The sequence below is a fragment of the Curvibacter sp. APW13 genome (genome assembly GCF_032337135.1).
In the GTDB taxonomy this organism is placed as follows: Bacteria; Pseudomonadota; Gammaproteobacteria; order Burkholderiales; family Burkholderiaceae_C; genus Allorhodoferax.
Genome location: NZ_JAVXZZ010000001.1, coordinates 816,188 through 871,837 on the forward strand (window position 1 = coordinate 816,188; position 55,650 = coordinate 871,837).

General features: G+C 65.0%; 53 protein-coding genes and 2 pseudogenes (2 of these 55 only partly in view). 25 read left to right on the forward strand and 30 right to left on the reverse strand.

The window, feature by feature from the left end:
• Positions 1-3,520, reverse strand: the 5' portion of a protein-coding gene (locus RQP54_RS03735) for a hypothetical protein (protein WP_315676820.1). 668 nt of this gene lie to the left of the window's left edge; 3,520 of the gene's 4,188 nt are visible here — the first part of the coding sequence; the start codon lies at positions 3,518-3,520; its stop codon lies off the left edge, out of view.
• Positions 3,521-3,612: 92 nt separating this feature from the next.
• On the opposite strand from RQP54_RS03735, the pseudogene RQP54_RS03740 reads away from it, so the two are divergent.
• Positions 3,613-4,041 (forward strand): annotated as a pseudogene (locus RQP54_RS03740) (malate synthase G); the annotation flags it as partial.
• Between the two features lie 183 nt (positions 4,042-4,224).
• Here RQP54_RS03740 and RQP54_RS03745 read toward each other — a convergent pair.
• Positions 4,225-5,067 (reverse strand): SDR family oxidoreductase, encoded by an 843-nt coding sequence (locus tag RQP54_RS03745; protein WP_315676821.1) that lies wholly within the window; start codon positions 5,065-5,067, stop codon positions 4,225-4,227.
• A gap of 136 nt (positions 5,068-5,203) precedes the next feature.
• Between RQP54_RS03745 and RQP54_RS03750 the strand changes: the two genes are divergently transcribed.
• From RQP54_RS03750 to RQP54_RS03760, 3 genes are all read left to right on the forward strand, one after another.
• Complete coding sequence (locus tag RQP54_RS03750; protein ID WP_315676822.1) at positions 5,204-6,148, forward strand: AraC family transcriptional regulator; 945 nt, start codon at positions 5,204-5,206, stop codon at positions 6,146-6,148.
• A 72-nt stretch (positions 6,149-6,220) separates the two neighbouring features.
• Positions 6,221-6,382 (forward strand): hypothetical protein, encoded by a 162-nt coding sequence (locus RQP54_RS03755; RefSeq protein WP_315676823.1) that lies wholly within the window; start codon positions 6,221-6,223, stop codon positions 6,380-6,382.
• Between the two features lie 213 nt (positions 6,383-6,595).
• Complete coding sequence (locus RQP54_RS03760) at positions 6,596-7,144, forward strand: GNAT family N-acetyltransferase (RefSeq protein ID WP_315676824.1); 549 nt, start codon at positions 6,596-6,598, stop codon at positions 7,142-7,144.
• Positions 7,145-7,169: 25 nt separating this feature from the next.
• Here RQP54_RS03760 and RQP54_RS03765 read toward each other — a convergent pair whose 3' ends face one another.
• From RQP54_RS03765 to RQP54_RS03780, 4 genes are all read right to left on the reverse strand, one after another.
• On the reverse strand, positions 7,170-7,877 hold the full coding sequence (locus RQP54_RS03765) for a helix-turn-helix transcriptional regulator (RefSeq protein ID WP_315676825.1): 708 nt from the start codon (positions 7,875-7,877) through the stop codon (positions 7,170-7,172).
• Between the two features lie 14 nt (positions 7,878-7,891).
• Entirely contained in the window at positions 7,892-8,239 is a 348-nt protein-coding gene (locus tag RQP54_RS03770; protein ID WP_315676826.1) for an antibiotic biosynthesis monooxygenase, read from the reverse strand.
• Positions 8,236-8,583, reverse strand: a complete 348-nt coding sequence (locus RQP54_RS03775; protein ID WP_315676827.1) for an NIPSNAP family protein — start codon at positions 8,581-8,583, stop codon at positions 8,236-8,238. Before RQP54_RS03775 ends, RQP54_RS03770 begins: the two co-directional genes overlap by 4 nt.
• Before the next feature lie 113 nt (positions 8,584-8,696).
• The gene (locus RQP54_RS03780) at positions 8,697-9,032 is read right to left on the reverse strand and encodes a DUF2917 domain-containing protein (RefSeq protein ID WP_315676828.1); all 336 of its coding nucleotides are present in this window, start codon (positions 9,030-9,032) and stop codon (positions 8,697-8,699) included.
• A gap of 183 nt (positions 9,033-9,215) precedes the next feature.
• Here RQP54_RS03780 and RQP54_RS03785 point away from each other — a divergent pair, with 183 nt between their 5' ends.
• Positions 9,216-10,730 carry a PLP-dependent aminotransferase family protein gene (locus RQP54_RS03785; protein WP_315676829.1) on the forward strand — a complete coding sequence of 505 codons (1,515 nt, stop codon included), beginning with the start codon at positions 9,216-9,218 and terminating at the stop codon, positions 10,728-10,730.
• 15 nt (positions 10,731-10,745) lie between these two features.
• Here RQP54_RS03785 and RQP54_RS03790 read toward each other — a convergent pair whose 3' ends face one another.
• Positions 10,746-11,213 (reverse strand): Lrp/AsnC family transcriptional regulator, encoded by a 468-nt coding sequence (locus tag RQP54_RS03790; RefSeq protein WP_315676830.1) that lies wholly within the window; start codon positions 11,211-11,213, stop codon positions 10,746-10,748.
• A 137-nt stretch (positions 11,214-11,350) separates the two neighbouring features.
• Between RQP54_RS03790 and RQP54_RS03795 the strand changes: the two genes are divergently transcribed.
• From RQP54_RS03795 to RQP54_RS03805, 3 genes are all read left to right on the forward strand, one after another.
• Complete coding sequence (locus RQP54_RS03795) at positions 11,351-12,586, forward strand: methionine gamma-lyase (RefSeq protein WP_315676831.1); 1,236 nt, start codon at positions 11,351-11,353, stop codon at positions 12,584-12,586.
• A gap of 216 nt (positions 12,587-12,802) precedes the next feature.
• A complete protein-coding gene (locus RQP54_RS03800) occupies positions 12,803-15,328 on the forward strand; it encodes a PAS-domain containing protein (protein ID WP_315676832.1) in 2,526 nt (841 codons plus the stop codon).
• A gap of 68 nt (positions 15,329-15,396) precedes the next feature.
• A complete protein-coding gene (locus RQP54_RS03805; RefSeq protein ID WP_315676833.1) occupies positions 15,397-16,149 on the forward strand; it encodes a substrate-binding periplasmic protein in 753 nt (250 codons plus the stop codon).
• A gap of 22 nt (positions 16,150-16,171) precedes the next feature.
• Here the strand turns inward: RQP54_RS03805 and RQP54_RS03810 are convergent, their stop codons facing one another.
• Positions 16,172-17,140, reverse strand: a complete 969-nt coding sequence (locus tag RQP54_RS03810) for a GyrI-like domain-containing protein (protein WP_315676834.1) — start codon at positions 17,138-17,140, stop codon at positions 16,172-16,174.
• Entirely contained in the window at positions 17,134-17,592 is a 459-nt protein-coding gene (locus RQP54_RS03815; RefSeq protein ID WP_315676835.1) for a CYTH domain-containing protein, read from the reverse strand. The genes RQP54_RS03810 and RQP54_RS03815 overlap by 7 nt, the downstream gene beginning before the upstream one ends.
• A 74-nt stretch (positions 17,593-17,666) precedes the next feature.
• Here RQP54_RS03815 and RQP54_RS03820 point away from each other — a divergent pair, with 74 nt between their 5' ends.
• Entirely contained in the window at positions 17,667-17,795 is a 129-nt protein-coding gene (locus RQP54_RS03820; RefSeq protein ID WP_315676836.1) for a hypothetical protein, read from the forward strand.
• 39 nt (positions 17,796-17,834) lie between these two features.
• On the opposite strand, the gene RQP54_RS03825 is transcribed toward RQP54_RS03820, so the two are convergent.
• The 3 genes from RQP54_RS03825 to RQP54_RS03835 are packed head-to-tail and all read right to left on the reverse strand — an operon-like array spanning position 17,835 to position 20,849.
• Positions 17,835-19,004 (reverse strand): dipeptidase, encoded by a 1,170-nt coding sequence (locus RQP54_RS03825; RefSeq protein ID WP_315676837.1) that lies wholly within the window; start codon positions 19,002-19,004, stop codon positions 17,835-17,837.
• 35 nt (positions 19,005-19,039) lie between these two features.
• Positions 19,040-19,378, reverse strand: coding sequence for a hypothetical protein (locus tag RQP54_RS03830; protein ID WP_315676838.1), 339 nt, complete (start codon positions 19,376-19,378; stop codon positions 19,040-19,042).
• 34 nt (positions 19,379-19,412) lie between these two features.
• Positions 19,413-20,849 (reverse strand): serine hydrolase, encoded by a 1,437-nt coding sequence (locus RQP54_RS03835; protein WP_315676839.1) that lies wholly within the window; start codon positions 20,847-20,849, stop codon positions 19,413-19,415.
• Between the two features lie 131 nt (positions 20,850-20,980).
• Here RQP54_RS03835 and RQP54_RS03840 point away from each other — a divergent pair, with 131 nt between their 5' ends.
• From RQP54_RS03840 to RQP54_RS03895, 12 genes are all read left to right on the forward strand, one after another.
• Entirely contained in the window at positions 20,981-22,474 is a 1,494-nt protein-coding gene (locus tag RQP54_RS03840) for an AMP nucleosidase (RefSeq protein ID WP_315676840.1), read from the forward strand.
• Between the two features lie 11 nt (positions 22,475-22,485).
• Positions 22,486-23,682 carry a GGDEF domain-containing protein gene (locus RQP54_RS03845; protein WP_315676841.1) on the forward strand — a complete coding sequence of 399 codons (1,197 nt, stop codon included), beginning with the start codon at positions 22,486-22,488 and terminating at the stop codon, positions 23,680-23,682.
• Positions 23,663-24,586 (forward strand): ATP-binding cassette domain-containing protein, encoded by a 924-nt coding sequence (locus tag RQP54_RS03850; RefSeq protein WP_315676842.1) that lies wholly within the window; start codon positions 23,663-23,665, stop codon positions 24,584-24,586. Before RQP54_RS03845 ends, RQP54_RS03850 begins: the two co-directional genes overlap by 20 nt.
• Before the next feature lie 56 nt (positions 24,587-24,642).
• Positions 24,643-25,461, forward strand: coding sequence for an ABC transporter permease (locus RQP54_RS03855; protein WP_315676843.1), 819 nt, complete (start codon positions 24,643-24,645; stop codon positions 25,459-25,461).
• Between the two features lie 92 nt (positions 25,462-25,553).
• Positions 25,554-26,018, forward strand: a complete 465-nt coding sequence (locus RQP54_RS03860) for a MarR family transcriptional regulator (protein WP_315676844.1) — start codon at positions 25,554-25,556, stop codon at positions 26,016-26,018.
• A 22-nt stretch (positions 26,019-26,040) separates the two neighbouring features.
• Complete coding sequence (locus RQP54_RS03865) at positions 26,041-26,667, forward strand: hypothetical protein (RefSeq protein ID WP_315676845.1); 627 nt, start codon at positions 26,041-26,043, stop codon at positions 26,665-26,667.
• 74 nt (positions 26,668-26,741) lie between these two features.
• Positions 26,742-27,170, forward strand: a complete 429-nt coding sequence (locus RQP54_RS03870; RefSeq protein WP_315676846.1) for an organic hydroperoxide resistance protein — start codon at positions 26,742-26,744, stop codon at positions 27,168-27,170.
• Between the two features lie 126 nt (positions 27,171-27,296).
• Positions 27,297-28,418: a DUF2855 family protein gene (locus RQP54_RS03875; RefSeq protein ID WP_315676847.1), complete on the forward strand. Its 1,122-nt coding sequence runs from the start codon at positions 27,297-27,299 to the stop codon at positions 28,416-28,418.
• Between the two features lie 68 nt (positions 28,419-28,486).
• Positions 28,487-29,242 carry a metallophosphoesterase family protein gene (locus tag RQP54_RS03880; protein WP_315676848.1) on the forward strand — a complete coding sequence of 252 codons (756 nt, stop codon included), beginning with the start codon at positions 28,487-28,489 and terminating at the stop codon, positions 29,240-29,242.
• Positions 29,239-30,756, forward strand: coding sequence for a bifunctional serine/threonine-protein kinase/universal stress protein (locus RQP54_RS03885; protein WP_315676849.1), 1,518 nt, complete (start codon positions 29,239-29,241; stop codon positions 30,754-30,756). The genes RQP54_RS03880 and RQP54_RS03885 overlap by 4 nt, the downstream gene beginning before the upstream one ends.
• A gap of 33 nt (positions 30,757-30,789) precedes the next feature.
• A complete protein-coding gene (locus tag RQP54_RS03890) occupies positions 30,790-31,668 on the forward strand; it encodes a Rossmann-like and DUF2520 domain-containing protein (RefSeq protein ID WP_315676850.1) in 879 nt (292 codons plus the stop codon).
• Entirely contained in the window at positions 31,665-32,525 is an 861-nt protein-coding gene (locus RQP54_RS03895; RefSeq protein ID WP_315676851.1) for a pirin family protein, read from the forward strand. Before RQP54_RS03890 ends, RQP54_RS03895 begins: the two co-directional genes overlap by 4 nt.
• Before the next feature lie 6 nt (positions 32,526-32,531).
• Here RQP54_RS03895 and RQP54_RS03900 read toward each other — a convergent pair whose 3' ends face one another.
• A complete protein-coding gene (locus tag RQP54_RS03900) occupies positions 32,532-33,428 on the reverse strand; it encodes a DMT family transporter (protein ID WP_315676852.1) in 897 nt (298 codons plus the stop codon).
• Between the two features lie 74 nt (positions 33,429-33,502).
• On the opposite strand from RQP54_RS03900, the gene RQP54_RS03905 reads away from it, so the two are divergent.
• Positions 33,503-34,333: a helix-turn-helix transcriptional regulator gene (locus RQP54_RS03905; protein WP_315676853.1), complete on the forward strand. Its 831-nt coding sequence runs from the start codon at positions 33,503-33,505 to the stop codon at positions 34,331-34,333.
• Between the two features lie 303 nt (positions 34,334-34,636).
• Here the strand turns inward: RQP54_RS03905 and RQP54_RS03910 are convergent, their stop codons facing one another.
• Entirely contained in the window at positions 34,637-35,026 is a 390-nt protein-coding gene (locus RQP54_RS03910) for a nuclear transport factor 2 family protein (protein ID WP_315676854.1), read from the reverse strand.
• 127 nt (positions 35,027-35,153) lie between these two features.
• On the opposite strand from RQP54_RS03910, the pseudogene RQP54_RS03915 reads away from it, so the two are divergent.
• Together RQP54_RS03915 and RQP54_RS03920 are read left to right on the forward strand one after the other, a co-directional pair.
• Positions 35,154-35,923, forward strand: a pseudogene (locus RQP54_RS03915) (tyrosine-type recombinase/integrase); the annotation flags it as partial.
• 35 nt (positions 35,924-35,958) lie between these two features.
• A complete protein-coding gene (locus RQP54_RS03920; RefSeq protein WP_315676855.1) occupies positions 35,959-36,786 on the forward strand; it encodes a helix-turn-helix transcriptional regulator in 828 nt (275 codons plus the stop codon).
• On the opposite strand, the gene RQP54_RS03925 is transcribed toward RQP54_RS03920, so the two are convergent.
• The 9 genes from RQP54_RS03925 to RQP54_RS03965 form a co-directional block, all read right to left on the reverse strand.
• Entirely contained in the window at positions 36,771-37,184 is a 414-nt protein-coding gene (locus RQP54_RS03925; RefSeq protein ID WP_315676856.1) for a VOC family protein, read from the reverse strand. The two genes, RQP54_RS03920 and RQP54_RS03925, sit on opposite strands and share 16 nt — an antisense overlap.
• Positions 37,185-37,264: 80 nt before the next feature.
• Positions 37,265-37,807: a GFA family protein gene (locus RQP54_RS03930; RefSeq protein WP_315676857.1), complete on the reverse strand. Its 543-nt coding sequence runs from the start codon at positions 37,805-37,807 to the stop codon at positions 37,265-37,267.
• A 41-nt stretch (positions 37,808-37,848) separates the two neighbouring features.
• On the reverse strand, positions 37,849-38,415 hold the full coding sequence (locus tag RQP54_RS03935; protein WP_315676858.1) for a hypothetical protein: 567 nt from the start codon (positions 38,413-38,415) through the stop codon (positions 37,849-37,851).
• A gap of 113 nt (positions 38,416-38,528) precedes the next feature.
• Complete coding sequence (locus tag RQP54_RS03940; RefSeq protein WP_315676859.1) at positions 38,529-38,828, reverse strand: hypothetical protein; 300 nt, start codon at positions 38,826-38,828, stop codon at positions 38,529-38,531.
• A 405-nt stretch (positions 38,829-39,233) separates the two neighbouring features.
• A complete protein-coding gene (locus RQP54_RS03945) occupies positions 39,234-39,524 on the reverse strand; it encodes a hypothetical protein (protein WP_315676860.1) in 291 nt (96 codons plus the stop codon).
• 294 nt (positions 39,525-39,818) lie between these two features.
• Positions 39,819-41,468 carry a bifunctional UDP-sugar hydrolase/5'-nucleotidase UshA gene (gene ushA, locus RQP54_RS03950; protein ID WP_315676861.1) on the reverse strand — a complete coding sequence of 550 codons (1,650 nt, stop codon included), beginning with the start codon at positions 41,466-41,468 and terminating at the stop codon, positions 39,819-39,821.
• Between the two features lie 27 nt (positions 41,469-41,495).
• Complete coding sequence (locus RQP54_RS03955) at positions 41,496-43,985, reverse strand: penicillin acylase family protein (RefSeq protein WP_315676862.1); 2,490 nt, start codon at positions 43,983-43,985, stop codon at positions 41,496-41,498.
• 114 nt (positions 43,986-44,099) lie between these two features.
• Positions 44,100-44,894, reverse strand: coding sequence for a phosphatase PAP2 family protein (locus tag RQP54_RS03960; protein WP_315676863.1), 795 nt, complete (start codon positions 44,892-44,894; stop codon positions 44,100-44,102).
• Complete coding sequence (locus RQP54_RS03965) at positions 44,891-46,405, reverse strand: glycosyltransferase family 39 protein (protein WP_315676864.1); 1,515 nt, start codon at positions 46,403-46,405, stop codon at positions 44,891-44,893. The genes RQP54_RS03960 and RQP54_RS03965 overlap by 4 nt, the downstream gene beginning before the upstream one ends.
• Positions 46,406-46,476: 71 nt before the next feature.
• Between RQP54_RS03965 and RQP54_RS03970 the strand changes: the two genes are divergently transcribed.
• A complete protein-coding gene (locus RQP54_RS03970) occupies positions 46,477-47,361 on the forward strand; it encodes a class II glutamine amidotransferase (protein ID WP_315676865.1) in 885 nt (294 codons plus the stop codon).
• A gap of 21 nt (positions 47,362-47,382) precedes the next feature.
• Here RQP54_RS03970 and RQP54_RS03975 read toward each other — a convergent pair whose 3' ends face one another.
• The 7 genes from RQP54_RS03975 to holA all read right to left on the reverse strand — a co-directional run.
• Positions 47,383-47,958, reverse strand: a complete 576-nt coding sequence (locus tag RQP54_RS03975) for a PKD domain-containing protein (protein ID WP_315676866.1) — start codon at positions 47,956-47,958, stop codon at positions 47,383-47,385.
• Positions 47,959-48,118: 160 nt separating this feature from the next.
• The gene (gene gshB / locus RQP54_RS03980; RefSeq protein WP_315676867.1) at positions 48,119-49,063 is read right to left on the reverse strand and encodes a glutathione synthase; all 945 of its coding nucleotides are present in this window, start codon (positions 49,061-49,063) and stop codon (positions 48,119-48,121) included.
• Positions 49,064-49,072: 9 nt separating this feature from the next.
• Positions 49,073-50,287 (reverse strand): benzoate/H(+) symporter BenE family transporter, encoded by a 1,215-nt coding sequence (locus tag RQP54_RS03985; protein ID WP_315676868.1) that lies wholly within the window; start codon positions 50,285-50,287, stop codon positions 49,073-49,075.
• Positions 50,287-52,155 (reverse strand): potassium transporter Kup, encoded by a 1,869-nt coding sequence (locus tag RQP54_RS03990; protein WP_315677745.1) that lies wholly within the window; start codon positions 52,153-52,155, stop codon positions 50,287-50,289. The genes RQP54_RS03985 and RQP54_RS03990 overlap by 1 nt, the downstream gene beginning before the upstream one ends.
• A 167-nt stretch (positions 52,156-52,322) precedes the next feature.
• A complete protein-coding gene (gshA, locus tag RQP54_RS03995; protein WP_315676869.1) occupies positions 52,323-53,612 on the reverse strand; it encodes a glutamate--cysteine ligase in 1,290 nt (429 codons plus the stop codon).
• A 57-nt stretch (positions 53,613-53,669) separates the two neighbouring features.
• On the reverse strand, positions 53,670-54,995 hold the full coding sequence (locus RQP54_RS04000; protein WP_315676870.1) for a glutamate-5-semialdehyde dehydrogenase: 1,326 nt from the start codon (positions 54,993-54,995) through the stop codon (positions 53,670-53,672).
• A gap of 75 nt (positions 54,996-55,070) precedes the next feature.
• Positions 55,071-55,650 carry the 3' portion of a DNA polymerase III subunit delta gene (holA, locus tag RQP54_RS04005; RefSeq protein ID WP_315676871.1) on the reverse strand. It continues 491 nt past the right edge of the window, so 580 of the gene's 1,071 nt are visible here — the last part of the coding sequence; its start codon lies beyond the right edge, outside the window; its stop codon occupies positions 55,071-55,073.

Consider the following 55,650-nt stretch of genomic DNA (forward strand, 5'->3'; position numbering starts at 1 on the left):
CAAAATTCAAATGGGTGTGCAATACGACACAGCGCTGTTGCCCATCTTCAACCCGTAGATACGATTCGAAAGACATGAACGCAGATTGGACCCAGCTTCGTTTCTCCTCCACCGAATTCAAGGTTGCTGGAACGGGCGACTCGAAAACCCACCATGAAGACACACCGTCAGCCGACCTATCTCGCTTCTCTCCCACTCCGAATGCCAACTCCGGGTGATAGTTCCTTTCGTGCAGTTCCCATGCGCCACGAAGCGGCCGTGCAGACCCATTCCACTCACGAAAAAGCAACGAGTCAGACAAATTCCCAAGGTACTCGTACAACCCTATCCACTGGTACTTCTTGGAGATGCGTTCGATGCGCTTTTCATGGCCCATCCGACTCGAATAGCCCAAACTTCGTTCGAATTCGGAAAACCGCGCAGGTGTCCAGCCCAACTCAATGATGCGCTGCCAGATGTACCGCCGAGCAAAACGCGCATCGTGCTCTTCTCCGCCGCGTCCCATGCCTTTGGTCTCTGGCTCCGCGCGTTCATCATCCTGAAAGTGATGGACTGCGGAACCCATGACGTATCGACCAAAGTCACCATACCACCCCATTTCCTCGGGGCGCAGCGAATGCGCAATGGAACCGAACGCGGGGTCTTTGTCATACACATCAACCTGCGCCTCCGTCCACACAGTAGGTTTTGGCTTCTGAGGCCACCGCTCAAGCATTTCCAAATGCTCCCTTGGCAATAACCCGGTTTCGCAAGCATGCCTCACAACAAACGCCGCGTATTCGCGCTGCAAGATATGCGGAGGTATCTCGTCCACCTGCCAGAAGCGGGCCAATACAAATTCGGCAATCGGCTTCGCATTTAGTTCATTCAAATAGGGAAGCACGCCGCACATTGCGGCGAGCAGTCTCTCCTTCACATAAGGATCGTTCACCAGCCAAAAACCGTCTAACAACCGTATGCTTACATCCGCAGCTTGCGGGCAGGCGACCAACACTCGAATCGCTACGTCCGTCGCACGATCTCGCAATGCGCGATTGGACGAGCTGGTCAGCCACAACAATACTTGGGCAGCTAGCCGCACTTGCTCGTCTGAGGCTTTGCCTGTGGCGGCATCCGCCCAATATAGGAACGGCCCAACCACTCCATCAGTTTGATCGTCGGGGTCTTCTTTGGCCAAAGGAACCGTCCACTTTTGCTCTCGGACGGGCAAGCTCAGCTGACTCAAATACCTGTGCAGACGGTCAGCGTTCAGCGGATGTCCGGGAATGCATGCGAACTGGAACAGGCGCTCCCATACCTGGTGAAAATCGTCCGCTTGCTTGGCCCATAAAGAAAAGAGGTGGGGAATTCTTTGATCCTCGGGCGGCAACGCACGCCAGGGCAAGGCACCCAACCATGCATCCCACAGAATTCGTTTGGCGTTTTTTCGCGCCCATTCATCGCGAATAACGCCACCAATCGGCGACTCGACCAACTCCACCCCAACGGCATCGGGTAACAGCAGCGCGTAGGCAGTCAGTTCAGACTCCGCCTCCCAACCCAAGCCATCGCCCACCATATGGCTTGGCAAAATGACGTGCTGCCAATGGGCCAACCAATTCTGCTTGGACGTGATGTATTGCAATGCAATTTGAGCAATGCGAACGTCACTGAACCGCTCGTATTGCAGTCGGACAAACGTCTCACCCTGGGTTTCAACCTCCTGCAAAAGTCCTTCTGAATTTAGATTCCGGTAAAGAGAACGTGACGCCTGTTGCTCGGGGAAATGCTTCAGACAAATTCGTTCCGCGTCATCAGCAGCTATGCGCTTGGACTCCGACTGCGCCAGCGCCTGAACGATTTCATCAATCGCTCTCTGCGTAGATCTTCTTGAGCAATCCAGCTTCTGCTCAATGGTTTCCGCGACACGGCCTTCCCACGCCGCCAATACGTCAACAAATGTCAGGGCACTCAATGGCAGTGCTCTACCCCGAAAAGCCTCACACAACGTCTTCAAAAACACGGGGTTGCGAAACTCAGGATTTGCCGTCGGGTACTGGTGGCTTCTGACGTGATAGCCATCAAAGTACGCCTGAACCGCCTCATGGAATCGAAGGTCAAATCCGTGATGCCGTATCGTGTTGTCCTCGTTCAAGAGGTCTGGCGGCAATGATGATTCAAGGCAATCCGAACGACAGGACACGAGCAGGCGAACACCCGGGTACTCCGCAATCAGTGTCGTGAACTGAAGTAGCTCGCGCCGCCACAAGCCGCGAATTGGGGACTCGTTAATGGCATCTACCATCAAGATTGATGCTTGCCCCGTAATGGTTGCATGGGTGGACAGGCATGCGAGCAAATCCCGCATTGACCAGCTCCAGTTAACCAAATCAGGGATCTGCTCGGCCAAGGTCGCATTGGACGCAAAACGTTCGCCCACCAAAAGTAGACACGCCCGCCCCTCAGCCAATAGTTTGGTGGCGAGATCGGCCAGAAGGTGGCTCTTGCCGGTTCCTGCATCGCCAGTCAGTATCCACGCATGTTGGTCCTCCGCCAAAAATCGTCTACCCACACGATCCATTAGTTCCGTTGCTTCAGCTAATGCGGAATCTAGTTCTACGCTACGACGGAGTTTCCAATAAGCATCTGAATCTGTCCTTTCCCCTGGGAAAAGCCCATCGACAGATTGCTCGGCTCGCTCGCACAGCAAGTTCAAAGCTACGACCAACTCTTTGGCTTGTTTGACAAGATCACCTTCACGCATCTCTCGCGTCATTGCGTCAAACGCAGCTTGCAACTCTGTGAAGTCAACCGTTGCGCCTAGTCTTGCTACCTCATGTGTTAGCTTCCGCAGCACAGTCCGCCAAGCGCATACCAACTCGGAGCATTGGTTTCGGTGGGTAGTCACCGCTCTAGGAGACGCTGTCAAAAATTCAAGTCGCTCTTCGGCAGAAGTGAGCTGATGAAGGCCTGGGGTATAGCGATCATGCAACTGCTTGATGGCCGTTTTGGTTTGGGTTGCAACCCAGTCATTAGAAAAATCTGGGCAGGAAAACCAGTAGGTTCTCAAATGGCTGGCCTCCGGCTTCAGGAGGTGATTGAGCAATTCGGACAAGCCCACCCACTCGACCGCCACCGTCGAATCCAACGTTTGCCATTCACCCACAAGTGCGGTCCATTTTTTGATTTCGCCCGGTGTTCTATTTAGTGGCACACACACCAAATACCGCACAACTTCTGGATGCTTACTGAGCACCGTTCTAACGGACTTGTCAATCTGTCGCCGTTGGACATCTGACAGGCTGGTGACATATTTGCACTGCAAACCCACGTCCAGGCCCGACACGGTTTTAGCAATCGCCTCAACACCACCGTCCCCTCCCCGACCATCAACGCGAACAGCGCTGACCAATGGTTCCCCTACCAACAACGGCAATAGCTGGAAGCACAGTTCCTCAAACCCTTGACTTTGTTTTCCGTCCAAAGTCCGGATATCCGAGAAACGAATATCCGGCTGGCTGCTAGTGCTCTTCCCAGTCATCTCTTTCCCTCCACTGAATGTGTCTGCTTACGAATACTATCCGCGACGAAATGTGCAGATCGCACACCCAGAGAATGAGGGAGCCAATCACCCCCGTGACCGCCACCCCGAACTGGAGCGACGCCGAAAAGCAGGCCGAGCTCGACAACAACGCCCAGGGCATCCTGGGCTACGTGGTGCGCTGGGTGGACCAGGGCGTGGGCTGCTCCAAGGTGCCCGACATCAACGACATCGGCCTGATGGAAGATCGCGCCACGCTGCGCATCTCCAGCCAGCACATGGCCAACTGGCTGCACCACGGCGTGGTCACCAAGGCCCAGGTCGAGGAGACCTTCAAGCGCATGGCCGCCAAGGTGGACAAGCAGAACGCCGGCGACAAGGCCTACACCCCCATGGTCGGCAACGAGAAAGGCGCCGCGTACCAGGCCGCCTGCGACCTGGTGTTCAAGGGCCTGGCACAACCCAGCGGCTACACCGAGCCGCTGCTGCATGCGTGGCGCCTGAAGGTGAAGGCGAAGTAATCGGATTCACCGCTGCGCAGTCGCTACTTTTTTGGTAGCTGGCTGCGCAATAAATACGCGGTCTATAGGCCAATTTGGCATATATTCCGCACTGAAAACGGCACCTGTGGGTGCCGTTTTGTTTTCATTTCGACGCACGCAGGGGGCGGCAGTGTCGGATTGCGCCACTGCGCGCAGGCGCCGTCAGGCCTTGACCCAGGCGCTGCGGTAGTCGGCTGCGTACTGCTCCAGGCTAATCGGCGCCCGGCCCAGCAGCATGTGCACCGCATCTGTGGTGCGCTCGGCGTAACCGGCCTTGAAGAAGCCCAGGATCACCATCATGAAGTCGGTATAGGCCGCCGGCAGGCCTGCCTGCAACAAGGCGGCGCGCATGTCGCCCTCGGGAATGTCCTGGTAGGTGATCGTCTGGCCAGTCGCCTGGGACAGGATAGCCGCCACCGCGTCGTGGTCCAGGGCTACGGCGCCCGTCAGGTCAAAGTCGCGCTGGTTGAATTCGTCGGTACCCAGCAGGCGAGCCGCCACCGCAGCAATGTCGCGTGCATCGATGAAGCTGCCTTTGGCCTTGCCCACCGGCAGGAAGATCTTCCCGTGCTCGAGGATGCCTTGGATCCAGTACGAGTTGAAGTTCTGCATGAACCAGTTGGGGCGGATGATGTTGTATGCCAGCCCCGAGGCCTCCAGATGCCGCTCGGCTTTGCGCAGGGGCGCGTTGTCATCGGCATTGGCCCCCATGGCCGTCATCAGAACGACCTTTTGCACGCCGTGGGCCTTGGCGACATCGATCACCGGCTTGAGCAGTTCGTCCTGGTTGGTATGGCCGGGAGGCGACAGCAGGAACAGCTTGCTGACACCCTGCAGTGCCGTGTCCAGCCCGGCACGGGTCAGCAGGTTCAGGTGGACCTCGGTGGCGGGGTCGGTGACCGGACGGCTGGTCGCTTTGACGACCTGGTGCCCAGCCGCACGCAATAGGCGTACCAGTTCAGAACCGACCGTGCCGTTGGCACCGATGACGAGTGTGCGAGACATATTCATTTCCTAAAAGAGTAGTGGGTAGGCGAATGATCTGCCCAAAACAACGAACTCAGAATAGACATAAATCCGTTTTTCATGTCCAATCGTACAAAACCCAACCCTGTGTTTTTCACTCGCTGCACGTCACCCTATGGATCTATTGACCGACATCTTCCGCCAGGCGGGCTTGCGCCGCCGGCTTCTGGACCTGCACCAGCTGTTGGATGCCACCGCCCTGCAGTTCCCGTGTGACCGCAGCATGGGCTTGCACGTGGTCACGGCCGGGCGGGTGTATTTGCATGCGCCGTCCTTGCCGCAACCCCTGTGTTTGCAAACCGGCGACGTGGCCGTGATGGCGCGCGGCTGCGTGCACACCATCAGCACGCATGAAGACATGGGTGCCGTACGCACCGTGTCTCTCGCCCATGCCTGGCCCTTGCCACAGAGCGATACACCGGGCGATGCACCGCCCAACGCCCTGCTCAGTGGTGCCTACCAGTTCTGGCACAACCCGGTGCATCCGTTCTTTGACGAAATGCCCGATTGGCTGGTGTTGCGTGCGCAGGACGGCCCCTACCCCCGGGCCATGGCCCACAGCCTGGAACTGCTGCAGCAAGAGCTCGCCCGGCGCGAACTGGGCAGCGAAACCCTGGTGTACGGGCTGCTCGACGTGATCTATGTGCTGCTGATGCGCGAAATGCTGCAGCGCCAGGGTACGCGCACCGCATGCTGGAGCCGAGCCATCCAGGACCCCCAGGTGATGAAAGCGGTACAGGCCATGCACGACGACTGCGCCCGTGCCTGGACACTGGACAAACTGGCCCAGCACGCGGGGCTGTCGCGCACCAGCCTGGCAGAGCGTTTTCGCGAATCCATGGGCAACACACCACTCAACTACCTGCGCACGGTGCGCATGCAAAAGGCCATGGCCGCACTGATCGAGTCCGAACGCTCGCTGGAGCAGATTGCCCGCGAGGTCGGGTACACCGACGCGTTCAGCTTCTCCAAGGTGTTCAAGCGCACGGCGGGCGTGGCCCCGCGCGACTTCCGCCGCCAGGACACACAGGACAAGGCACTGGCGTGGCGCATCGCCTAGCGGCGGGACTACGCGGCCGCAGGTGCCGGCGTTCTTGGTACTTCTGACACGCCGCACAGCGTGCAGGAGCCAGTGCCATACTGCGCCCACGGCCACTGGCGCCACGGCCTGCTGGCCGCCGTCCTGTCGGCACTGCCCGAGCGCCTGCGCAATGCGCCACTGCTGAAAGGAGCGCTGAAGATGGCGGCGGTGGAGGTGGCCAGTGAACACCAACTCCCGCGCACCAGCCGCTGATTGCCCGCGTAGCTCGGCCAAGCGAGCACATTGCTACCCGTTTGATAGCGGAATAAGCTATATCCATAATGGGAATTTGGCGTTTCAATGGAAATTCCACCGGCAACACGCCCCCTACGCGTAATGCATTTCCGTTGGCACTGCAAGGCAAACCTGCGACTCCCACAGGACGTTGCGACATACTTCCTTGCACACGTGCCGCTTACATGGCACATGGAGGAACCGATGGTGGAATTCGTGATTGCCCAGCTGCCCACGCATGCGGATGCCCTGCGCGCGCTGAACATCGGCTACATGCGCTGGGTGCTGTCCGAGGCCCAGCGGCTGTGGCACATCGCACCGGAACAGAGCCTGGGCATGCCGGTGGAAGACTACGTGGAACAGATGCTTCCCAAGGTGCTGGTCGGCAGTCCACCCGAGGGCGTGTTCTACCTGGTGTGGAAAGACGGCGCAGCCGTGGCCATGGGCGGGCTGCGGCGCCTGGACGCTCAGGTCGCGGAGGTCAAGCGCCTCTACGTGGGTCCCCAGACGCGGGGCAGCGGGTTGGGCGCGCAGCTATTCCAGCGGCTGATCGCTGACGCCCACCGATTCGGCTATGCGAGCGTACGGCTGGACACGGCGCCCTTCATGCAGTCCGCCCACCGCATCTACGAAGCCCATGGCTTTGTCGACATCGCGCCTTACGAAGGCGTAGAGGTTCCGGTGGAGTTCCATGACCGCTGGCGCTTCATGGAAAAGCACCTGCGCAACGAACGGCCCTAGCGGTTCCCAGCAGACAAGGGCCGCGTTACAGCGTGTTCACAGAAGGCAGCAAGGTGGCCAGCCGTTGGCGCCCCGGTGGGGTCAGCGCCAGCGCGCGCTCGCCCTCCAGTCGGCGCAGCCACCCCTGCTGCAGGCAGTGTGCGAGCAAGGCCTTGGGCAGGGTGCCGGCCAGGTGGTCGCGCCGCTCGGACCAGTCGAGGCAACGGTAGGCCAGGCGCCGCCCGCTGGACGGCGTGCCCAGCGCATCGGCCAACAAACCCAGTTCGGCCAGGCCCGCACGGCCCGAGGCCGTGAGCCCGTAGCCTTCGCCTGCCGGTGCGATCCATTCCTTGGACAGCAGCTGCGAAAACAGTTCCACCCCGAGCTGGCCCGCCAGGTGCCCGTAGCAGCAGCGGGCAAAGCGCAGGCGCGTGCGCGTGGGGTTGGCCCAGCTGGCCTCATGGCTGCGGCGCTCGGCGATCAGGGCCATGGCTTCGAGTGCATGGGCCACCTCGTCGTCGGCCAGGCGGTAGTAGCGGTGCCGCCCGCGCTGCTCGCACACCACCAGCTGGGCATCGAGCATCTTGACCAGGTGCCCGCTGGCCGTGGCCGCAGTCACCGATGCGGCGCGCGCCAGCTCACCCGCGCTCGCGTATTCGCCGCTGAGCAGGTAGCTCAGCATGCGGGCGCGCGTGGCGTCCGCCAGTACGGCGGCCAGGCTGGCCAGTCGGGGCTCGAAAGGGGCGGCAGTCATGGCGGATGGGGGACTTAAGGCAACAGCGCGGCATTGGCGTCGGCGGGCGCCTGCTGGCGTTCGCGCAGAGTGTAGTCCCGCAGCACCTGGGCCACGCGGATGCGGTAGTCGGCAAACACCGTGGCTCGTCCCTCCTGCTGCCCGGTCCGGTGCGCACCGTGGTTGCGCCAGGCCTGCACGGCGGCCTCGTCGCGCCAGTAGCTCAGCGACAGGTAGGTTCCGGGGCGCGACAGGCTCTGGAATCGCTCTACCGACACGAAGCCATCCATCGGCGCCAACTGTTCGCGCAGCGTTGCCGCGATGTCGAAATAGCGCGACTCCTGCCCGGACAAGGGCGTCACCTCAAAGATCACGGCGATCATGCCGCCGCCCCGGCAGCGACAGGCGCCTGCAGGTAGGTGCTGTCCACCACCAGCGGGAAGGTGCGCTCTTCCTTCAGGATGAAGCGCTCGCGCTGGGCAAAGGCGAAATTGGCCTGGGCTTGCTCATCGCCGCGCAGGCGCTGGCGATACGCCTCGTAGGCCGCGAGGCTGGGGAACGAAACCAGGCCCCAGGCCTCGACGTTGCTGCCCTCATGCGGCAGGAAGTAGCCCAGCAGATGGCCGCCCAGGCGCGGGATGATGCGCGCCCAGTGGTCGGCGTACTCCTTGAACAGGTCTTTCTTGAACGGGTCGAGTTCGTAGCGGATGAAGCAGGTGATGGTCATGGTGGCAGGGGTAGGTTGGAAAGGGCCTCAGTGTGGCCCGCCCCCCAGGAAAATGCTTCGGTGGGTGCCGAAGCAACCGACCTCGACCTACCCCCACATACCCCAGCAGGACATCAGGCGCGCAGAGGCTGCAGCCAGCGCAGTCCCCGGGGCCACTGGAACGACCGACTGCGCCTGGGCGTGGCCGCGCTGGCCAAGAGCGAGAGCGGCACCAGACGGTAGCAAGCGGCCAGGGGGGTGCTCTGCGCAAAACGCCGGTCGCATTGGATCAGCACCTGGTCCTGCGTCAGCACGATGCTGCTGCCGGCATGGAGGAAGCGGTCGCTTTCGTCACCCGGGCGGGTGAGCCACAGGCAGCCTTCGAGTACGTCCAGGCGAAAGCCTTCGCTGGCGTTGATCATGCGGGTCTGCTGCGGCAGCAGGGTGGACAGGGGAAAGACTGGCGACATGGGGAAACCTCCTTCAATGAGGCTCTACTGTGGGCGTGCAGCCGTCTTTCCGCCATGCACAGGCGGTGCTGACCTGGAACTGCGCAAAGGCCCAGTTCGCGCCATCTGTACTGCCCGGATTGGCCAGCGTCTGTACTGCCTGTACTCCCTGCACCGGTGTCGATTTGGCTTTAGCATGGAGCCATGTCCGGCGCCCCCTCACTGCCCCTGTACCAGCAGATCGCACAACGTTGTGCGCAGCTGGTAGCGTCCGGGGCGCTGCGCGCTGGCCAGCGCCTGCCGTCGGTGCGCGACACGGCCACACAGAACCATGTCTCCGTGTCGACGGCAGTGCAGGCCCTGCAGTACCTCGAAGAGCGCGGGGTGCTGACCGCCCGCGCCAAGGCGGGCTTCTTTGTTGCACCGCAGGGCAAGGCCAAGGCGCTCAGCCTGCTGCGCCAGTTCGAAGGCGCGGCGCCCGAACCGCTCGCGGGCGAGCCCGCCCCGCCCCCCGGCTCCCTGCCCCCGAAGGTGAGCTTTGCAGGCTACAGCCCCAAGGACAAGGACTTCTTCGACGGCGACCGCATCCGCGTGGCCCTGAGCCGCGCCACCCGGCTGCAGCGCCAGAGCCTCACGGAGTACAGCAGCGCCATCGGCACCACGCCCCTGCGCAACGCCGTGGCCCTGCGCGCCATGCACCTGGGCTGCACCCTCCAGGCAGACGACATCGTCATCACTGCGGGCTGCATCAACGCCATCACCATGTGCCTGCAGGCCGTGACCCAACCCGGCGACATGGTGGCAGTGGAAAGCCCCACCTTCTTTGGCTTTCTCGACCTGCTCGAAGCGCTGAACCTCAAGGCCTTTCCCCTGCCCACCGATGCACGCACCGGGGTGTCGCTGCCGGCCCTGCAGCTGGCGCTGGACACCCAGCCCATCAAGGCGCTGCTGCTGGTGCCCACACTCTCCAATCCGCTGGCCTCGGTGATGCCGCTGACGCACAAGCGCCAGCTGGCCAAGCTGGTGGCGCAGTACCGCATTCCGTTGATCGAGGACGTGGTATTCAACGACCTGCTGGCCACCGACACACGGCGCCGCGCCGTGAAGGCTTACGACACCGAAGGCTGGGTCATGGTCTGTGGCTCGTTTGCCAAGACCGTGGCGCCGGGCATCCGCCTGGGCTGGGTCGAGGCCGGGCGCTGGGGCAAGCAGGTGGCCACGCTCAAGCGCGTGCAGGGTGCTGCGACCAATGCGGTGCTGGAGGCGGCCCTGGCCGACCTGCTGGTGCAGGGCAGCTACGAGGCCCACCTGCGCCGGCTCAGCGCCATGATGAAGCAGCGCCTGGGCCTCGTGCGCCAGATCATCCAGGCCAGCTTCCCTGCCGGCAGCAAGGTCAACGACCCGCCCGCCGGCTACACCCTGTGGGTGGAGCTGCCGGGCAACGTGGACACCATGGTGCTGTTTGCGCTGTGCAAGGCGCAGGGCATCACCATCGGCCCGGGGCAACTGTTCTGCGGCAGCCAGCGCTACCGCCACTGCCTGCGCCTGAGCTTTGCCGGCCACTGGGGGCCCAAGGAGCAGGCCGCCCTGCAGCAGGTGGGGCGCCTGGCCGCCCAGCTGGTGCAGGGCCTGCACGAACACGCCGACAGCGTGGCCCCCGAGGCTTCGCGCACCGATTTCGTCAACCAGTCAGGCCTTTCTGCCCGCGACCTGTGGTGATCGCCCGGTGCGGCCTCAACCTACCACCGGCAGACCGCCCGCCCCCTTCACTTCCTTGAGCGAAAAGCTGGTCGATATTTCGCGCACCCCCGGCAGGCAGCGGATCTTGTTGCGCACCAAGGTGGAAAAGGCATCGAGATCGGTGGCAATGGCTTCGATCAGGTAGTCGTACTGGCCCGAGAGATTGTGGCAGGCCACCACCTGCGGCAGCGCCACCACCTCGCGCTCGAAGGCGGCCGCCACCTCCGCGGTGTGGTCCTGCATCTGCAACTGGATGAAGCCCGTGACGCCATAGCCCAGATGGCGTCGGCTCAGACGGGCGTGGTAGCCCTCGATCACCCCGGCGTCTTCCAGCTGGCGCACCCGGCGCCAGCAGGGCGACTGCGACAGCGACACCTGCTCGGCCAGCTCGGCCGTGGTCTGGCGCGCGTCGCGCTGCAGGGCCTGCAGGATGGCCCGGTCGGTGGCATCAAAGGATTTCATGGATTAATTTTCCCACATATTGAATTTCAGTGGACGTTTTATGCACATACAAGCCACTGAAGTGCCACTATTTGCCAAAAATGTCCCGGCCATTTGGCAAAAAATCTTGCTCCACAACCATAGCCTGGAGACAACGCATGCACCCCCACGACCTGCCCCTGCACGCCCTGAACGCCGTCAGCACCGAGCCCGGCTTCAGCACCCGCGCCATCCACTGGGGCTACAACCCGGCCGAACACCATGGTGCGCTGGTGCCGCCCACCTATGCCACCAGCACCTTTGCCTTTCCCGATGTGGCCTACGGCGGTCGCTGCTTTGCCGGCACCGAGGCGGGCTACTTCTACAGCCGCATCGCCAACCCCACCCTGGCGCTGCTGGAATCGCGCCTGGCCAGCCTGGAGCACGGTACGGCCGCCGTGGTGTTCGGCTCCGGCATGGGTGCCATCACCGCCACCCTGTGGTCCATGCTGCAACCCGGCGACGAGGTGCTGGCAGACATCACGCTCTATGGCTGCACCCATGCCTTCCTGCACCACGGACTGAGCCGCTTTGGTGTGACCGTGCGCAGCGTGGACATGACCGATGCCCGGCAGGTGGCGCAGGCCATGGGGCCACAGACCAGGGTGGTGTACTGCGAAACGCCGGCCAACCCCAACATGCGCCTGGTGGACATTGCGGCCGTAGCCGCCGTGGCCCGTGCGGGCGGCGCCAAGCTGGTGGTGGACAACACCTACTGCACCCCCTACCTGCAGCAACCCCTGCGCCTGGGCGCCGACGTGGTGGTGCATTCCATGACCAAGTACCTCGGCGGCCATGGCGATCTGACCGCCGGCGCGGCCGTGTTTGCCGACACCGAGCTGGGCCAGCACGTGCGCCTGTTTGGCCTCAAGGACATGACCGGTGCCGTGATGTCGGCCCCCGATGCCCAGCTCGTGATGCGCGGCCTCAAGACCCTGGCGCTGCGCATGGACCGCCACTGCCAGAGCGCCCAGACCGTGGCCGAACTGCTGGAAGGCCACAGTGCCACCGCCGCGGTGTACTACCCCGGCCTCAAGAGCTTTGCCCAGTTTGAGTTGGCGCAGCGCCAGATGCGCAAGCCCGGCGGCATGATCGCCTTTGAGCTCCACGGTGGCATGGAAGCCGGCATGCGCTTCATGGACGCCCTGCGCCTGGTGACGCGCGCCGTGAGCCTGGGCGATGCGGAAAGCCTGGCGCAGCACCCCGCCAGCATGACCCACTCCACCTACACCCCCGAAGAGCGGGCCGCCAGCGGCATCAGCGACGGCCTGGTGCGCCTGTCGGTAGGCCTGGAAGACATCGAGGACATCGTGGCCGACGTCGCGCAGGCGCTGCAGGCCGCACAGCGCGTCTGACAATGGCATGCTGGCGCCGGAATGCGCGCCGCAAGTCTGGCGACAGGCACGGCCACTAGCATCGGCGACGCCCTCGGGTGGGCAGTCCAGCGCGGGCCGGAGTTCTCCTGGCAGCACTTTTCTGCCATCATCCGCACGGGAACTCGGTCCATGTGCATGGTCATCGTGCGTCCTTCGCACTGCGGTCCTCCATGCACCCATTGTGTGAGGTCAACCATGTCCGTCCGCGACGCCCACAGCACGCCCCTGGCGCCTGACGCTGCGTTCGTGCGCGCGATGCTGGAGCACCTGCCGGTGGGCATCACCGTGCTGGACAGCGAGTTGCGTGTGGTCCTGTTCAACCAGACGTTCCTGGAGATGCTGGACTTGCCGGCATCCATGTTCAGCCCTCGCTTGCCTACCCTCGAAGAAGTGACCCGCTACAACGCCGAACGCGGGGACTACGGCCCGGGCGACCCTAACCTGCTCACGCAGGAGCGCATGGCCCGGGCCCGACTCGGGCGCGCCCACCGTTTCCAGCGCCAGCGCCCCGATGGCCGGGTGCTGGAGATTTCTGGTGCACCCATGCCCCAAGGCGGCTTCATCAGCGTGTACCAGGACATCACCGAACAGCGTCGCGTCCAGCAGGCGCAGCAGGAGCAGGCGCTGTACCTGCGCAGCATCGTCGACCACCTGCCACAAGGCATTTCGGTGTTCGACAAGCAGATGCGCCTGAAGTGCTGGAACGAACATCTGCTGCAGGTGCTGGACCTGCCTGCCGACAGCGTCCATGAGGATGTATCCTTCGACGAGCTGCTGATGTACCCGGCGCGCCGGGGCGAGTACGGCCCCGGTGACCCGGCTGCACTGGTGGCCCAGCGACGTGCCGCAGCGATGCAGTTCCAACCGCACCGGCTTGAGCGCACCCGCCCCAATGGGCGCACCCATCTGATCGAAGGCCGACCGATGCGCAAGGATGGCGAAGTGGTCGGCTTTGTCACCAGCTACACCGACATCACCGAACAGAAGGCGAGCGAGCGCGAGTTGCGCCAGCAAAGCAATGTGTTCCAGACCCTGGTGGACAACATTCCAGGGGGGGTGTCGTTGTTCGATGCCGACCTGAAGCTGCGCGCCTCCAACGCGGAGTTCGCGCGCCTGCTGGAATTTCCGCCCGAGCTGTTCGAGGGCGAACCCAGTCTGGAACGTTTCTTCCGCTTCAATGCAGCGCGCGGCGAATACGGCCAAGGCGACACCGAAACCCAGGTGCAGCAACTGATGGCCCGTGCACGCCTGCGCCAGCCGCACCAGTTCACGCGCACGCGCCCCAACGGCACCATCCTGGAAGTGCGTGGCCTGCCCCTGTCGGACGGTGGCTTCGTCACGATCTACACCGACGTCACCGAGCAGCACCACGCGGCAGCGGCCATCGAACGCCTGGCACACCACGACACGCTGACCGGCTTGGCCAACCGCTACCACCTCGAGGCGCGCCTGGACCAGATGGTCGCCGACGCCCACCGGCGCGGCAGCAAGCTGGCCGTGATGTTCATCGACATGGACAACTTCAAGGGCGTCAACGACACCCTGGGTCATGCCGTGGGCGACCGCTTCCTGTGCGAAGTGGCCGCCCGGCTCAGCGACAGCGTACGCGCCAGCGACGTGGTAGCCCGCATCGGCGGTGATGAGTTCGTGGTGGTGCTCGGCGCGCTGGAACAGGTACAGGACGCCACCCAGGTCGCCGACAAGCTGATCCACGCGCTGGCGCAACCGATCGACATCGATGCCCACACCCTGCATGCATCGGCCTCCGTGGGGGTATGTTTCTATCCCCAGGATGGCCAGGACCGGGGGAGCCTGATGCAGAGTGCCGACATCGCGATGTACCACGCCAAGAGTGCAGGCAAAGGGGTATACCGCTGCTTCGAAGCCGCCATGATGGCTGCCACCACACACCGCCAGACGCTGGAGCACCGCCTGCGCGAAGCCGTGCGACTGCGGCAGTTCGCCCTGCACTACCAGCCCCAGGTCGATGCCAGCGGTCGGCATGCCGTCGGCGTCGAAGCGCTGATCCGTTGGCCGCAGGCCGACGGATCGATGGTGTCGCCGCTCGAATTCATCCCGCTGGCCGAGGAACTGGGGCTGATCCACCAGATCGGCGAATGGGCCTTGCAGACCGCCTGCCAGGACATGGCGCAGTGGCTGCAGGCTGGGCTGCAGGGCCTGCATGTTGCGGTGAACCTCAGCGCGATCCAGCTCGGCAACCCGCAACTGGCACAGGTGGTGGCCCGCGTGCTGGAGCGCACCGAATTGCCGGCCTCGGCCCTGACGCTGGAGGTCACGGAATCGGCCGCGATGCACGACCCCGAAACCTCCATTGCGCGCCTGGGCGCCATCCGCGCGCTGGGGGTACGCATGGCGATTGACGACTTCGGCACCGGCTACTCCTCACTGGCCTACCTCAAGCGGCTGCCGCTTGACTACCTCAAGCTCGATCGTGCCTTCGTGCAGGACCTGGAGATCGACAGCAACGATGCCGCCATCTGCGCAGCCACCATCGGCCTGGCCCACAACCTGGGCCTGCAGGTGGTGGCCGAAGGCGTGGAAACCGCGGCGCAGCACCAGTATCTGGCCGGACTGCAATGCGACAGCTTGCAGGGCTACTATTTCAGCCGCCCGCTGCCTGCGCCATCGGTGCGGGCCTGGCTGCAGGACCATCCGATGCAACCCCTGAGCGTGCCAGACCTGGCCGCCACCTGCATCTGACCAACGACCATGGGCCTGCGCGTCACCGTTGACAGTCTGACACCCATGGGGGCATAGTCTTTCCCATCATGCGTCGGGTTCCCTTGCTTTTCCTTCCTGTGGTCTTGGTCGGCACGAGCGCCATGGCCCAGGTCATCACGCTGCGCACCATCCCCCAGGAAGGCTCGGCGCCGAAGTTCATGGATGCCACGGCCGCCACCACCGGACACTGCCCCGACATCCTGGCCGCCATCGAGCGTGCGGACAAGGGGCTGCGCTTTGCCATCGAGCCGCAGTCGGCACCGATCAAGCGCATCGAGAATGAGCTCAAGACCGGGCGCATCGACGTCGTCTGCGCGCTGCTGGACACGCCACTGCGCAACGACATCGCGTACCGGGTGGAGCCTCCGATTTACCAGGTCCAGGAACGCCTGGTTGGGCGGCGTGAGGACAACCTTCCGGTGCGCAGCATCCAGGAGCTGGCCCAGAACGGGGATGTGGTCGTCACCCAGTCAGGCGCCAGTTATGCGGCCGACCTGCGCAATGCGGGCGTCAAGGCGGTCGAGTCACCGGGCGGCAGTGCGGTGGCCCTGCGCAATGTGGAAAGTGGGCGCGCACGCTTCTACTACACCAATGCGCTGACGGGGGCCTACTACATACGCGCCGAGGGGCTCGGCAGCAAACTGCGCCTGCACCCGGGCGTACTCAATTCGAGTCCCAGCTACCTCTGGGCCGGTCGCCACCTCGACCCAAGCACGGTGCAACGGCTGGAAAAGGCGCTGCAATCATTGAAGCGCAGCGGCGAGCTTGACCGCATCTACCTGCGCTACGAGACCGACTGAACACCCGCCATGGGCGCCACCATCAGGCCGCACGCACAGGCAGGCAGAGCTCCAGACGGAACGTCTGCGTGGCCGCATCGGACGAGGCCGACGGCCCGTAGCGCTCCAGCAGCGGCCGGTGGTCAAGCTGGCGGCCGCTGTGGGCCAACCATTCACGCAACAAATAGGTCCAGGCCAGGCCGAGCTGCGCCAGCGTACCGCTGAACTGCCCCACCGCGTACAGCCCACCTGGCAGCTGGGCATACGAAATCGGACTCGTGGATGAGAACTCCGGACGCACTTCGACGCAGGCGTCATAGCGGCAACGCGCAGCCGGTGTGATGCCAGGGTCGTCCCAGCCGATACCGTAGCAGGTAGCCGTTTCCAGCCCCTGCGCGTTGCGCCAGGGCAAGAAGCGCGCAGCCCAGAACCGGGCCACCGATTCGCCGTAGGGACCGACGTGGCGCATGTAGGCCACGCGTGCAGCCGGCAGTGTTTCAAGTTGTACTTTCATGTGGAAGTTTCCAGCAAGGTGAATCAGGCCGCGATCTTCCCCCGTCGCCGACATTGGCATCTGATCGATCTTGCGGTCTTGCTGCGTTTGCAACTGGTCCCGCTGCGCTGCCCAACGCACGGGGACCGACGCGCGCCACTGGCTTGGCGCCACCCCGAAGTGGCGCCTGAAAGCCCGCGCGAACGCTTCACCGGAGCCGAACCCCACCGCCACGGCCACTTCCAGCACCGACATTTCCCGGTGGTGGTCTAGGTACAGGGCCCCCACCTCCAGGCGTCTGCGGCGCACATACTCTCCCAGCGTTTCGCCGCACCAAGCCTGGAACACCCGATGGAAATGAAACTCAGAAAACAGGGCGACTCCGGCGAGCGTTTCCAGCCGCACGTCCGTGTCCAGATGGCGGTCGATGTAGTCCATCACACGGTTCATTCGCTGCGCATAGGCACGCGCCTGTGCGGACTCCCACGGCAGCGCCATGCCGCTGCTCGCTTCTACCATCGGGAAAACGGATGCTGTGCCAGATTCGAATTGAAATACCGCGCATCGTGCGTTACCTCTTCGCCCAGCCAATCGGGGCGAACGAACTGCGCGTCTTCTCTGGCCAATTCCACCTCGGCCACCACCAGTCCCGTGTTGTCGCCCGCAAATTCGTCCACTTCCCACACCACGTCACCCGCGGGGATGCGGTAGCGGGTCTTGTCCACCAGGGGGCCATCGCACAGGGCCAGCAGCGCCTGGGCATCGGCCAGGGGTATGGGGTATTCGAATTCGGCCCGGGTGGCCCCGACACTGATGCCCTTGATGGTGAGGAATGCGGCATCACCGGCCACGCGCACGCGCACCGTACGTGCCTTGTCGCGGTTCAGGTACCCCTGCACCAGGCGCTCGCCGGGGCCCTGCCGCCAGCCTTCGCCCCGCACCAGAAACTTGCGTTCGATCTCCACACCCATGTCTGCTCCTTGCCCTTTGTCGGCGCGCCATTGTGCCGATAAACCTTCCATAGCCATTCCACCGGGAGACGACCATGAGCGCCAAGATCCTCGCTGCGACCGTGCTGGTTCTGCTGGTCGCCACCGTCTGCACCCTCGCCTACGCGATGGGCGATGCGCTGCGCTGGGCAGCGCAAGCCAGTCGCTATAACAAAAGTAGCTGACTACGCAATCAACATGCGGGCCCAAGGCCGATTTGGCACCTAGCGTTCTGGCAACTGCGCCAGCAGCAGCTGCTGCACGTTGCCACCCATGATGGCGCGCACATCGGCCTCGGAATAGCCTGCTTCAAGCAATCCCTGCGTGATCAGGCCCAGGCCACGCACGTCGAACGGGGTGGTGGTGGAGCCGTCGAAGTCCGAACCCAGCGCGACGTGGGCCACACCCACCTTGTCCACCGCATAGCGGATGGCGCGGATGATGTTCGAAACCGAGGGTTCGCAGACGGCGCCATCCCAGTAGCCGATGCCAATGACGCCACCCGTGGCGGCGATGCGCTGCAGGTGGTCGTCGGTCAGGTTGCGCGGGCCCGGGCAGGTGCCGACCACCCCGGTATGCGACACCAGCACAGGCTTTTTCGTGATGGCCAGCACATCGTCGATGGCGGGCTTGGAGGCATGGGCCAGGTCGATCAGCACACCCTTGTCCTGCAGGCGCTGCACCACACTGCGCCCGAAGGGGGTGAGGCCGCCCTTTTCCAGTCCGTGGGCCGAACCGGCCACCTCGTTGTCGAAGAAATGGGTCAGGCCGGTCATGCGGAAACCGGCGTCGAACAGCCTGTCCACATTTTCCAGCTTGCCCTCCAGCGGGTGCAGTCCTTCGGTGGCCAGCAGTGCCGCCACACGGTGCGGGTCCTGGCGCCATTGCGCCACGAAGGCCTGCAAGTCGGCGCGCGACTTCACCACCACCAGCCGTCCGCCACTGTCACGCGCTGCGGCGTGCAGCTTCTCGCCTTGGTACAGGGCCCGTTCCAGCAGGCTGCTCCAAGTGCGGGTTGGCCAGCGCTGCGCCATGGCCAGCATGGTGATGCTGTCGGAGTCGGCCCCGTTGCGCTCGTAGTTCAGCCCCTTGGGCGACTTGGTCACGGTGGCGAACACCTGCAGGGCCTGCGGGCCTTCGAGCAGGCGCGGCAGGTCGGCATGTCCGCGGTCGTAGCGCTGCAGCAGGTCGCGGTTCCACAGCAGGGCGTCGTCATGCAGGTCGGCCACGAACAGGGTCTTGTGCAAGCTGGCCGCCCGCTGCGATACGGCATAGGGGCCCTTGTCCAGGGTCACATTGAGCTTGCCGTCCACGACCGGGGGCACGACGAGGAAGAACACTGCGGCGCCGAGCACCGCCACGGCTGCCAGTGCAGCCCACCATTGCTTTTTCATCATTCGCTCCGGTCTGCCATGCAGACGCCCTGCGCTCACAGGTTGGGAAATTCCTGGCGGTGCAGTCCCGCCAGCTTGATCAGCGCATCGGACACCTCTGCCTTGAAGCCCATGCGGGTCCGCTGCTCACCGTCGTAACCCTGCACGATCAGGGTCTGCAGGTAGGGAACACAGTCCTTGTGGCCCCAGAATTTCTGGATGCCCTGCGCGATGCGCGGATGGCGCTCCTCGATGATGGCCATCTGGTGATCCACCTGTGTCTGCAACGGCCGCTCATGCAGCGGCATCGGGCGCGTGGGCAGGTCGTCGTCTTCCCATTTCAGCGACGGGAACCCGGTGGAGTCGGAAAACTTGGAATCGTGGTGCGTGGCCATGGGTTCGCGCAATCGGCGTGTACTCGGGTGTCGCCTATTTGGCTGGAAGCGCCGATAGTACATCTTCCAGCAGCTTGCAGTCGTCGAACTGCCCTTTGCGGAAGGTCCAGCCCAGGCGCACCACCACGGCATCGCGCGAGGGCACCACCGCCACCATCTGACCCCAGTGGCCGCTCATGGCCACGGTATCGGGCGGCACGCCGCCATAGGCCTTGCAGTCGCCAAAGGCCTTGTTGCCGAACAACCAGCTTTGCGCGCCATATCCCAGCCCTTCGCCGGTTTTGGTCGAGGGCGTACTGGCCAGCTTGAGCCAGCCGGGCGGCAGCACCTGCACCGCCTTGGAGCCCGCGCCCCAACGACCATCCTGCAGCATCAGCTGGCCCAGGCGCGCCCAGTCGCCCACGCTGGCCCAGAGGTAGGACGAGCCGACCCAGTTGCCCGCCGTGTCGGTTTCCAGCACTGCCGTTTTGGCGCCGATGGGCTCGAACAGGGCCTTGCGCGGGTAGGCCCAGTACTCGGCATCAGAGGCAAATTGGCCGCGCTGCACCGCGGCCAGCAGGTTGGCCGTGGCGCTCAGGTAGCGCCATCGCTGGCCCGGCGCCACTTCGGGGGGGTGGTCAGCAGCCCAGGCGGCGGCATCGGGTGCGCTCCACAGCATCTGCGGCACCGAGCCCCAGGGGTCGTAGTCCTCGGTGCTGGCCAGCCCGTCGCGCATGTAGAGCAGATCCGCCACGGCAATGTCCTTGCGCCCATCCTCGCGCCAGGCCTTGACCCAGCCCGGTTCACGCCCGGCGGGGAACGCTGCCACCACGGGCGCCTCCAGCTTCAGTCCAGCCTCCTTGGACAGCTTGTAGGCCAGCATGCCGGTCACGGTCTTGGTCATGGACCAGCCATGCAGGGGCGTGTCCAGTCCGAACCCGGGTGCGGTCCGCAACACCAGCATGCGGCCCCTGTGCACCACAGCCAGTCCGCGGGCATTCGCTGCCGCCGGGTCACCGGCCCCCACGAAGGCCGCATCGGCCACCTGCTGGAGCTGCTTGGCATTCACGCCCGGCCCCCAATCGTTGGCGGGCAGGGCCGCTTCGCCTGCGGGCCAGACACTGGCAGCATCCACTGCCACACCGGCTTGCGGGGCATTGGGCTGGGGCTCCAGGTCCAGCACACACCCGCGCTCGGGCAACCACACGGCGCGGCGTGCGAACAATCCGGCAAATCGCCCCGTGGCACTGCGGGTGCCTGCATCGACCTGCACCGATACCGCAGCCAAGGCCGGGCTGGCCGGCAGCACGTCCTGCGCCATGAGCTCGGCCACCGGACGGTGCGCCACGAATGCCGCCGAGCACACCCCTTTGGCGGCCATGCCGGCAGCGTTCTGCGGAATGCGGAAATACAGCAAGGCGCCCACCACCACGATGAGCAGCGCCAAACTGCCGGTCAGCACAAACTTCAGCAAACGCAGCACGATTCCCATAACCGTCCTTCCGAAATCAAGTCTGGCACTCTAGCGCAAAGGCCCCCGTGCGGCGTCGGCATTTACCCCTGCATACAAAGTCTGCTGACCCTACCGCCACAGCAGCCGCCTGCATCGCGGCACAATAAGCCATGCCGACACTGCCCCCCTTCATTGCCCCCCTGCGGTTCACCGATGCCGCTGCCGCCCTGGCCCAGGTCCAGCACATCTACGACACCAGCATCGCCCATCTGCGTGACGCCATGCAGCGCTACATGGCCGGCGACGACAGTGTCACCGACATCCGCGCCTTCTACCCGTTGGTACGCATCCATACCGACACCGTCTCGCGCAAGGCCAATGCCGACCTGGCCCGGCTGAGCTTTGGCTTCGTGGCCGGGCCGGGCCGCTACGAGACCACCCTGACGCGCCCGGACCTGTACGCCGACTACTACCTGGAACAGTTCCGCCTGCTGCTGCAGAACCATGGCGTCGAGCTCGAAGTGCTCACGAGCAACCAGCCGATACCCGTGCACTTCTCGTTTGCCGAGCATGACCACGTGGAGGGCAGCCTCAGTGCCGAACGCCGCGCCCGCATGCGCGACGTGTTCGACCTGCCGGACCTGGCGGCCATGGACGACGGCATTGCCAACGGCACCTTCGAGCCCAAGCCGGGCGAACCGCAGCCCCTGGCGCTGTTCACCGCGCCGCGCGTGGACTATTCGCTGCACCGCCTGCGCCACTACACCGGCACCAGCCCGGCCTACTTCCAGAACTTCGTGCTGTTCACCAACTACCAGTTCTATGTGGACGAGTTCATCGCACTCGGGCGCGCCGCCATGACCGACCCGGCCAGCGAATACATCGCCTTCGTCGAGCCCGGCAACGTGGTCACGCGCCGCGTGGGCCTGCCCGCCGAGGCGGCGGATGCGCTGGGCAAGGAACCCCCGCGCCTGCCACAGATGCCGGGCTACCACCTGATGCGCGCCGACCGCAGCGGCATCACCATGGTCAACATCGGCGTCGGCCCGGCCAACGCCAAGAACATCACCGACCACATTGCCGTGCTGCGCCCCCATGCCTGGATCATGGTCGGCCACTGCGCGGGCTTGCGCAACACCCAGCAGCTGGGCGACTACGTGCTGGCCCACGGCTACGTGCGCGAAGACCATGTGCTGGACGAGGAACTGCCGCTGTGGGTGCCGATACCGGCCCTGGCCGAAGTGCAGCTGGCCCTGGAAGACGCGGTGGCCGAAGTCACCGGGTTGCGCGGCGCGGCGCTCAAGGGCATCCTGCGCACCGGCACGGTGGCGTCCACCGACAACCGCAACTGGGAACTGCTGCCCGACAACCAGCCCCAGCGCCGCTTCAGCCAGAGCCGCGCAGTGGCGCTGGACATGGAAAGCGCCACCATCGCGGCCAACGGCTTCCGTTTCCGCGTGCCCTACGGCACCTTGCTGTGCGTGAGCGACAAGCCGCTGCATGGCGAGATCAAGCTGCCCGGCATGGCCAACCACTTCTACCGCGAGCGTGTCGATCAGCACCTGCGCATCGGCATGCGTGCGCTGGAGATCATGCGCCAGTCCGGCGCCGACCAGCTGCACAGCCGCAAGCTGCGCAGCTTTGCCGAAGTTGCCTTCCAGTAAGAGCATCACCCATGAACCTTGACGTCACCTCCCTGCTGGTCATCAACATCGTGAACCTGACGGTCACGGCGACCACCCTGCCCTTCGTCATGGGGCGCGAACTGAGCCCTGCTGCACGCCATGCGCGCACGGCACTGATCATGCAAGCCCTGGGCTGGATCGCCATGGTGGCGTCGGAGCAGTTTGTCGGGCATTGGCTTGATCGCCTGCTGTCGGTTGCATCCATCGCGTTCATGGGCGCCGGGAATTGGCGCATGTGGTGTGCACTGCGCGGCTGGCTGGGCCCACGCCCCTTTGCCCGCACACTGATGGTCCTGTGCGTCGCCACGCCTGTGGGCTATTTCCTGAGTTTCGACTCCTACCCGGTGCGGGTTGGCTGGACCAATGCGCTGCTGGCGCTGCAGCTGCTCGTCGTGGCGCGGGCCTGCCTGCTCCCTCGCTCCACGGCACAGAGCGGCCACTGGCGCTGGGTGCTGTTCGCCTGCATGGTGGTGATGGCGGGCTTCACGGCGGCTCGCGGCGTCATGGGCGCATTCTTCACCGCGCTGTACCCCAGCTTCACGGCCCCGCATCCGATCAACGTGATGGCCATGGTGGCCACCAATGTGGCGCTGGTGCTGGGCAACGTGGCGGTGCTGGTGGCCTGGCGCAGCGAGGCCGAGGCCCAGCTCGACGCGCTGGCCCATACCGACGCGCTCAGCGGGCTGCTGAACCGGCGCGGCTGGGAAGCGCAGGGCGGCACCCTGTGGGCCAACCACGAACGCAGCCAGAGCGACATGGCCCTGCTCATGATGGATCTGGACCGCTTCAAGCGCATCAACGACGAGGCCGGCCACGATGTTGGCGACCACGTCATCCGTGCCTTCAGCGAAGTGCTCCAGGGCAACGTGCGCCGTGGCGACGTGGCTGCGCGCATCGGCGGCGAGGAGTTTGCCGTGCTCATGCCCGGTGCGGACGAAGCAGCAGCGCGCAGTCTGGACGCGCGCCTGCGTGCAGGGCTGCGTGAACGCAACATTCCTGGCCTGTCCTTCCGCCCTGACTTCAGTACCGGTCTGGCCGTGGCCAACCCACACGACCACAACCTCGAAGCCCTATTGGGCCGGGCCGATGCGGCGCTGTACAACGCCAAATCGCTGGGCCGTGGCCGGCTGGAGATGGCCGTTTTCCGTTCCAACCTTTCCCATACCTATGGCAGCTCCACTCTTTGAGGTTCACCGGCTGGTCAAGCGCTACGGTGACTCCACCGTGGTCAATGACCTCTCGTTCGCCATTGCCCCAGGCGAGTGCCTCGGTGTGATTGGCCCCAACGGCGCGGGCAAGACCACCACCATCCGGATGTGCCTGGGCCTGACCGCGCCCGACGGCGGCAGCATCAGTGCCTTTGGCCTTTCGATGCCACGGGACGACCGGGCCATCAAGGCCCGACTGGGCGTGGTGGCACAGATGGATACCCTGGACCCGGACTTCACGTGTGCCGAGAACCTGCTGGTCTATGGCCGCTATTTCGGACTGAAGGACGCTGACATCCGGGCCCGGACACCGCAGTTGCTGGAATTCGCCTCGCTCACCAGCAAGGCGGACTCCCGACCTGGGGAGCTTTCCGGTGGCATGAAACGTCGCCTGTCGCTGGCGCGTGCGCTGGTCAACGACCCGAAACTGCTGCTGCTCGACGAGCCCACCACCGGGCTTGACCCGCAGGCCCGACACCTGATGTGGGAACGCCTGCAGACCCTGCTGCAGCAGGGTAAGAGCATCCTGCTCACCACCCATTTCATGGACGAGGCCGAGCGCCTGTGTTCGCGCCTGCTGGTGCTTGACCATGGACGCTGCATTGCCCAGGGAAGCCCGCGCGATCTGATTGCACAGTATCTGGAGCGCGAGGTGGTGGAGGTCTATGGCCAAGGGGCCTTGGCCCTGGCCGAAACGCCGCTGCGTTCGCTGGCGGAACGTGTCGAGATCAGCGGCGAGACCGTGTTCTTCTACACCGACGACAGTCACGCCTTGCTGCAGGGTCTGTCCGCCCACCCGCAGCTGCGCACCCTGCACCGCCCCGCCAACCTGGAGGATCTGTTCCTCAAGCTCACCGGGCGCCAGATCCGTGACGACGCCTGAGACGCTATGCATTTCGTAGCTGTTACCGCACATTCCACAAGGGCTGGAGGCCCAAAATGCTCCTGAATTCCGACACCGACCGCTCTCCTTGGCGCGCGCCCAGCCTGAGCTTGCGCTTCTGGCCCGTGTTCCTGCGCAACCTGCTGGTGTGGCGCAAGTTGGCCATGCCCAGCCTGGTGGGCAACATTGCCGAGCCGCTGATGTGGCTGGTGGCCTTCGGCTACGGCATGGGGGCGCTGGTGGGCCCCATGCATCTGTCTTCGGGCGAGCAGGTGCCCTACATCCTGTTCCTGGCCAGCGGATCGATCTGCATGAGCGCCATGCAGTCGGCCAGCTTCGAGGCCCTGTATTCGGCGTTCTCGCGCATGCACATGCAAAAGACCTGGGACGGCATCATGAACGCGCCCGTGGCGCTGGACGACATCGTGCTGGCCGAGATGCTCTGGGCCGCGTTCAAGTCGCTGTTCACCGTCACCGCCATCCTCTGCGTCATGCTGGCCCTGGGTATTTCCTACAGCCCGAAGCTGCTGGTGGCCTGGCCCATCCTGCTGGGCGTGGGCATTACCTTCAGCTGCATCGCGCTCATCTTCAATGCGCTGGCCAATGGCTACGACTTCTTCACCTACTACTTCACGCTGTTCCTCACGCCCATGACCTTCCTGTCAGGCGTGTTCTTCCCGCTGGACCAGCTGCCCGCCGCCGTGGCGGCCGTGGCGGCCTGGTTGCCGCTGTCCAATGCCGTGGCCCTGGTGCGCCCGCTGTTCATGGACCAGTGGCCCCAGGACTGGCTGCGTCCGGCCCTGGTGCTGCTGGCCTATGCCAGCCTGTCCTTCTGGCTGGCCCTGGGCCTGACCCGCAAGCGCTTTCGCAGATAGGCCTACTCCGCCGGCACCGGCGGGCCCCATCCGGGGGTTCCGAATACCCATTTGAATTGTGTGCAATTTAATTTTGCACAACAATTCATCCCATGGCCCGCAAGCAATCCACCACCAACCCCGCCCAGCTGCTCGACAACCAGCTCTGCTTTGCCCTGTACTCGGCCTCGCTGGCCATGACCAAGCTGTACAAGCCGCTGCTCGACGCGCTGGAGCTGACCTACCCCCAGTACCTCGCGCTGCTGGTGCTGTGGGAGCGCGACGACATCACCGTCTCTGCCTTGGGTGAGCGCCTGAACCTCGACTCGGGCACCCTGACGCCTTTGCTCAAGCGCATGGAAGCTGCCGGCTGGCTGGCCCGCCAGCGCTCGGTAGAGGACGAACGCCGCGTCCATGTGCTGCTGACCGAAGCCGGACGCGCCCTGCAAGCGCGCGCTGCCCACATACCCGGCTGCGTCATGGCCCACAGCGGGCTGGACGTGTCGGCGCTGATGGCGCTGACCAGCCAGATCAAGGACCTGCGCGCTGGCCTGCACAACGCCTGCCGCGCCGACTGAATTCACCCCCCTAGGACCCACCATGAACATCCTGACCGCCCAACTGCGCCGATTGCGCACCATCGCCCTCGCCGCCCTGGTGTTCGGCACCATCACCCAGGTCGCGCTGGCCGCCAGCATCGACATCACCGACAAGAGCTTTCGCTGCATGCGCGACATGACCCCGGTGCGCCACTTCTACGTCGACAACCTCGCGGGCGACCTCAAAGGCACCCTGGCCGCCGCCAACAACCCCAAGGGCGCGATCTACCCGCCCGGCTCGGTCGTGCAACTGGTCCCCACCGAGGTGATGGTCAAGCGCGAGCAGGGCTTCAACCCCGCCACCGGCGACTGGGAGTTCTTCGAACTCAGCGTCAGCAACCAAGGCACCACTACGGTCAAGCGCGGTTTTGCCGAGGTGAACAACCGCTTCGGCAAGAACTGCTTTGCCTGCCATGCCCCGGCCCGCGACCCGTATGACTTCGTCTGCGAGAGCGACCACGGCTGCGAACCGATTCCTATCGACCACAAGATGACCGGCGCCCTGCAACGCTCCGACCCGCGCTGCGGCGAGCCGCAACTGGAAAGCGGCGACACCTGGGCGCTGTGGAAGCTGCGCGCCATGGTGCTGCTGGGCAGCGTCATCAACTGGTTCAAGAGCCTGGGCTGAGCACCCGCTGACGCCCCCATTCCTTCCTCGATTTCTCCACCCGCTCGAACGAGCATTTTTTGAAAGCCCCTGCCATGACACAGAAACTCGACAAAGTGGTTTACCGCGCCCACGCCACCTCCACCGGCGGCCGTGACGGCACCTCCAGCACACCCGACGGCGCACTGAACCTGAAGCTCGCCGTGCCGAAGGAAATGGGCGGCAACGGCCAGGGCGTGAACCCCGAACAGCTGTTTGCAGCCGGCTACAGCGCCTGCTTCATCGGTGCCATGAAGTTCGTTGCCGGCATGCAGAAGATTGCCCTGCCGGCCGACACCAAGATCGACGCCACCGTCGGCATCGGCCCCATTCCCCAGGGCTTCGGCATCGAAGTGCAACTGGCCGTCACCATTCCCGGCATGGAACGCGCCGCCGCTGAAGCCCTGGTGGCCAAGGCCCACGAGGTGTGCCCCTACTCCAACGCCACCCGCGGCAACATCGAAGTGACCCTCAGCGTGGTCTGATCTCCTCGGCGCTGCACCATCGCCACTGTCGCCTGCGTGCCAGGTGGCAGTGGTTTTTTCCGTTTTCAGACGCTACGCTTTTGGTAGCTGTCTACGCAACATTCACGAGGGCTGGAGGCCAATTTCATGCACAACACCGAACTGTGGATCAACAAACAGCGGCTGGACCAGAGCGCCATCCAGACCCCGCCCTGCGCGCCGCTGCAGCCGGGCCAGGTGCGGGTGCAGATCGAGCGTTTCGCGTTCACCTCCAACAACGTCACCTACGCCGCCATGGGCGACGCCATGGCCTACTGGCAGTTCTACCCATTGCCCGGTGCGGGGGAACCGCCTGGCGCCTGGGGCCGCATCCCGGTGTGGGGCTTCGGCACGGTGAGCGAGTCGTGCTGCCCCGAGGTGCCGGTGGGTGAACACCTGTACGGCTACTTTCCGATGTCGCATTCCGTGGTGCTCACGCCGGGGCGCATCAGCGCTGCGCATTGGTTCGACGTGGCGGAGCACCGCGCCGCGCTGCCCGTGGTCTACAACCAGTACCTGCGCACCGCCCAGGACCCGTTCTACCGCGCCGACACCGAAGACGTGCAGGCGCTCTTACGCCCGCTGTTCATCACCTCCTGGCTCATCGACGACTTCCTGGCCGACAACGACTACTTCGGTGCCGGCGCCGATGCGCAGCGCCGCCCGGTGCTGCTGCTCTCCAGCGCCTCCAGCAAGACCGCCTTCGGTACCGCGTTCCAGCTGCGGCGCCGCGGCGGGCTGGAGGTGGTGGGCCTGACCTCTGCCGCCAACGTGGGCTTCTGCGCGAGCCTGGGCTGCTACGACCGGGTGCTGCGCTACGACCAGCTCGACCAGATCGCCACCGACGCCCCGGCGATCTACGTCGACTTCGCCGGCAACGCCGCCTTCCGCCAGCAACTGCACGCGCACTGCCAGGGCCTGCGCTATTCCTGCTCCATCGGCGGCACCCACGTGCAGGCACTGGGTGGCGCCAAGGGACTCGAAGGCCCCAAGCCGGTACTGTTCTTCGCCCCGGCCCAGATCAAGAAGCGCAGTGCCGAGTGGGGCGCGGCAACACTCACCGAACGGCTGGTGCGCGACTGGAGTGCCTTTGCATCCACCGTCACGCGGCCCGAGGCACCCTGGATGACCGTACAGCACCACCACGGGGCCGACGCCGCGCAGGCCGCCTACCGGCTGGTGCTGCAGGGGCGGGGCGACCCACGCCTGGGGCACATCCTGTCGCTGTAGGGCCCTGCAAAGTTGGCGTCAGCCGCTTCGGGCATGATGGCGGAAAACAAACCGCCACCGGAGACACGATGAAACTGGCGCTGCTGTCCGACATCCATGGCAACCTGCAGGCTCTGGAGGCCTGCCTGGCCCATGCCCGCAGCCAACAGGTCCAACGCTTTGCCTTTCTGGGCGACCTGGTGGGCTACGGAGCCGACCCGGGCGCCGTGGTCGACCGCATCATGCTGCTCACCGAAGAAGGTGCCATCGTGCTGCGCGGCAACCACGACGAACTGGCCCTGGCGCCGCCCACCGAAGTCAAGACCGTGGGCGAAAGCACAGCGCTATGGACGCACCAGGCCCTGAGCCACGCCCAGCGCGGCTGGCTCGCCAGCCTGCCCTACACCTTCCAGCAGGACAACCTGCTGCTGGTACACGCCACGGCCAACGAGCCCGAGAAGTGGCGCTACGCCTACGACGAGCGTGCCGCCGCTGCCAGCCTGGACGCGGCCTCCACCCAATATCCCGGCACCTGCTACGTCTTCGGCGGGCACGTGCATGAACAGTCGCTCTACTACCGTGGCCTGGGTGCGGCGTTGATGAAGTTCGTGCCCCAGGCCGGCATCGGCATTCCGGTGCCCAAGCGCCGCCAATGGCTCGGTACCGTGGGCTCGGTGGGCCAGCCGCGCGACGGCAGCCCCAAGGCGATGTACGCCGTGTTCGACATGGCGCAGGCGCGACTGACCTTCCACCGCGTGACTTACGACCACCACGGCGCTGCCGCCGCGATCCGCAAGGCCGGCCTGCCCGAGTTCTTTGCCGAACGACTGGAGAAGGGACGATGAAGCTGCTGGAACCCGGCACCGAGCTGGACGGATTCACCATCGAGGAGTGCGTGCACTCGGGTGGCATGGCGCACATCTACCATGTGCACTACACCGACGGACGCCCCGGCCCGGGCTTTCCCATGGCCATGAAGATCCCACGCATGACCGCGGGCGACGGGGCCGAGAACATCGTCAGCTTCGAAGTCGAGTGCCAGCTGATGCAGGCCTTGAGCGGCAGCTATGTGCCGCGCTTCGTGGCCGCCGGCGACCTCGACCGCATTCCCTACCTGGTCATGGAGTACATCGAGGGGCGCACCCTGGACCACTGGCTGGAACAGGAGACCCGCCCCGGCATTGCCGAGATCGCCAAGCTGGGCGCCGCCATGGCCCAGGCCGCCCACGCCCTGCACCAGCAGAACGCCGTGCACCTGGACCTCAAGCCGGCCAATGTGCTGTTCCGCGCCGACGGCCGCGCCGTGCTGCTGGACTTTGGCCTCTCGTGTCACGCGCACTACCCCGACCTGCTGGCCGAGCAGCTGCGCAAGGCCGTGGGCTCGCCCACCTGGATCGCCCCCGAGCAGGTGGTGGGGGTGCGCGGCGATCCACGCAGCGACATCTTCGCCATCGGCGTCATGCTGTACGAACTGGCCACGGGTGAACTGCCCTTCGGCTCGCCCCAGACGCCCGGTGGCCTGCGCCAGCGCCTGTGGATGGACCCCACGCCGCTGCGCAAACTCAACCCCGACATCCCTGAGTGGTTCCAGGAGGTGGTGCTGCGCTGCCTGGAGCCGGTGGCGGCCAAGCGCTACCCTTCCGCCGCCCACCTCGCGTTCGACCTGTCGCACCCCGAGCAGGTGAAGGTGACGGAGCGCGGCCGCAAGGTCGAAGGCACAGGCTTCTGGGTGCACTTCAAGCGCTGGCTCAAGGCCGCGGGCATGCACTACCAGCCCAGCCCCCTGCCCTCGCAGCAGATCGAGGAGGTGCCGATCGTGCTGGTGGCCGTGCCACACCACGACGTGACCGACGCCACGCTGTACTCGCTGCGCGAAGCCACGGCGCGCTCCTTGGGCACCCGCCCTGGGGCCCGGCTGGCCTGCGTCACCGTGGTGTCGTCCAGCGCCACCAGCTCCTCGGACGAGGCCAACAGCGAGACCAATGTGCACCGGCGCCACCTCTCGGCCCTGCGCCAGTGGGCCCAGCCGCTGGACCAACCGGGCCATTCGATCTCTTTCCATGTGCTGGAAAGTGGTGATCCGGCGCAAGCGATCCTCGACTATGCGCGTGGCAATCACGTCAGCCTGATCATCATGGGCGCCGCCACCCATGGCCTCAAGACGCAGCGCTTCGTCGCCACCGTGCCCATCAAGGTGGCCATGGAAGCGCCCTGCACCATCATCCTGGTCAAGCAGAGCCTGCCCTTCGAGTTGCTGGGCGCATCGGGTGGCCAAACATCCAGCAGTGGCTACTCCGACGCCGGCAGCGACGGCACCCGACCCGACCTCTACGGCGACGACCTGGGCCCGCTGGGCTGAGCAGCATCTACTGGGCGGTGTAACAATGCCGCCATGCTTCCTACATTGAACATCGTAGGTGCGGGGCGCGTTGGCCGCACGCTGGCGTACCTGTGGCACGCGCACGGCCAGTTCAGCATCCAGGGTGTGGCCTGCCGCAGCCCCGAGAGCGCGCACGAGGCCGTGGCCTTCATCGGCGCGGGCACCGCGATCGATGCACAGGAACTGCCGCCAGCCGACGTGTGGATGCTGGCCGTGCCCGATGCGTCCATCGCGGCCGTGGCGCAGTCACTGGCCACCCATGCACCGCCCCCGACTGCGACCGGTGCTGCTCCCGTGGTGTTCCACTGTGCCGGTGCCAGCGGCTCGGAACTGCTGCAGCCGCTCACCGACCTCGGCTGGCGCAGTGCCAGTGCCCACTGCATCCTGAGCTTTGCGCGCGCCGATACGGCTGTGGCGCAATTCGACGGCACGGTCTGCGCACTGGAAGGCGAGGCCAGTGCCTGCGCGCTGCTGCAGGGTGCATTCGAAGCCATCGGTGGCCAGTGCTTTGCGCTGCAGCGCCAGGACAAGCTGCTGTACCACGCCGCTGCCGTGTTCGCCACCAACTTCCTGCCCGTGCTGCAGTCGGTGGCCGAGGAGGCCTGGGCGGCCAGCGGTGTTCCCGCTGCGCTGCTGCCGCACCTGCGCCAGACGCTGCTGGCCAACGCCGTGCGCAACATCACTACCCTGGGCCCGGCAGGTGCACTCACGGGGCCAGCCGCACGCGGCGACACCGCGCACATTGCCCGCCAGAGCGCGGTGGTGCACCAATGGAGCGAGGGCGCGGGCCGGGCCTACGATGCGCTCAGTAGCCTGGCCTTGCAATTGGCCCAGCGGCGCCCACCTGCACAGACCACGCCTGAGCCCGGGCCACCCCAGGAGCACCCATGACCCACCCGACAACCCGCTGGCACGCTGAAGAGGCACCGGTCGGCCATTTCACGGTGTTGCGCGCCCTGCCCACGCGCGCCGTGCAAGCCGTGGGGCCCTTCGTGTTCCTGGACCACTTCGGCCCCTTCCCAGCCTCACCCGAGACGCTGCCGGCGCACCCGCATGCGGGCATCGAGGTGATGACCTACCTGCTCGAAGGTGCCAACGAACACCGCGACTCCTACGGCCACCGCGGCATCGTCGAGACCGGCGGTGCGCAATGGATGCGCGCCGGGCGCGGCATCCTGCACGCGGAAACCAACCTGCCGCAGCGCTGCCCCACCATCCACGGCCTGCAGATCTGGGCGCGCCTGCCAGCAGCGGTGCAACACAGCGAACCGGCCTACCGCGCCATTGCCGCCAGCGACGTGCCGCAGTGGACGGTACCCACTCAGGAGGGAAGCAATGAGGCGGGACTGCGCCTGCTCAGCGGTGCCTTTCAGGACCGCCAGGGTCCCATCCCCCTGAGCGCCCCGGCCCTGCTGCTGCATGTGCAGCTGCCGCCCGGATGCCGCGTGGCGCTGGAAATGCCCGCGGGCTGGGAATACGGTGCCTATGGCATCGATGGGAGCTCCCGTGTGAACGACACGGGCGACGTGCTGCAACGCGGCGACTTTGCGTGCCTGCCCGGCACCACCCTGGCGCTGCACAACCCCGCTGCCGCACCGGCCAACGTGCTGCTGCTGGGCGGTGCACCGGCGCAGCGGCCCCTGGTGTTCGGCGGCCCCTTCGTGCTGGACTCGCCCGCGGCCCTGCGCCAGGCCCAGCGCGACTACTTCGATGGAAAGATGGGCATGCTCGACGGCGTGCCGTACTGAAGCGTACTAGGTGCGCCGGCTCACCAGCACGATGCCGGCCAGCACCATGCCCGCCCCGACCACGAACGAGGGCTCGATCTGCTCGCCCAGCAACCACGCGCCCAGCAGCACCCCGAACAGGGGCGTCAGGAACGAGAACACGCCCAGGCGCGAAGCCAGGTAGTGGCGCAAGAGCCAGAACCACACCAGGAAGCTCGCGAACGAGACGATGAAGCACTGGAACGCGAACTCGGCCAGCACGAAGGGCGTGGGCTTGAAGGTGGTCTGACCCAACAGGAAGGCCGAAGGCAGCAACAGTGCGAAGGCACCGAGCAACTGGTACATCAGCGTCTGGCTGGCCGACAGCCGCGCGAGCGGTGTGGCACGGATGACCACCGTGGTAGCTCCCCAGGCCAGCCCCCCGAGCAGGCCCAGCAGGTCACCCAGCACCACGCGGGCCAAGTCACTCTGCGGGGCACTTCCATCACGCACCACAAAGGCCACGGCGATACCTACAAATGCGACGCCGATGCCCAGCCACTGCAGCGGAGCCAGCCGCTCGGACGGCAGCTTCCAATGCAGCCCCAGCGCGGCAAAGATGGGCGCGGTGTACAGGAACACCACGATGTGCGCGGCCGAGGTCAGGCGCAGGCCCTCGCCCACCAGCAGGTACTCCAGGCCAAACAGCAGGCCAATGACCATGCCCGGCTTCCAGATGCCGTTGGAGACGTCGAGCTGCTCACCGCGTCGGCGCATGTAGAGCCATACACAGGCCGCGGCAACTGCCGAACGCAGCGCGATCTGCAGCACGGGCGAAAAGTCCTCGGCCGTAGCCTTGAGTGCAATCTGCTGCATGGCCCACAGCAGGCACAGCACCAGCATGATGGCGACGGCCCGGCCGTCGAGGGGTTGTCGTGTATCCAAAATCTTCCTCACTGGGGTGGATGACTATTGTCGGTTTGACCGTTTACAGACATATAGTGAAAATACGACAAGCCATGCCGCCACACCGCCAAAACGCCCGTCCCACCGCGCGGCCCCCGAAACACCCGCAGCAATCGCCCTTCAGCCACGCGCTGCCCAGCCCGCTGTATTTCCGCGCCGAAGAGCTGCCAGCCGACGCCGCCTACCCGCACCACCAGCATCTGTGGGGCGAGTTCGTGTACGCCTTTCGCGGCGTGATGGAAGTGGAGGTGCAGCAGCACCGCTACCTGGTGCCGCCGCAGTGCGGCCTGTGGCTGCCGCCGGACGTGGCGCACCGCGGCCTGAACCGCCAGGCGGTGCATTTCAGCTCGCTCTACGTCAGCCGGGAACTCACCGCAGAACTGCCGCGTGATGTGTGCGCCCTCAGCGTCAGCCCGCTGCTGCGCGCCGTGCTGGAGGAGCTACGCCTGCTGCCCGCCCCCACGCCGCACACCCCGGCCTACACCCGGCTGCTGCAGGTAGCGCTGGACCAGATCACCCAGGCCCGCCAGGCCGGCAGCTACCTGCCCAGCTCGAACGACCCGCTGCTGGCGCCGGTGATCGAAGCACTGATGGCCGAACCCGGCGACGCGCGCACCGTGGCGCAGTGGGCAGCCCAGGTGCACACTACCGAGCGCACGCTGATGCGCCGCGCCCAGAGCGAGCTGGGCATGACCCTGGCCCAGTGGCGCCAGCGCCTGCGCGTGGTCAAGGCCATGCCGCTGCTGCTGGCCGGAGAGACGGTGGAGAACATCGCCCACGACCTGGGCTATGCCTCCAGCTCGGCCTTCATCGCCATGTTCCGCAGCCTGGCGGGGGTGACGCCGGATGAGTACCGGCGCAGTAGTGCGGGGGGTGGGGGTTGATGTTGCCGCGCAGCGGGGGCTGAAAGCTAGCGGTGGGGGCAATGGTTTTGTAGCTGCCCCCTGCGCAACACGGCCCCCAACCGCAGCGCACAGGGTTTTGCGGGGCCATCATGCAAAGCTGCATGACAACGCCGCCAAATAACCCAGATATTGCACCAGTGCACAGCCTCGCAATGCAAAGCCAACAACATCCGCTCTACTTTTTATAGCTGTACACGCTTAATCTGCGATGGCCAGCAGAGTTTTACTGGCAATTGGCTTGCACATGACCCGGAGTATGGGGAACCGCCGGAGCAAGTGCATTTAGCCTGCCGCGTGGCTTTCTTCAAAGTCGGCACGGATCGGTGCAGTGTCGTAAATGATTGTGAGCTTCAAGAATTTCTGCTGGTCGGCGGTCAGCTCGAACACATCCACACACTCGAACTGAACGACCTTTCCACTCTTCAGTGTCCAGGTGTAGTGGAAGTGCAAAGCAACCGATGGGGTATTGCCGCTCGGCAGAAACACGTTCAGAAGTTTGGTGACGGAGCGATTCGTGTCGGCGAATAGATCGCGGTAGAAGTTTTCAGCCTCAATGACTCCGTACAGCGGCGACACGACGGTTGCCTTTGCGGCAAAGAGAGAAAGAACGTCAGCAAGGCTGCCCTCGTTCAGGGCGGTCAAGTAACGTTTGCACAGTGCTTCAGGGCTCATGGTGACTCCAACAAAAGGGCCAGATTAGCACGGTTGAAGCCTCCTCAAATTCCTGAACCACTCAGAAGTAGAGGTTTGGGAATTTTGTCACACGGTATTCGACCGGAGGAACTAACCCCAGTGCCTCATGGGGCAAGCGGAGGTAGAGGCCTTTTTGACCATGCTGGCCAATGAACGCAAAGTTGCCCCGTCGACGCACCGCCAAGCGCTGAGTGCGCTGCTGTATCTCTGCAAGGAAGTGCTTTGCCTGGAGTTGCCTTGGCTGCAAGAGATTGGCAGACCGTTGCAGTCCAAACGCATTCCCAGTGTGCTCACACGCGATGAAGTGCAGCGGATCTTGGCTTTGACTACAGGCGACGTGGGTTTGCTAGCCCGGCTACTTTATGGAACCGGCATGCGCCACATGGAGGGCCTGTCACTACGTGTCAAGGACATTGACTTTGATCGCAAGGTGATCATCGTTCGCGATGGCAAGGGTGGAAAGGATCGCGTGGTCATGTTGCCCCAGGCTTTGGTGCAGCCCTTGCGCGAACAACTCAATATGGCACGCGCGTTGTGGACTGCAGATCGGGCAGGTCAGTAGACCCTCGCAGTGGCATTGAACGTCGGCATCACCTGTATGAACAAAGGCTCCAACGCGCCCTGAAACGAGCGGTGGCGCAGGCCGAGATTCACAAACCCGTGACGGTGCACACCCTGCGCCACTCGTTCGCCACCCACCTGCTGCAAGCGGATACCGATATTCGCACGGTGCAAGAGCTGCTGGGCCACAGCGATGTGTCCACCACCATGATCTACACCCATGTACTGAAGGTGGCTGGTGGTGGCACGGCCGTCGAGGGGTTGTCGTGTATCCAAAATCATCCTCATTCACGTTGGCAGGTATTGTCGGTTTGACCGATTCAAGCCATATAGTGAAAATACGACAAGCCATGCCGCCACACCGCCAAAACGCCCGTCCCACCGCGCGGCCCCCGAAACACCCGCAGCAATCGCCCTTCAGCCACGCGCTGCCCAGCCCGCTGTATTTCCGCGCCGAAGAGCTGCCAGCCGACGCCGCCTACCCGCACCACCAGCATCTGTGGGGCGAGTTCGTGTACGCCTTTCGCGGCGTGATGGAAGTGGAGGTGCAGCAGCACCGCTACCTGGTGCCGCCGCAGTGCGGCCTGTGGCTGCCGCCGGACGTGGCGCACCGCGGTCTGAACCGCCAGGCGGTGCATTTCAGCTCGCTCTACGTCAGCCGGGAACTCACCGCAGAGCTGCCGCGTGATGTGTGCGCCCTCAGCGTCAGCCCGCTGCTGCGCGCCGTGCTGGAGGAGCTGCGCCTGCTGCCCGCCCCCATGCCGCACACCCCGGCCTACACCCGGCTGCTGCAGGTAGCGCTGGACCAGATCGCCCAGGCCCGCCAGGCCGGCAGCTACCTGCCCAGTTCGAACGACCCGCTGCTGGCGCCGGTGATTGAGGCGCTGATGGCCGAACCCGGCGACGCGCGCACGGTGGCGCAGTGGGCGGCCCGCGTGCACACCACCGAGCGCACGCTCATGCGCCGCGCCCAAAGCGAGCTGGGCATGACCCTGGCCCAGTGGCGCCAGCGCCTGCGCGTGGTCAAGGCCATGCCGCTGCTGCTGGCCGGAGAGACGGTGGAGAACATCGCCCACGACCTGGGCTATGCCTCCAGCTCGGCCTTCATCGCCATGTTCCGCAGCCTGGCGGGGGTGACGCCGGATGGGTACCGGCGCAACACTCACTCAGACCGGTGACAGACAGCTTCGATGTTGTTGCCCTCCGGGTCGATGACGAAGGCACCGTAATAGTTGGCGTGGTAGTGTGGCCGCAAACCGGGCGCACCATTGTCCCTGCCGCCTGCTGCAATCGCTGCCTGGTAGAAGGCATCAACCTGGGCGCGCGTCTGGGCACGCCATGCCAGGTGGCAACCCGAGGTGGTGGCTGCCCCCTCGTAGGGCGAAGGGCCGTCGATGAACCAGACGTCCACCTTCTTGCCGTCCGGTTCCTCGGCGCAGGGATACGAGAAGCCCAGAATGTTGGAACCGTAGTTGCCCTCGAAATGCAGGCTGTAGCCCAAGGGGGCCAGGGCGGCGGAGTAAAACGCTTTGGCCCGCGCGATGTCGCTGACGCGGAATGTCATGTGGTCCAGCATGGATAGTCCTTCGGTCGATGGGTAGAGGGTTCAAAACGGAACAATACTGTACGCCCATACAGTATTGTTGGCAACACCTTCTACGTTCCGCGTGTCAGCCCGCCGCCGTATCGGGCCCCGGAAGCACCGGGTTCTCGTGCTGTTGCGCGGCCGGTCGGTCGGCATCGTGGTGCCGGGCGGCACACAGGTTCAGGCTGTGGGGGGGGTGGCGGCACCGCGGGTGCGCCCTCGGGGTACTGGGGCAGTGCATCGTTCACCGGCCACCAGCGGGCTTGCGAGGCCACATGTGCGTGGAAACCCAGGCGGGCAGCCACCGGCTCCTGCAGCAGCCCGGCGCGGATGCGGACCACCCCGGGCAGCGACGCGCGGCGACTGAACACCGGCGAGCCGCAGACCCGGCAGAACGCCCGCTCCTTGCCGGGCGACGACGCATAGAAGTTCAGCAGGGCTTCCCCCGCGTGAAACCGCAGCTGCGCAACGTCGACCGGAATATTGGTGGCAAACGGCCCGCCCTGTGCCTGGCGGCACTGGCTGCAATGGCACACCTGTATCGGCGCCAACGGCCCGGTGATGGAGAAACGAATGCCTTGGCACAGGCAGCTACCATGGTGTTCGATGGGCATGGTGGGCATTGTCCAGCGGAGTTCCAAGGAGGGCGAAGGGATCACAAACTGCGGGCAGAAGCCCACATGTTCTCCCGGCCAACACCCGCGCGCCATTGCTGGAACGCACTGCGGTATTGCTGCCAGGGCTCTGCCAAGGTGTCGCGCGGGTCTTCACTGAGTGCGTAGGCCATGCCTTCGATCAGCCAGGAGGGCATGAGGATGCGGCGCAACACCCCAAACTGCTGCCCCTGCAGATGGTGAATGAGCTCATGGCGGACGTAGTAGTCTTTCCAGGCACTGGGGCCAACGACCGTGCCAACGGTTCCCACGGTGACAGCCGAGCGCGCACCCAGGCCAAATCGATCCGCGCAGTCTTGGGTTTCACAGAAGACAACCAAGGGCTCCCCTTGGGTCGGGCCCACGTTGTTTGCGACAAAAGCCAGCGCGTCGTCACGGAGCGCTGTGGCCTCTGCAAGCCTGTCGGCGGATTCCACGCAGACCGCGTGGCTGGTGCACTGCATGCCGCTCGCGGTGGGCGCCATGACCCGCACTGGCTTGACGACGAACCAGGCTGCCAGAGGAACCACTACGAGTAGCAGGAAGGCAATGCGAAGGGCGATTTTCATGGCCGAACTTTGGGGACGACTAACATTTGAATTCAGCCCGTCGACCAGCGCAGTTGGCGAGAGTCGGGGGCCAAGAAAGGTGATGCAACACGCATGCTCTCTGTGTTCATCATCTAGTGCATATCGCGCCAGGTATGCAAAACGACGACGACACCATCGATCAAACACTGTTCAAAGTACTTCAAAGCATCGTTATCGTCGGTAAAGGATTCCGTATTCACTGTGCGAACATCCGGTATTGCCACTGGAGACCAGCCCGCATGCGTCATTTCTCGCGCCGCAAGATCGATCGCCGCGTCATCGTTCGGTGCAAGCACGTAGATGCTCGCATACGCGCCAGAAGCTTCAAGTGCAATCTCAGCCCCCTGTATGGGTACGACTTCGACGGAAACAACGCGAACCTGGGTGCGCACGCTGCCACCGTCAAATTGGTTGGCGCTGCGCAGCGCTAACGCTCAGCGACCAGCGACCGAAGGGAGTGAGGCCGACCGCCATATTGAGCAGTGAGGCGCTATTTGGAGCTACTTTCACGAACGACGATCTCACTTGATATTCGAGCCCCGCATCCTGCGCAATTGCCTTCAACGAACACGGTGCCATTCTCTTCATGCTCGCGAGGTGATGTGATTCCAAGATCGGCTTTGCCGCAGGCGTCACACCATGTGTTCTGAGTGAGCCACCGTTGCTCGTTCAAATCACGAGCACTGAAATTCCGAGGAGTTCTCATGTTCACTGTGCCTAGCGTCGATGCTGCCCGGCGGGCCAGACCCGCCGCGAGACAGCAATTTTCTGATTGAGCATCCATACCGAGCGACCGGTCATACCTCGCATTTGAAGTCAAGGTTTTTCTCCCGGAAGAGGCGCATCCGGAGATTGAAATCTTCTGCATATGCCACCGCAATCGCGGTGAGTTTGGCGTGCTCGTACCCCAGCACTACATCAGATGTGCCTTCAATCGGATTCACGTCTGTCGGCAAAGAAATGCAGGTCAACCCTACCTTCGGTACTACCAATGCGTAACCATACAAACCGCGAAAACGGTAGTCCTTCTTCTCGATCGCGGCCGCAAAGTCTCGCTCTGGGTCAGCCGTCTTGAGCCAACCCATCATGCCCAACACCTCAGCTTGTGCGAGTTCATGGGGAGGCTGGGTACACCCCAAAGTGAAAGCCAAACCAATTGCCCAAAATAACCTGAGAGTCATAGCGGTTTAGGTAAGGGGGCGGCCCGCTTGCGGGACGTCCAGCGGAGGCAGTGGGCCGAAACGGCTTTGAAGCCAGTTCGTTGGATGCACTCGATACCGAGTCTCGCATTTAGTCGCTATAAAAACAGAAGCTGCTCGCGCAATATCCACGAGGGCTAACAGCCAATTTGACGCCAAAACCCGCCTGTAGAACTCGCCCATTCACCGGCGCACCACCGCGTCCCCCGGCTCGAAGTCGGCCACGCGGACCTTGTTCTTGCTGAGGTACTCGCGCATCACGTCGGCGTCCACAAAGCCGGTGTTCACGTAGCCGGGGTGGGTGCTGAGCTTGGGGTAGCCGTCGCCACCGTTGGCCTGGAAGTTGTTCAGGGCCAGGCGGTAGGTTCGGGTGGGGTCGATGGGGGCACCGCGCACGCTGGCACTGACCAGTTTGCCACCTTCGGCAACGATACGCACACCCGCAAACTGCGGGAAGGCGCCCGAGCCGGGGCTCATCTTCATGGCGGCTTCGAGGTAGGTGGTGAGCTCGCTGCCCTTCAGTTCCACCACCGAGACCATGTTGCCGAAAGGCTGGACCTTGAGCACGTCCTTGTAGGTGAGCTTGCCGGCGGGCATGCTGTCGCGTACGCCGCCGCTGTTCATGATGGCCAGATCCGCCTTGGCCTTGTGCATCATCACGGTGGCGATGAAGACACCCATGTTGGTGGGCTTGCTGCGCACGTCTTCGCGCTTGCCGTTGAGCACACCATCGCTCTCGCCCACCACGGCGTCGAGCGCGGCGCGGCCCTTGTCCTGGTAGGGCTGCAGCAGGGCCAGCATGGCCGGGTCTTCGGCAATCCTTTCCGTGTAGGGCTGCTTGGTGTCCTTGCCGTCAGCACCCTTCACGGTCTTCATCAGGTTCACTGGCAACAGGGCGTACTTCACCAGCTTGAGTTCGCCACCGGTGTATTCGAAGTCGGCCCGGCCCACGTACTTGCCCCACTCGTGGGCCTGCACGATCCAGGTGCCGTTCTGCCGATCGGGCTGGCAGGGGGTGCCGGGCACATAGGCCTCGTTGCGCTTGGCAGCACCCATCTGCTCCAGCATGCACACGGGGTTCTGGCTGTGGCCGCCCACGATCAGGTCCAGCCCCTTCACTTCGCGGGCCATTTCCACGTCGCCCGGCGCATTCACGCCGCGTTGGCCATCGGGGTAGTGGCCCATGTGGGTGGCAGCAAACACCAGGTGGGCTTGGCCCTTCAGTTCGGGCAGCAGTGCAGCCGCCTCGGCCGCGGGGCGGCGGAACTCCACACCCTCCACGTTGGCCGGGTCCACCATCTTTTTCGTGTCGTCGGTGGTGAGGCCCAACACGGCGATCTTCAGGCCCCCGCGCTCCAGCACGGTGTAGGGCGTGAACAGGCGCTGCCCGCCCTTGTAGATGTTGGCCGACAGCACGGGGAAGCCCGCCCAGGCTATCTGCTTGCGCAGCACCGGCAGGGGCTTGTCGAACTCGTGGTTGCCCACGGCCATGGCGTCGTAGCCAATCGCCTTCATGCCCTTGAAGTCGGGCTCGGCGTCCTGCGTGTCGGACTCGGGCACGCCGGTGTTGATGTCGCCACCGTCCAGCAACAGGGTGTAGCCGCCCTGCGCGGCCACTTCGCGGCGTACGTGGTCGATCAGGGTCTTGCGTGCGGCCATGCCGTACTCGCCGTCGCCGTTCTTCCAGAAGCGGCCGTGGTGGTCGTTGGTGTGCAGCACGGTGAGCTTGACAGTACCGGCCGGGGGTGGCGGTGGCGCGGCCTGGAAGCTGGCACAGCCCGCCAGCAGCAGCGCGGTACCCAGGTGCAACAGGACAAGGCGACGGTTCAGCATGGCAGGCTCCTTGGATGGCGGCAGGGTTTAACGCGGCATGAGTTTCAGGTAGTGGTCGACAGTAGTGGGCTGCAGCTGCAGCGGGCGGTACTTGCCCTCGCCCCACTGCTCGGCCATGTCGGCATAGCGGCCGTAGAAGGGTGCGCCGCTCTGGCCGGTCTGGTAGATGAATTGCGAGTTCTCCAGGTTGGAGAGGTCGTACACCGCCCGCAGTGAGGCCGCATGCCGGTTGGCGAACGGGTATTTCTCGTCGTTCAGCCAGTACTGGCCCACATTGACGGTAAAGCCGTCGCCCCCGGTGGGGGTAACCACGTTGAACAGCGGCGCCAACGCGCCCACCTTGTCGAACGGGTTGTGCACGCTGCGGGCGGCGTGGGCCTGGCCCCACTGCCAGCGAGTCATGTCCTTGCCGTAGGCACGCACCAGGCGCTCCAGCGCGCGGTCCAGCGCGGCAGAAGACTGCACTGCGCACCCCTTGTCACCGCACCAGAAGCTGTCGTTGCGCTCCAGCGCCATCTCCAGCAGGGGGCGGAACTGGCGTTTGCCGTACAGGGCCTTCATGCGCAGCTCACCCAGGCGTGGGGTCACCAGGGCACGGGTCAGCTCGTCGGCCCAGGCCACCACGATGAGCGGAGCGGCCTGGTCGGCACGCATCTGGCCGTCAAAGTCCTTCAGCAATGCCTGGGCCTGGGCTGCCAACGGGTGGCTGCCCTGGGCCTTCTGCAGGAAGGGCAGGATGCGCAGCGCAGCGGCCGAGCGCACGTCCGCCTGGATCGCCTGCATGCTGTGCACGTCGTGGCGCGAGCGCTGGGCCAGCAGTTCCTCGATGCGCTCGAAGCGGTAGGGAACGCCCCAGTCCTGCCCCATGAAATGCGGGTAACCCGGGGGCGTGATGCGCTGGTTGGCCGTAGCCACCCAGCCCTTGGCGCCATCGTCCTGCGGCGTGTCGTCGGCGGCAATCCAGCCCTGCCAGTCGTACTTGGCATCCCAGCCCGGCGAAGGGGCCACGCCGCGGATGTCGTTGGCGGGCTTGCGCAGCGGCACCTTGCCGAAGGCCTGGTAGGCGATGCGGCCCTTGGTGTCGGCCATGACTACATTCTGCATGGGCGAGTGGTAGCGCTTGAAGGCTTCGGTCAGCTCGCCCACGGTCTGGGCGCGGTTGCCTTCCAGCCCGGCCACCACGGTATGGTTGTCGGCGTCCAGCGCGGTCCAGCGCAACGCCAGCACGAAGCGGCTGGTGTCCAGCAGTTCGGCATGGCTCTTCTGCACGTCGCTGAGCACCGGGCCGTGGCGGGTTTCGCGCACGGTGATGTGCACCGCGGGCTTGCCCTTGACCGCAATCGTTTCCTCGCGGGTCTTGAAGCTCTCCCAGGCCGGGTGGCCGTTGATGTCGGGGGCACGGTAGAGCTTGGGGTTCTCGGGGTGGATGTATTCGAGGTAGAGGTCCTGCACGTCCGGCCCGGTGTTGGTGAAGCCCCAGGCCACACCCTGGGTGCGCCCCAGCACCACGAAGGGCAGGCCCGGCAGGGTGGCGCCGATGGCGTTGAGCCCGGGTGCCTCCAGGTGCGCAAAGTACCAGATGGCCGGCGCGTTCAGGCCCAGGTGCGGGTCATTGGCCAGCAGCGGCTTGCCGCTGACGGTGCGCTTGCCGGACACCACCCAGTTGTTGCTGCCCTTGCCATCCACGGTGCCCATGCCATTGCTGAAGTCCTGCGACCAGGCGGCCATCTGCAGCGCATCCACCCCCGCATTTTGGCCTGTAGCCCGCATGTTCACTGCGTGAGCAGCTTCGTTTTTCGTAGCGCCTGCCGTGGCTACCGGCTGACGGTAGACACCGAGTTCGCGGTACAGGGTGCTGAGGTCGGCGCTGGCGGCGGGCTTCTCGCCCGGGTAGGGCGGGAACAGCTCCCACAGGCGCTGATTGTCGAGCGCCTGCGCCGCGGAGAGGCGGGCAAACTCGTTGCCCCAATTGCCGCCCAGGTCGAGCGCCATCATGATCGACCAGCCCAGGCTGTCCACCGGCTCCCAGCGCCCGGGGCGTACCTTGAGCAGTTGGAATTCAGCAGCCAAGGGGCGGGTGTTGCCGGCATGAAAGGCATTGATGCCCTCGCTGTAGGCCAGCAACGCTGCCTTGGCCGAATCGGGCAGCCCGGCCCACTGGCGCTGTGCCGCCTGCACGATGCCCAGCGTGCGCATGAGCTTGTCGGTGTCGAGCGTGGCCTCGCCGAACAGGGCCGAGAGCTCGCCGCGCAGCACGCGGCGGTTGAATTCGAGCTGCCAGCCGCGTTCCTGCGCATGGGTCCAGCCCAGGGCGAACCAGGCGTCGCGGTCGCTGGCGGCGCGGATGTGGGTCACATCGGCGCCATCGCGGCGCAGCTCCACCGGTGCCAGCACCCCGGCCACGGGCAGCCGGCCATCGAGTTGCGGTGCGGCGCGCACCACATAGACCACCACCACGCTGAGTGCCAGCAGTGCCAGCGCCAGCAGCGTCCAGACCAAACGTTTGAGCCATTGCATGGATGTCATCCCTTCCTCGTGTTCCTGTACCCCTGCCCTGCCTGCGCCGGGCCTGTCTACCCACCAGTATGCCTGCCCGCCTAACGCAACGGTGGGCGCATTTTCCCGGAGACGCTAGAGCGGTTTCGGCCCACGCCAGCTGCGGGGAATGAACGCTACCAGCGATACCGCAATGACGCCCGCCAGCAGGTACTGCATGCTCTGGTTCTCGGCAAAGTCCAGGGCTTCGACACACAGGTTGTAGACCGCAGCAAGCATGAGCAGCGCCACGCAGCGCAAGCTGGTGTGCGAAGCCTGCAGCCAGGCGGGGGGCACGCGCGCCAGCAGGGCCTGGGCCCACAGGCCACACAGCAGGCCCAGCGCCGCGCCCACCACCACGTCGCCCGGCCAGTGGGCGCCCACGGCGATGCGCGACAGACCTGTGGCCAGGGCCAGCAGCCACAGCCAGGCGAAGCGCAGGCGCCGTTGGGGCGGCAGCGCAAAGTAGATGGCACTGGCCACGGCAAAGGCCGTCAGGGTATGGCCCGAGGGCATGGAGACGTTGTGCATGGGCTCGCCCACGATGCGCATGAGGGTGTTGTCCACCACGGCGGCCGGGCGCGGGCTCTCGATCAGCCCCTTGCCCAGGCGCGCCAGCACCATGGCAAAGGGCGCCGCACACAGCCAGGCCCACAGGTAGCGCGGTGCCAGCACCAGCAAGGGGGCCGTCAGGCCCAGCACGCCCCAGGCATTGCCCATGAGCGACAGCGCGGTCCAGAAACCCGCAGGCAACACGGCAAAGGCCTGGTTCAGTGCCAGAAACCAGGCGGGCTCGCCCCACTGCAGCCACAGCGGCGCACCGAGCGCCAGGATGGCGAAGGGCACGGCCCACAGCCAGGGCGCAAAGGCGCGGGTCGCGGGCGCGCTCATGGCGTGCCCCGCCGGGTCAACTGCGGCGCCGGGCTGCCTTCCCAGCCGTAGCAGGCATAGAAGCGAAAGCTCGCCAGCGGGCGCCCCTGGTGCTGCACCGGCAGGGTATCGAGCAGGCGGCAGCGGGTGAATCCATGGGGAGCCATGGGCACATCGTAGGCCATGTGCGACCAGTCCACCAACAGGGCGTCGCCGCCCGGCTGCATGGGCGCATGCCAGAGCGAAAACTGGGTGAAGCGGTCTTCGAGCACCTGCACCGGCAGCGGTCGTGCGTACCAGCCCAGGCGGCTGGCCAGGGTCCAGTTCTGCACCGCCAAGGCCGCAAGACCTTCCCGCTGCGCCAGGCCACGCGCCAGCGCTCCGGCCTGCTGCCAGCCGTAGAGGTCGGCAAACGGGTTGGGGGCCGGTGCCACGGTGTCGTCGCTGCCTTGCGCAAAGGGCCACCCCGCCGTCAGCATGAGGGCCACCAGGGCGGTGCAGGCCAAGGCTTGCAATCCACCCAGGACCCGCAGCCAACCGCGCCAGCCCTGCTGGGCCCAGCGCGCCAGCCCCAAGCCCGCGAGCGGCGCAGCGGCCACCCAGGCCGGGGCGGTCCAGTGCGGCAGGCCGGTACCACCGCCCGACAGGTAACCGAGTACGCCCAGGGGGATGGCGGCAAACCAGGCCAGCGCCCGCACAGCGCTCGGCGCCGCGCGCCAGCCGGCCACGGCAGCCAGCAGCAAGGGGCCGTAGGCCAGCAGCTGCACCACGACGAAGCGCACAAACTCCACGCCCTTCCAGCCGCCGCCCGCGCCGTGCTGGGCCTGGTAGGCGAACGAGACCCACTGGTTCTGCAGGTTCCACACCAGCACCGGACTGACCAGGGCCAGGGCCAGCACCAGCGCCAGCCAGGGGCCACGGTGGCGCAACAGCGCCCAGCCATGGGCCTGCAGCAGGCACAGCAGCACAGCCAGGGCGGCAAAGATGGCGGTGTACTTGCTCAAACCCGCCAGACCGAGCAGTGCGCCCAGCAGCAGCCAACTCGCAGTACCTGTCTCTGGCGGACGATGCATCAGGCTCCAGGTACAGGCCATCACCGCCACGGTCCAGGCCATGAGCAGGGTGTCCGGCAACAAACCCAGGCCCAGCACATGCAGCAGCGGTGCCAGTGCCAGGGCCGCGAGCGCCCAGGTAGCCGCCGATTCAGCCAGCGCTTCGGTGGCGGGTTGCGCACTGAGTACGTGCCGCGTCAGGCGGTACACCCCAGCCAGCGTGCCCCACCACACCAGGGCTGGGAGTACGCGCAGTGCGGCCTCAGGCACCTGGGCGGCCACCAGCGGCCACTGGATCCAGCCCACCAGCGGCGGGTGGTCAAAATAGCTCAGCGCCGGGCGCAGCGCGTACAGCAGGTAATGGGCTTCGTCCACCGACAGGCCCATGGCGGCACCGGCCAGCACGTGCACGAGCACCAGCACGCGCAAAGACCAGCGCGGAATCGGAGGAAGGGCCAAAGAGGGGGGAAGCGGTTTCAAGACTGTGGTGGCGAGCGCAAAGCGCGCAGTCTACCGGCATTGCAGCATGACAATCTCGTTACACTGGCGCCATGTGCCAATTGCTCGGAATGAACAGCAGGCTGCCCGCCAGCCTCACCTTGAGCTTCACCGGTTTTTCGCAGCGTGGTGGCTGCACCGACCACCATGCCGACGGCTGGGGCATTGCCTTCTTCGAAGCCCAGGGTGACCGGCCCGGGCGCGCCGCGCGCCACTTCGTGGACCAGGAAAGCGCCTCCACCTCGTCCATTGCGCAGATGCTGCGCACCTACCCCATCAAGAGCCACAACGTGGTGGCCCACGTGCGCAAGGCCACGGTGGGCGTGGTGGCACTGGAGAACTGCCACCCCTTCGTGCGCGAGCTCTGGGGCCGCTACTGGTTCTTCGCCCACAACGGCGACCTCAAGGAATTCAACCCGCCCTTGCACGGCAGCTTCAAGCCGGTGGGCACCACCGACAGCGAACTGGCCTTCTGCTGGCTGCTGCAGGAGCTCAACAAGTCACACGCCACCGTGCCCAGCGTCGAGGAACTGACCCACACGCTGGAGGAGCTGGTGCCGCGCATTTCCCGCCACGGCACCTTCAACTTCCTGCTCAGCAACGGCCAGGCCCTGTGGGCGCATGCCAGCACCAAGCTCACCTACGTGCAGCGCCAGCACCCGTTCTGCAAGGTGCAGCTCAAGGACGAGGATGTGACGGTGGACCTGTCCGAACTGAACGGGCCGGAAGACCGGCTGGTGATCGTGGTGACCGAGCCACTGACCACCAACGAGTCCTGGGTGCGGATGGACAGCGGAGAACTGCTGGCCTTTGTGGACGGCGACGTGGTGGCCCGTGGCCATTGCCCTGCACCCCTTATTCCGGCCGCTGCAGTTGCTGCCGCCCAGCGCGAGGCGGAAGAGGCTGCCAAGGCGGCCGCCCTGGCAGCGGCGGCCTGAGCCGCCGTTCTAGGTTCAAGCTCAGGGCTTGCAGCCGTACTGGCCCTTCTTGGCGTTCTCGAAGTAGGACAGGTCACCCTGGCACTGGGGCTTGGCGCTGGGGAAGGCTGTGCCAGCCTTGGCCGCGCAGGTGAAGGCGCCGGTCTTGGCATTGGGCTTGCCACTCATCTTCCAACCGGCTTCGCAGGTCGGTGCTGCAGCCTTGGCAGCGCCCCCCTTGGCGGCAGGTGCTGCCGTGCCGGTCACGGTGATGTCCACCGCACGCTCCTGACCGCCGCAATTGGGGTGGTTCTGCACGTTCTTGCCGCCCAGCGTCACATGGTAGGAACCGGGCTTGTCGTAGGTCTTGGTCAGCACCAGCGGTACCGGGGTGTTGACGTCACTGACACCGTCCTTGAAGCTGCCGTCGCCGAAACCCACCACGAAGCCGCAGTAATTGGCGTTGAGCACGTCGATATTGGCGGTGATGGTGACCGGCTCACCGACCTTGACGGTGGTCGCCGAGGCCGTGATCTTGCCCAGGACCTGGGCCTGGGCAGCACCGGCGACAACGAGACCCAACAGGGCGGCGGACACGAGATGGCGGGAAGCGGACATGAAGACTCCTTGGTTCAGAAACGGAGCTCACCGACGCGGTGCGCCCCACAGGCAGGATGATGACCGAGTCCATGCTACCCAGTAGGGGGCTTGGCTGCAAGTCCGACACCGTTGCACGCAATAAATGCACACAAAGCGCTAGCTTCGTGCGCCGAGCCTTTCAGGCTGCGGCTTGCTCCAGTGCGTCGATGAACATCGCCGCCACGTCGAAACCAGTCTGGTCGGTGATTTCCTGGAAGCAGGTCGGGCTGGTGACGTTGATCTCGGTGAGCTTGTCGCCAATCACGTCCAAGCCCACCAGCAGCAGACCGCGCGCTGCCAGGATGGGCCCCAGGTGCTCGGCAATGGCGCGGTCGGCCTCGGACAGCGGCTGGGCCACGCCCTTGCCACCGGCCGCCAGGTTGCCGCGCACTTCGCCGCCTTGCGGAATACGCGCCAGGCAATAAGGCACGGGTTTGCCGCCGATCACCAGCACGCGCTTGTCGCCCTGGGCAATGGCCGGCAGGAATTTCTGCACCATCACGCTTTGCGCACCATCGCGGTTGAGCGTCTCGATGATGCCCCCCAGGTTCAGCCCATCTTCACGCACCCGGAAAATGCCCATGCCCCCCATGCCGTCGAGGGGCTTCAAGATGATGTCGTGGTGCAGGGCATGGAAGTCGCGGATGGCCTGCGCGCTGCGCGTGACCAGGGTGGGACCGATTTGCTGCGGGAACTCCAGGATGGCCAGCTTTTCGGGGTGGTCGCGCAGGGCACGGGGCTTGTTGAACACCTTCGCACCTTCGCGCTCGGCCTGTTCCAGCAGGTGGGTGGCGTAGAAGAATTCGCTGTCGAACGGCGGATCCTTGCGCATGACGATGGCATCGAAGCGGCGCAGCTCTGCCACTTCCTGAACCACCGTCTCGAACCAATCGACTGCGTCGCCAGTCAGGCGGATGCGGCGCACCGCGGCCTGCACTACGCCGCCTAGCTGCCACACCAGATCGGCTGGCTCGCAGGCCGCTACGGTATGGCCGCGGCGCTGCGCCTCGCGCATCATGGCGAAGGTGGTGTCCTTGTAGGTCTTGAAGGATTCGAGCGGGTCAGCGACAAAGAGGAGGTTCATGGCAAGGGTCTAGTGGGCTTCGGTGCTACGGCCATAGTGTTGCACGACCAGCGCGATCACGCCCGCCACCACACCCCAAAAGGCCGAGCCGATACCGGCTATTGCCACACCGCTGAGGGTGACGAGGAAGGTGATGATCGCGGCTTCGCGCTCGGCCTCGTTCGCCAGGGAGGTGGACAAAGCGCCAGCAATGGTGCCCAGCAGGGCCAAGCCCGCGATGGCGGCGACCAGTTCCTTGGGGAAGGCCATGAGCACACCGGTGACCGCGGCCCCGAAGAGCCCGATGAGCACATACAGTGCCCCGCAGGCCACGGCGGCGGTGTAACGGCGCTCGGCTTGTGCGTGGGCCTGCGGCCCCATGCAGATGGCCGCCGTGATGGCGGACAGGTTGAGGGCAAAGGCGCCGAACGGTGCCAGTACCAGTGTTGCAACGCCGGTCAGGGTGATGACGGGCGACACCGGGATACCGGCATCGCCCCCCTGGGCCCGCCGGTCTCCATAGCCCGCGGCCACGATAGCGGCCACGCCAGGCATGTTCTGCGAGGCCATGGTTACGATGAACAGCGGCAGCGCCAGGCTCACGATGGCAGAAAAGCTGAACTGTGGCGCCACCCAGACCGGAATGGTCAGGCCGAACTGAATGTCCGCCGGTGCAAACCCTGTGGTGAGCGCTACAAACAGAATAGCAACCAAAAGCGTGAACGGCACCGCATAACGCGGGGCCAGGCGGCGACCTGCAAGGTAGCTGATGACCATCACGACCACCAGGGACAGCTGGGTCTGGGCCGCGGTGAACGCCCCCAGCCCGAAGCGTGCCAGCACCCCAGCCAGCAGGGCCGCCGCCAGCGACATCGGAATGCGCCCCATGATGCGCTCGAACCAGCCAGTCCAACCCGACAGGGTGATCAATGCACCACACACGAGGAAGGCCCCCACGGCCTCGCCCATGCCAAAACCACCGGCGGCACCTGCCGTGGCCAGCACCGCCGCACCGGGTGTGCTCCAGGCCACCATGACGGGCTTGCGCCATACCAACGAGGGCACCAGCGTACACAGGCCCATGCCCAGCCCCAAGGCCCACATCCACGACGCGATGATGGCGGGCGTGGCACCAAAGGCCTGCGCCGCCTGGAACACGATGGCCACGGAACTGGTGAAGCCCACCAGCACCGCCACAAAACCGGCCGTCGCAGCGGACAGGCTTACATCGCGAAAGAATCGCATCAGATTTCGATCTTGCTGCCCAGCTCCACGACGGCGTTGTTGGGCAGGTTCAGGAAGTCGGCTGCGGCACTGGCGTTGTGGTGCATCTGGGCGAACAGCTTTTCGCGCCACGGAGCCATGCCCTCACCCAGGGTCGGCACCACGGTGTCGCGCGAGAGGAAGTAGCTGGTGTTCATCGCATCGATCTCACAGCCATGTAGCTTGAGCTGCTGCAGGGCGCGCGGCACATCGGGGTCGTTCTTGAAGCCGTAGTGGATGACCACCTGCCAGCAGTCATGCCCCAGCGACTCGATCTCCAGGCGCTTGTCCAGGCCGATCCAGGGCGTTTCGTGGTTGCGCACCGTCACGAACAGGTTGAAGGCATGCAGCACCTTGTTGTGCTTGAGGTTGTGCAGCATGGCGTTGGGCACGGTACCCACTTCGGCGGTCAGGAACACCGCCGTGCCGTCCACGCGCGCCGGAGGGCTCACGAATACCGCATCGAGAAAACTCGCGAGGTCAATGGCGTCCGAGCGCAGCTTCTCGTTCATGAGGCGACGGCCGTCCTTCCAGGTCATCATCAGGGTGAAGATGGCGCCACCGATGAGCAGCGGGAACCAACCACCGTCGAGCAGCTTGAGCGAATTGGAAGCCCAGAAGGCGAAGTCGACCACGAAGAAGAAGCCGGTGGCACCGATGCACAACCACAGCGGGTACTTCCAGCCGTAGCGGATGACATAGAAGGTCAGGATGGTGGTGATCAGCATGTCGGTACACACCGCAATGCCATAGGCTGCTGCCAGGTTGCTCGAGGACTTGAACAGCACCACCGCCAACACGATCGCCACGAACAGTCCCCAGTTCACGAACGGAAGGTAGATCTGGCCGGTGTCCTTGACACTGGTGTGCAGCACCTGCAGGCGCGGCAGGTAGCCGAGTTGGATGACCTGCTTGGTCACGGAGAACGCACCGGAAATGAGGGCCTGGGACGCGATCACCGTGGCCATGGTGGCCAGGCCGACCAAGGGCAACAGGGCCCATTCCGGCGCCATGTTGAAGAACGGATTCTTGACCGCCTCCGGTTCGGCCAGCAACAAGGCTCCTTGACCGAAATAGTTCAGCGTCAGTGCCGGCATGACGATGGAGAACCATGCCAGGCGGATCGGCTTCTTGCCGAAATGCCCCATGTCCGCATACAGCGCCTCGCCACCCGTGACGCACAGCACCACCGCGCCCAGGATGATGAAGGTGGTACCCGGGTGGTGCCACATGAAGCCCAGCGCGTAATGCGGGCTGATGGCCCACATGATCTCGGGGTGGGACGCGATGTGCATCACACCCAGCACTGCGATGGCAGCGAACCACACCAGGGTAATGGGACCGAAGAACTTGCCGATCCCCGCCGTACCACGCTTTTGCACGGCAAACAGGCAAAAGAGGATGACCAGGGTCAGCGGAATCACGTATTTCTTGAAGTTCGGCGAGATGACCTCGAGACCCTCCACCGCTGACAGCACCGAAATGGCCGGGGTGATGACGCCGTCGCCATAGAACAGGCACGTTCCGAACACGCCCACCACCAAGAGCACCGAGCGCAACCGAGGGCGGTCCTTGACCGACTGGGACGCCAGCGCCAGCATGGCCACCAGGCCGCCCTCGCCGTGGTTGTCGGCCCGCAGCACCAGGGCCACGTACTTGATGGACACGATGACAGTCAGGGTCCAGAAGAAGATGGACAGGATGCCGTAGACATTGGCGGGCGTGAACTCGACATGACCGGATCCGAAAACTTCCTTGACGGCGTACAGGACACTGGTTCCGATATCGCCGTACACCACACCGATGGCGCCCAGGGTGAGCGCTCCCAACGAGGATTTGCTTGCTGACACTGCATGGCCCGGCGGCTTCGCGCCTACCGGGGTCCGTTTCATGAGGGATTGCTATTGTGCTCCCGCAGTGCAGCATCCATGCAAGCCGCCTGGGCAATTCCCGACAGAACCAGTCATATGTTGCGAAAAAGCGCCGCCACCGTCCCCGGGGCTTGCGCCGCATGCCGCTATTCGTAGTGCTCGGCCTGGGGGTCGGTCGCTTCCAGTTCGTAGGCAGCGGCCAGCATGGCCAGGCGCGCCACCACCCCATACATGTAGAAGCGGTTGGGCGCGCTGGCGCCGGGCGCCATGCCGGGCTGGGGCAGCTGGGTGCTGTCGGCGAAGGCCAGGGGCACGAAATTCGCATGGGGATCGACCACCGGCCCCTCCTGGTCCTGGGCCGTGAGCACCCGGTAGAAGCCACCGACGACATACCGATCCATCAGGTAGACGACCGGCTCTGCCACCGCATCGTTGACGCGTTCGTGGGTGTGTACACCTTCCTGCAGCACCAGCGTCAGCGGCTCACCGAAGGCCGCTTTCTGCGCGGCGCGCAGGCGCTCCCACACCGGCCCCAGCTCCTTGGCGTCACGCACGGCCATGGCCCGGAAACTGCGGTCGTGGTTGTCCGCCTTGAGGACCACGAAGGCCTTCTCCTTGATGCCGTACTCCTTGTAGCGCTTGCGCACCTTGGTCAGCATGGCGTCGACCGCATCGCGCAGCCGGTCCTGGTCGGTGGCGATGTCGACATTGACCAGGGGTAGCGTGTCCCACAGGGGATTCATGAGCCAGGCATCGACCCCGATGAGCTTGCCGAAACGCTTGACCACCTCCTCGTAGCAGCGCAGGTAGGTGCTCTTGAGGCGCACGCTGCTGGCCGCGTGCAGCGGTGGCAGCAGGTACTGCTCGTGCAGGTCTTCCAGGATGCCAGGAACGCCCGTCTGCAGGTCATGGTTGAGCAGGATGGTGCAAGGGTCGAAGTGCTTGGCTCCCAGGCGGTACTGGCTGCGCACCACTGGCTCCAGGGTGATCGACTCACCCCCCGGCAGTTCCATGGTCGTGCTTTGCTTGATGTCCGGGCTGATCGAGCCCATGCACACGTTGAGTCCGGCCATGCGGAAGATGGAACGCAGCTGGGCCAGGTTTTGCCAGTAGGCCATGCTGTGCGCCTGGTTCTGCGGAATGATGAGCAGGTTGCGTGCCTCGGGGCAGATCTTCTCGATCGCGGCCATGGCGGCCTGCACTGCCAGCGGCAGCATGGCCGGTGTCAGGTTGTTCCAGCCCCCCGGAAACAGGTTGTTGCTCACGGGCGCGAGCTTGAAACCGGCATTGCGCACATCCACCGAGGTGTAGAACAGTGGCGTGTGCTCCATCCACTCCAGCCGGAACCAGCGCTCGATCGGCGGCATGGAGTCCAGGATGCGCTGCTCGAGCTCATTGATCGGGCCGGTCAGTGCAGTGACAAGGTGGGGAACCATGGTGTTTCCAATCTATCGTGGCGCAAAGGGTGACATATGGGGCACGCTGCCACCGACTCAAGTGCGGATTTCGCCCTCACCCAGCACCACGTACTTCAGCGAAGTCAGGCCCTCGATGCCCACCGGGCCACGGGCATGGAACTTGTCGGTACTGATGCCGATCTCGGCTCCCAGACCGTACTCGAAACCGTCGGCGAAGCGCGTGCTGGTGTTGACCATGACGCTGCTGGAGTCGACCTCGCGCAGGAACTGCTGGGCATGCATGTGGTCGCGGGTGAGGATGGCGTCGGTGTGGTGGCTGCTGTACTGGTTGATGTGGGCAATCGCCTCGTCCACGCCAGCCACGACGCGGATGCTGATGATCGGCGCCAGGTACTCCTCGTACCAGTCCTGTTCGGCCGCATCAACAATGACGGGTGCTACGTTTTTGGTAGCTGCTTGCGCAATGTTTTCCTGCAGCGCAGGCAAATTCGTCTCCAAAATGCGGCGGCTTTCGGGGCAGCAGCGCATCTCCACGCCCTTGGCGGCATAGACCGCGCCGATGCGCGGCAGGAACGCAGCGGCCACGCCACGCGCCACCAGCAGGCCCTCGGAGGCATTGCAGGGGCTGTACTTCTGGGTCTTGGCATTGTCGGCCACCTTGACCGCCATGTCGATGTCACAGGGGTCGTCGACGTAGGTGTGGCAGTTGCCGTCGAGGTGCTTGATGACAGGCACCTTGGCCTCGCGGCTGATGCGCTCGATCAGGCTCTTGCCCCCACGCGGGATGATCACGTCCACGTACTGCGGCATGGCGATGAGCTGGCCTACGGCCTCACGGTCCGTGGTCTGCACCAGTTGCACCGCCTCTGTGGGCAGGCCCGCGTCGGCCAGCGCCTGCTGCACCAGCTTGGCCAGCGCCTTGTTGGAGTCGATGGCTTCGGAGCCGCCACGCAGGATGCAGGCGTTGCCGCTCTTGATGGAGAGGCTGGCCGCTTCGATGGTCACATTCGGGCGGCTCTCGAAAATCATGCCGAACACGCCGATGGGCACGCGCATCTGACCCACGCGGATGCCGCTGGGCTGCTGCTTCATGCCGAGGATTTCGCCAATGATGTCGGGCATGGCCGCCAGCTGCTCGCAACCCTGGGCACAGGTTTCCAGCACCTTGGGGGTCAGGCGCAGGCGATCGACCATGGGGGCGGACAGGCCGTTGGCCAGTGCACGCTCGATGTCCTTGGCGTTGTCGACCTGCAGTGCCTCAGTGTTCTCCCGCAGCAAGGCCGCCAGGCGCTTGAGGGCCAGGTTCTTGCTGGCCGCGTTGGCCTTGGCCATCTGGGCAGACGCTACTTTGGCCTGGGCGCCGAGGGCCTGGGTGGTTTCGGTGATGTTGAGCGCGTTCATGGCAGTTTCATATCAAAGCGTGGCGTGGACCCCGGGCTGGGCCATCAACCCCGCATCGGGACCATTTTCGCCGATTTACCGGGCTGCAGCCGGTGCGCAGGCACGGCACAGCTGCATGGCCAGCTGGTGCAGGGCCGCCCACGGTGCCGGCGGCCAGTCCGGGTGGCGGATACCCTTGACGATGCCATCGACCACATGGGCACCGTGGAGCAGGCGCGCCAGCGCCGCTTCCGATACCCGTGGCAGCACCCGCTCGAACAGCTTCTCGCGCACGCCCCAGATGCGCTGCTCGCGCAGCGCCATGGGCAGCGGCTTGCCTTGTGCCATGGCGTCCTTCACCCGCTTGAGCGCGCGGATGTCTTCGGCCAGGGTGTAGTGCACCAGCACCTCGGCCTCGCCTTCGGCCTGCAGGCCATCGAGCATGCGCTGCACCCGGGCTTGTTGCCCTGCCAACACGGCCTCCGAGAGCTTGAACACGTCGTACCGTGCCACGTTGAGCACCGCGCTCTCCACCTGCTCGAACGTCAACGCCGTCCCCTCGCCTGCGGGGTACAGCAAGGCCAGCTTCTGGATTTCCTGGTGCGCGGCCAGCAAGTTGCCTTCGACGCGGTCCGCGAAGAACTGCAGGGTGCGTTGGCCGGCTTCGCCCGGCTCG

Excerpts from the sequence above, each read along its gene's own strand:
- RQP54_RS03880 (WP_315676848.1), top strand. The coding sequence starts at position 28,487 with ATGAAACTGGCGCTGCTGTCCGACATCCATGGCAACCTGCAGGCTCTG.
- RQP54_RS03830 (WP_315676838.1), bottom strand. The coding sequence starts at position 19,378 with ATGGCCACGCACCACGATTCCAAGTTTTCCGACTCCACCGGGTTCCCG.
- RQP54_RS03790 (WP_315676830.1), bottom strand. The coding sequence starts at position 11,213 with ATGAAATCCTTTGATGCCACCGACCGGGCCATCCTGCAGGCCCTGCAG.
- RQP54_RS03810 (WP_315676834.1), bottom strand. The coding sequence starts at position 17,140 with ATGGTAGAAGCGAGCAGCGGCATGGCGCTGCCGTGGGAGTCCGCACAG.
- RQP54_RS03905 (WP_315676853.1), top strand. The coding sequence starts at position 33,503 with ATGCCGCCACACCGCCAAAACGCCCGTCCCACCGCGCGGCCCCCGAAA.
- RQP54_RS03890 (WP_315676850.1), top strand. The coding sequence starts at position 30,790 with ATGCTTCCTACATTGAACATCGTAGGTGCGGGGCGCGTTGGCCGCACG.
- RQP54_RS03745 (WP_315676821.1), bottom strand. The coding sequence starts at position 5,067 with ATGTCTCGCACACTCGTCATCGGTGCCAACGGCACGGTCGGTTCTGAA.
- RQP54_RS03835 (WP_315676839.1), bottom strand. The coding sequence starts at position 20,849 with ATGGGAATCGTGCTGCGTTTGCTGAAGTTTGTGCTGACCGGCAGTTTG.
- RQP54_RS03910 (WP_315676854.1), bottom strand. The coding sequence starts at position 35,026 with ATGAGCCCTGAAGCACTGTGCAAACGTTACTTGACCGCCCTGAACGAG.
- RQP54_RS03850 (WP_315676842.1), top strand. The coding sequence starts at position 23,663 with ATGGCAGCTCCACTCTTTGAGGTTCACCGGCTGGTCAAGCGCTACGGT.
- RQP54_RS03970 (WP_315676865.1), top strand. The coding sequence starts at position 46,477 with ATGTGCCAATTGCTCGGAATGAACAGCAGGCTGCCCGCCAGCCTCACC.
- RQP54_RS03795 (WP_315676831.1), top strand. The coding sequence starts at position 11,351 with ATGCACCCCCACGACCTGCCCCTGCACGCCCTGAACGCCGTCAGCACC.
- RQP54_RS03945 (WP_315676860.1), bottom strand. The coding sequence starts at position 39,524 with ATGATGGGTTGGCTCAAGACGGCTGACCCAGAGCGAGACTTTGCGGCC.
- gshA (WP_315676869.1), bottom strand. The coding sequence starts at position 53,612 with ATGGTTCCCCACCTTGTCACTGCACTGACCGGCCCGATCAATGAGCTC.
- RQP54_RS03985 (WP_315676868.1), bottom strand. The coding sequence starts at position 50,287 with ATGCGATTCTTTCGCGATGTAAGCCTGTCCGCTGCGACGGCCGGTTTT.
- RQP54_RS03800 (WP_315676832.1), top strand. The coding sequence starts at position 12,803 with ATGTCCGTCCGCGACGCCCACAGCACGCCCCTGGCGCCTGACGCTGCG.
- RQP54_RS03750 (WP_315676822.1), top strand. The coding sequence starts at position 5,204 with ATGGATCTATTGACCGACATCTTCCGCCAGGCGGGCTTGCGCCGCCGG.
- RQP54_RS03820 (WP_315676836.1), top strand. The coding sequence starts at position 17,667 with ATGAGCGCCAAGATCCTCGCTGCGACCGTGCTGGTTCTGCTGGTCGCC.
- RQP54_RS03875 (WP_315676847.1), top strand. The coding sequence starts at position 27,297 with ATGCACAACACCGAACTGTGGATCAACAAACAGCGGCTGGACCAGAGC.
- RQP54_RS04000 (WP_315676870.1), bottom strand. The coding sequence starts at position 54,995 with ATGAACGCGCTCAACATCACCGAAACCACCCAGGCCCTCGGCGCCCAG.
- RQP54_RS03825 (WP_315676837.1), bottom strand. The coding sequence starts at position 19,004 with ATGAAAAAGCAATGGTGGGCTGCACTGGCAGCCGTGGCGGTGCTCGGC.
- RQP54_RS03975 (WP_315676866.1), bottom strand. The coding sequence starts at position 47,958 with ATGTCCGCTTCCCGCCATCTCGTGTCCGCCGCCCTGTTGGGTCTCGTT.
- RQP54_RS03765 (WP_315676825.1), bottom strand. The coding sequence starts at position 7,877 with ATGACTGCCGCCCCTTTCGAGCCCCGACTGGCCAGCCTGGCCGCCGTA.
- RQP54_RS03785 (WP_315676829.1), top strand. The coding sequence starts at position 9,216 with ATGTCCGGCGCCCCCTCACTGCCCCTGTACCAGCAGATCGCACAACGT.
- RQP54_RS03885 (WP_315676849.1), top strand. The coding sequence starts at position 29,239 with ATGAAGCTGCTGGAACCCGGCACCGAGCTGGACGGATTCACCATCGAG.
- RQP54_RS03760 (WP_315676824.1), top strand. The coding sequence starts at position 6,596 with ATGGAGGAACCGATGGTGGAATTCGTGATTGCCCAGCTGCCCACGCAT.
- RQP54_RS03815 (WP_315676835.1), bottom strand. The coding sequence starts at position 17,592 with ATGGGTGTGGAGATCGAACGCAAGTTTCTGGTGCGGGGCGAAGGCTGG.
- RQP54_RS03840 (WP_315676840.1), top strand. The coding sequence starts at position 20,981 with ATGCCGACACTGCCCCCCTTCATTGCCCCCCTGCGGTTCACCGATGCC.
- RQP54_RS03865 (WP_315676845.1), top strand. The coding sequence starts at position 26,041 with ATGAACATCCTGACCGCCCAACTGCGCCGATTGCGCACCATCGCCCTC.
- gshB (WP_315676867.1), bottom strand. The coding sequence starts at position 49,063 with ATGAACCTCCTCTTTGTCGCTGACCCGCTCGAATCCTTCAAGACCTAC.
- RQP54_RS03935 (WP_315676858.1), bottom strand. The coding sequence starts at position 38,415 with ATGAAAATCGCCCTTCGCATTGCCTTCCTGCTACTCGTAGTGGTTCCT.
- RQP54_RS03870 (WP_315676846.1), top strand. The coding sequence starts at position 26,742 with ATGACACAGAAACTCGACAAAGTGGTTTACCGCGCCCACGCCACCTCC.
- RQP54_RS03930 (WP_315676857.1), bottom strand. The coding sequence starts at position 37,807 with ATGCCCATCGAACACCATGGTAGCTGCCTGTGCCAAGGCATTCGTTTC.
- RQP54_RS03955 (WP_315676862.1), bottom strand. The coding sequence starts at position 43,985 with ATGCAATGGCTCAAACGTTTGGTCTGGACGCTGCTGGCGCTGGCACTG.
- RQP54_RS03780 (WP_315676828.1), bottom strand. The coding sequence starts at position 9,032 with ATGTCGCCAGTCTTTCCCCTGTCCACCCTGCTGCCGCAGCAGACCCGC.
- ushA (WP_315676861.1), bottom strand. The coding sequence starts at position 41,468 with ATGCTGAACCGTCGCCTTGTCCTGTTGCACCTGGGTACCGCGCTGCTG.
- RQP54_RS03925 (WP_315676856.1), bottom strand. The coding sequence starts at position 37,184 with ATGCTGGACCACATGACATTCCGCGTCAGCGACATCGCGCGGGCCAAA.
- RQP54_RS03920 (WP_315676855.1), top strand. The coding sequence starts at position 35,959 with ATGCCGCCACACCGCCAAAACGCCCGTCCCACCGCGCGGCCCCCGAAA.
- RQP54_RS03770 (WP_315676826.1), bottom strand. The coding sequence starts at position 8,239 with ATGATCGCCGTGATCTTTGAGGTGACGCCCTTGTCCGGGCAGGAGTCG.
- RQP54_RS03960 (WP_315676863.1), bottom strand. The coding sequence starts at position 44,894 with ATGAGCGCGCCCGCGACCCGCGCCTTTGCGCCCTGGCTGTGGGCCGTG.
- RQP54_RS03845 (WP_315676841.1), top strand. The coding sequence starts at position 22,486 with ATGAACCTTGACGTCACCTCCCTGCTGGTCATCAACATCGTGAACCTG.
- RQP54_RS03860 (WP_315676844.1), top strand. The coding sequence starts at position 25,554 with ATGGCCCGCAAGCAATCCACCACCAACCCCGCCCAGCTGCTCGACAAC.
- RQP54_RS03855 (WP_315676843.1), top strand. The coding sequence starts at position 24,643 with ATGCTCCTGAATTCCGACACCGACCGCTCTCCTTGGCGCGCGCCCAGC.
- RQP54_RS03895 (WP_315676851.1), top strand. The coding sequence starts at position 31,665 with ATGACCCACCCGACAACCCGCTGGCACGCTGAAGAGGCACCGGTCGGC.
- RQP54_RS03775 (WP_315676827.1), bottom strand. The coding sequence starts at position 8,583 with ATGACCATCACCTGCTTCATCCGCTACGAACTCGACCCGTTCAAGAAA.
- RQP54_RS03805 (WP_315676833.1), top strand. The coding sequence starts at position 15,397 with ATGCGTCGGGTTCCCTTGCTTTTCCTTCCTGTGGTCTTGGTCGGCACG.